The following is a 56,265-nucleotide window of genomic DNA, read 5'->3' as shown; positions in this document are numbered from 1 at the left end:
CGGAACACGCGGCCATTGCCCTCGACCGGAGTTTCGGCCACGGCCTTGACGCTGTCATAGGCGCCGGTGACGCGCAGCGGCACGCGCTGCGACGACGTTTCCACCGTACCCGCGGGAACCACCGCATTCTGCTTGGCGAGCGAATCGAACAGCGCCTGCGTCGTGATGCCCAGTGTCGCCAGCTTGGCGTGGGAGAATTCGACGAACACGCGCTCGTCCTGCGTGCCGTACAGATTGACCTTGGTGACATCCGGCGTCTTCAGAAGCCGCTGCCGCAGGCCTTCGGCCACCTTCTTGAGCTGGGCATAGTCCGCGCCCTCGCCCGTCAGCATATAGAGAATGGAATCGACGTCGCCGTATTCGTCATTGATGTTCGGACCGATCAGGCTCGGCGGAAGATCGTTCTTGATGTCGCCGAGCTTCTTGCGCAGCTGATAGAACAGCTGCGGCACATCCTTCGCGGGCGTGTTGTCCTTGAAGGTCAGCGTCATCGCGGTGAACGAAGGCTTGGTATAGGTCTGCACCTTTTCGAAATAGGGCAGTTCCTGAAGCTTCTTTTCGATCGGATCGGCGACCTGCTCCTGCATTTCCTTGGCCGTCGCACCGGGCCACATCGCGTTGATGATGACCACCTTGATGGTGAACGACGGATCTTCCGCGCGGCCGAGCCGCTCATACGAGAAGAACCCCGCGATGCCGAGCATCACGATGAAGAACAGGATCAGCGTCGGGTGCGCCACGGCCCAGGCGGAAAGATTGAATCGCTTCATCGGATCCTCGGTATGTCTGCGCGTTAAATCAGAACGACAGCGACGAAACGACACGGACCTTCTGGGCCGGATCGAGCTTTTGCACGCCGAGCACCACGACCTTGGCGCCTTCCTCGACGCCGCTGGTGATGATGACGTCCCGGGTCTCGTAAGCCTTCACCGCCACCGGCTTCAGCGAGACCGCGCCGGTCTTGGCGTCAGCGACATAGAGTGAGGGTCCATCGCCCTGGCTGAACAGCGACGTCAGCGGCAGCCGTGCCACGCGCTCGGTCGCAGGATCGGCCAGCGTCAGGGTCGCCGTCATGCCGAGTGAAACCGCATCATCCGCGCCGGGCAGTGAAAACTTCGCCAGATAGGTGCGCGTCGCAGGATCGGCAGCCGGCGCGATCTCACGCAGCTTGGCAACATATTTCTTGTTCGGCTCCGACCACAGCGTCACGCTGGCTTCGCCGGTCTTGGCAAAGCTGACCATGGTTTCAGGGATTGCGACGACGGCTTCCTTCTCTGCGGAACGCGCCACGCGGATCGCGGTCTGCCCCGAAGCCACCACCTGGCCCGGCTCGATCAGCGTCGCGGTGACGACACCGCGCGTATCGGCGACAAGATGGGCGTAGGACAGGCTGTTCTTGGTGAGCTCGACCGAACGCTCGGCGCGGTTGAGGCGCGCCCGGGCCTCGTCGCCCGCCGCCTTCACCTGATCGAGCTGCGCTTCGGTGGACCAGCCCTTGGCGCGCAGTTCCTTGGCGCGGCCTTCGGCGGCGCTTGCCTGCGCCAGCACGCCGGTCGCGGCGCGGAATTCAGCCTCGGCCTGCTCGGCCTGCAATTTGAGATCGACTTCGTCGAGCGTCGCCAGCGGCTGGCCGACATCGACAATCTGCCCGACTTCGACGAGGCGCTTGGCGACCTTGCCGGGAACGCGGAACCCCATGTCGGTTTCGATGCGCGGGCGGATGGTGCCGACGAAGCTGCGCTCCGGCGACTGGGACTGATAATGGACCGTCGCCACCAGAACCGGGCGGCCCTTTTCGCCTTCCTGGGCCTGCTCCTTGCTGCAAGCGCCGAGCGCCAGGGCAGGAATCATCAGGGCAAGAACGGACAAGCCATTGCGTTGACTTGCAAATTTAGAGATTCGGCGCATCGGAAGCTCCCTCGGATTATGCCGGGAGCTTCTAATAACGACTGACGATTGTCAATATTCGTCAGTAGTCAGAATGTCGCACTGCAACCACTTGGCCTCAAAAGCGTTTTCGAAACCGCCACGGCATCGCCTTTTTTGTCCATCCTCCGATACCTGCGGCTTCAAGCCTTCTCCGCAGGGTCGCGATGGATCGGATCGACCCACAGCACGGTCTCCGGCTTTTCCACCGGCTCGATATCGAGATTGATGGCGACAGCTTCGCCGTCGCTGCGCACCAGCACGCATTCGAGCACTTCGTCGGGGCTCGCATTGATCTCCTGATGCGGCACATACGGCGGCACGAAGATGAAATCCCCCGGGCCCGCCTCGGCGGTGAACTGGAGATGTTCGCCCCAGCGCATGCGCGCCTTGCCGCGCACGACGTAGATGATGCTTTCCAGATGGCCGTGATGATGCGCGCCGGTTTTGGCATCCGGCTTGATCGAGACCGTTCCGGCCCAGAGTTTCTGCGCGCCGACGCGGGCGAAATTGATCGCGGCCTTGCGGTCCATGCCGGCGGTGGACGGCACATTGGGATCGAGCTGATTGCCGGGAATGACGCGCACGCCGTCATGTTTCCAGCGCTCGTCGTCGTGCGCATGGGAATGATCATGAGAATGATCGTGCGGATGATGATGATCGTGCGATCCGGACATGGCCTTCCTCTAAGTCTTTGTGAGCGCTGACGCGCAAATGTTGCGGGCAACGTCACCAGATATGTCAGTTGTCGTCAATATATCGGCGCGTCATGCCGCGGCGCGCGCCACGCATGGCGCGGGATGCCTCAATACGATTTCGGCAGTCCCAGCACCTTCTCGCCGATGAAGCTGAGAATGAGCTGCGGGCTGATCGGCGCGATGCGCGGGATCATCACCTCGCGCAGATAACGCTCGACATGATACTCCTTTGCATAGCCGAAACCGCCGTGGGTCATCACCGCCTGCTGGCAGGCATCGAAACCCGCCTCGCCCGCGAGATACTTCGCCGCATTCGCGGCGGGACCGCACGGCAATCCCTGATCGTATTGCCACGCCGCCGACATCGTCATCAGCCATGCGGCCTCGAGATCGATCCAGTTCTTCGCCAGCGGATGCTGGATCGCCTGGTTCTGCCCGATCGGCCGGTTGAACACGATGCGCTGCCTGGCGTAAGCCGCCGCGCGATCGAGCGCGAGCTTGCCGAGGCCGACCGCTTCCGCCGCGATCAGCACGCGCTCCGGATTCATGCCGTGCAGGATGTATTCAAACCCGCGGCCTTCCTCGCCGATGCGATCCTCGACCGGAATCTCGAAGTCCGCGAAGAAGAGCTCGTTGGAGTCGATGGCCTTGCGGCCCATCTTCTCGATCTCATGCACCTTCACCCGCTCGCGATCGAAATCCGCATAAAACAGGCTGAGCCCATGGGTCGGGTTCCTGACCTCTTCCAGCGGCGTGGTGCGCGCGAGCAACAGAATTTTGTGCGCGACCTGCGCGGTGGAAATCCACACTTTCTGGCCGTTGACGATGTACCTGTCGCCCTTGCGCACCGCGCGGGTTTTGAGTTGCGTGGTGTTGAGGCCGGTGTTCGGCTCGGTCACGCCGAAACAGGCTTTCTCGCGGCCCTCGACGATGCCGGGCAGCATGCGCGCGCGCTGCGCGTCGTCGCCGAACACCACCACCGGATTGAGCCCGAACACATTCATATGGATCGCGGAAGCGCCCGACATGCCCGCGCCCGATTCCGAAATCGCGCGCATCATGATCGCCGCTTCCGTGATGCCGAGACCGGAGCCGCCGAACTCCTCGGGAATGCAAATGCCGAGCCAGCCCGCCTGCGCCATCGCGTCATAGAACTCGTGCGGAAAGCCGCCGGCGCGATCCTTCTCAAGCCAGTACGCATCGTCGAAGCGGGCGCAGATTTTCAGAATCGCATCGCGAATGGATTCCTGTTGCGGGTTCAGTGCGAAGTCCATTGTGATCGATCCTCTGGATTGCTAGAAATTCTTACGGCCTAAGCAGCCCGTCGGACAATCCCAAAAAGAACAGGCAAGCCGTGCGTATCGACATCTCGAAATTCTCCGCGACCATGTTCGGCATGGTTCTTGGCATCGGCGGCCTGGGCAGCGGCTGGCGTGCCGCCTCCCATATCTGGGGCGCGCCGGGCGTCATCGGCGAAACGCTTGCCCTGACAGCGTCCGCCATCTGGCTCATCTGGTTTTCGGTATACGTCCTGAAATGGATTCAGGCGCCCGAGGCCGCGATGGCCGAGATCGTTCATCCCATCCAGTCCTTCTTTGTCGTGCTCATTCCCATGACGACAATGATCGCCGCCTGGTCGATCGCGCCATATCTGCCACGCATTGCATTCGGCTTGTTTGTCTGCGGCGTGGCCGGACAGCTTGCGTTTACTGTCTGGGGCGTCGGCGGTTTGTGGGTTGGCGGCCGGACGGCCGAAACCACAACGCCAGTGCTTTACATGCCGACCGTCGGCGGCAGTTTTGTCAGCGCCATCGCCTGCGGTCTTTTCAAGTATCCCGATGCGGGACTTCTGTTCTTCGGCGTCGGCTTCTTCTCCATCATCGTGATGGAATCGGTCATCCTCACCCGCCTTCTTGCGCATGGCATTCCGGTTGCACTGCGCGCCACCATGGGAATTCACCTCGCCCCGCCCGCGGTCGGCGCCGTCGCGTATCTCGCCGTCACCAACGGACCGCCAGATCACCTCGCCCACATGCTGTTCGGCTATGCGCTGTTTCAGGCCCTGGTGATGCTGCGGCTGATCCCCTGGCTGCGCGAACAGCCGTTCTCGCTCGCGGCATGGGCGTACAGCTTCGGCGTCTCGGCCTTGCCGCTGGCGGCACTGCGTTTCGTCGAGCGCGGCGATACCGGCATCATCTCGAAACTGGCGCTGCCGATCTTCATCGCCTCCAATCTGATTATTGGATGGCTTGCCATTCGCAGCCTGCTGATTGGATGGCGTTACATTCTCACATTGATCGCCCCGGCGGCGAAAGCGGAGAAGGAGGTTCTGCCATGAGTCCGGATCACGACATCCTCACTGCCCTCAATCGCGATTACATCAGTTCGGTGCAGAACTGCGACGTCCAACGCTTCGATGAAATCCTTGCGCCGGATTTCTACTGTTCGAATCCCGATCGCTCGCTGGTCGATCGCGCGGGGTTCCTGAAGCAGACCGCCAAGCCGATCGCGATCAGGAATCTCACGGCCGAAGACGTGCTGATCCGCATCATCGGCGACACCGCGATCATTCATGCGCGCACCAGTTACCTGATGCCGGATGGCAGCGCGGGCGGCGGGCGTTACACCGACGTCTGGGCCAAACTCAACGGCCAGTGGCTGGCCGTCTCTGCGCATGTGACGCGCTAGCGCCTCGCGAATTCTTTACCTCTCCCCACGGAAGAGGGAGTCAGATCGCATCTGCGTCAAAGTATGCGCTTCAATTCAAGTGGATCACTACCGAGAGAACTTCGCTTCCATCGCGCGGCGGAAGGCGACGGCCTCGTCCTTCGCGTCGATCTCCACATCCGACCATCGGACCACCGCGCCATGCGCCACGTCATTCGTGAGCTTGACGCGATGCGCCAGGCCGATCGGCAGCGCGCCGGTCTTGAGGCTCTCAGCCGCTGGCATCAGCTTGCCCCACACCGTGTAGCCGCCTTCACCGTCGAGCATCTCGCCCGCACGCAGATCCTTCTTCGCGACAGCCGCGACGTCACCGCGGAAACCCTGCGGCTGTCCGGTCGGCTCACCGCGCAGCGCGGCCGAGAGCACCGAGATGTTCAGCTCCAACCCGATCAGGTGATACGGCTTGTACATTGCCGCATAGCGCCCCGAGGAATCGGTCTTCAATCCATACTGCCGGAAGCAGTCCGCCGCGTAATCGTTCGGCGCTTCCAGCACGACATAAACGCCCCAGCGCAGATCGCGGAACACCGGACGGCCATCGCGCTCCAGCGACGAGACAACTTCGACCACGCCGGACTTCTCCAGCACGCCGCCCTTGTCGCGCGGACGCATGATATGCGGCAGATCGTCGACGCCGCAGGGCGGAAACAACAGTCCGGTCGAGGGCACATCGAGGCCGGTGGCATTGGCGATGGCGGCCATCTCGATGGCGGACTTGGTGCCGTCCAGAAACGAGTTGAACATCTGCGGATTCATGCCTGCGGACTGCGCCTCGGCGGCGGTCAAACCATAGTGACCCCAGACCCCGGCGGGCGTCACGTCATGATAGATCGGCAGATACTTGGTGCCCTTGCCAGCAGCGACCACCTTGAAGCCGGTGGCGCGCGCCCAGTCCACCATTTCGGCGGTGAGCGCAGGCTGATCGCCATAAGCGAGCGAATAGACCACGCCCGCCTTGCGCGCCTCCTCCGCGAGCAACGGCCCGGCCAGCACGTCGGCTTCGACATTGACCATCACGATGTGCTTGCCCGCGGCAATCGCCGCGCGCGCATGACGGATGCCGACGGACGGATTGCCGGTGGCCTCGACGATCACCTCGACATTGCCGCCGGTCGCAGCCGCTCCATCCCTGGTGAAGGTGGTGGCGGCGATCCGCGCATCGTCCCAGCCCACCGTGCGGCAGGCGTCCCGCGCGCGCTCCGGATCGAGATCGACGATCACCGGCACTTCGAGGCCCGGCGTATGCGGCACCTGAGAGAGAAACATCGAGCCGAATTTTCCGGCGCCGATCAGCGCGACGCGCACCGGCTTTCCCGCCGCGCGGCGCTTTTCAAGAAGGTGATGGAGGTTCATCTAAGGTGATCCGGTTGGATTGATACATGCCGTCATTCCGGGACACGCGTCTTCGCGTGGACCCGGAATCCATACTCCCGGCAGGGTTGATGGATTCCGGGCTCGCTCGCAAGAGCTCGCGCCCCGGAATGACAAGTTGAAATGTTCGCGGTGCCGCTACTCCGCCGCCTGACGATGACTGCGCGCGTAGCGAACCAGGGCGTCGTCATCCACGGTCTGGATCGGCGTGAAGTCGCGATGCGCGATGAACTCCGGCCGCGTCGGCGTGCGGATGTAGTTCGAGACAGCGTTCAGCGTGAGATAAACGATCTTGCGCGGGTACGGCGTGATGTTGCCGGACGAACCATGCACCAGATTGCCGTGGAACATCAGCATGCCGCCCGGCTTGCCGGTCGGCGCGACAATGCCGCCCTCCTTGACGAGGCGCGTCACGGTGTCCTCGTCCAGCGTCCACAGCGGATAGGACGTGGTCGCAAGATCATGCGACGCCTTGAGGTCGCCGGCATTCTGGCTTCTCGGCACCAGCATCAGCGGACCGTTGATCGGCATCACCTCATCGAGGAACACCGCGATGTTCATCGCCAGCGGCAACGGCATGCCGTCGTCGCGCTTCCAGGTGCCGTAATCCTGATGCCACTGCCAGACGTCGCCGGTGAAGGCGGATTTGGCGTTGATCTTGTACTGATGCATGTAGACCTTCTCGCCGAAGATCTGCTCGACCGGCTCGATCATGCGCGGATGCGCACCGAGCAGGCGAAACGCCTCATTATAAAGGTGCGCGGCAAAGGCGGTGCGCGGCGCGCCGCTCTTCTCGCGCCAGACCTCGGGCCGCTGCTCGTCATAGATCGACACGGCCTCGCGCCGCAGGACGTCGACTTCCTCGGCGTTGAAAAGCTCAGGCAGGAACAGCCAGCCTTCGGTGCGGAATTGTTCGAGCTGCTCGGGGGTCAATCGCATGATGGTCCTCCTAGGTTTGTTTCCCGGTTGTCTTGTTTTCAGGGGCGCTTTTGCGCCCTCAGGTCAGTTCGGCGGCCCCGGTTCTCGTGGCACACCGATATTGCATTCTGAATTCAGTATTCTAAACTCAGGATGCGGCTTGCACCTACCCCTGTCAAGCAGCAACCATGCTGCCGCGCAGCGATGATTCCGTTGGAGGAGACGTGCTGGAATCTCTGGCCCCGCCGAAAAGTCTGGTCGATCAGGTCTACGAGGTGATCCTCGATGCCCTGTGCGACGGCACGTTCAAGCCCGGTGAGCGCCTCACCCAGGAGAGCATCGCCGCGCGCCTGAATGTGTCGCGGCAGCCGGTGACCCACGCGCTGGCGGTGTTGAAGGCGCAGGGATTTCTCGCGCAGGGACGTCAGGGACTGACGGTCACCGCGGTCGATCCGGATTTCTTCGAGGCGATCTACCAGATCCGCTCGGCGGTCGAGCCGTTGGCGGTGAAGCTGGCGACGCCGCGTCTCACCAGGGAAGCGATCGCGCGCGGGCGCGCCTTGATCGACCACGGCCGCAAGCTGGTGGCCGCCGGCGACAGCCGCGCCAGTCTTCAGGCCGACATGGATTTCCACTCCTTCATCTACGATCTCTCCGGCAATCCCCTGATCGCCGAGACGATGCGGCTGCATTGGCGGCACCTGCGCCGCGCCATGGGCGAGGTGCTGCGCCATCCGGGCATGTCGATCAGTGTCTGGAAGGAGCACGGCAGCATCCTCGAAGAGATGGTCCGCGGCAACGGCGACGCGGCCGCCGAACTGATGCGCCGCCATCTGGTCGAAGCCTATGAGCGGGTCGGAAAGACGGGCGGGACCGGCAGAAAGCCTGCGTAACCTTTCTCGTCACGCCTCCTGATCGGCCTTCAGAAGCGAGCATCCGGTGATCTTGACGGTCCCGTCCGGCTGCCGTTCCAGGGTATAGAGCGCTTCCCACGCCACGCCGTCACCATCGACAATGTGAACGTGTTGCACGATCGTTTCTCCGGACACCGCCGATTTGCCGAACTCGAAGCGTTTCGGACGAACGAGCGGCGCGTAACTTTGCCGGACCATGCTCATGAAAATATCGGGCCGGGTGAAAAGTCCCTGAATGGCCGGTGCCGCATGAGAATAGGCCGCGGCGGCATCGCCGCGCCCGATCGCTTCGAGCTGGGAGCTGATGACGGCTTGTGCGGACCCGTCATCATCCGCCGCCCGCAAACCGGGCACGAAACTGATCAAAAGTGCGATCGCAAAAATCAACGCGCGCATGGGAGCGATCCTGCCACTCGGCGATCCTCGCAGGGATCGCACGCCGTGAACAGGATACGCGTCAGCAATGTCCCGGTTTCACGGAACGCTGCGTCGATCGCCGGATGGATTGAGAAAACCAGAGGACATCAGGAGCAGTGGTAGCGAGAGAGGGACTCGAACCCCCGACCCCAGGATTATGATTCCCGTGCTCTAACCAGCTGAGCTACCTCGCCACACGTTCAAGCCGCCTTCGCGGTCGCGAACGGCGGCATATAAGAAGTCACCCAAATGCCTGTCAAGCAACGATGGCCGAAAGCGCCATCTGATTGGCTTTACACGCGCATTCTCCCGGAACGACCTGCCGCGACGGCGGAAAACCTTACTTTGGCCGCACCGAGGGATCGCCGCCGGGGCTGCCGGGCGGCGGAATCACCGGCATGGTCCCGCCCTGAGGGGTCGGCGCATGCATCTCGGGGTCGATGCCGGGCGGTGGACACAGCACGCCGTCGGATTTCGCCAGCCGGTCGCCAAGCGTGGTCCCGCGCGGCGCGACGGTGCCTTCGTGCGGAACAGCCTCGGTCGGCGTGCAGTTCGAGGCTGCACGGTCGGGGTTGGGCGGCGCGGTCTGCGCCGGGGGTGTCGCGGGCGCGGGCGGCGCCTGCGCAAGGGCGACAGCAGGCAGCAACGCCAACGCGACGCTCATAACAGCGCTTTCAACAATCGGGAGTTTCATTGTCATGGAACGGAAACGGCGGCGCGGCAGGGATGTTCCGGGCATGACCCCGAAAAGTGGGAACCGGTTTTCGGATCAGATCATGCCCGAAAAATAGAAAACGACCGATCCATCCGGTCGGGTGACGATCAGCCCTTGCGATAGCGGATCAGCGAGAAATGTCCCATCGGCGGCATCGGGCGGCGTTCGACCAATGTCACGCCGCCATGTCTCAAAGCCCAGTCCACCAGCCGCGCCCACGGAAATTCCGGCCGCCAGCCGAGCCGCCGCGCCAGCGGCGCGAACGCAAGCTCGAAGATCCTGCGCGGGCCGCTTTCCGCGCCGATGTGATTGACCAGGATGAGTTCACCGCCGGGCTTCAGCACGCGCATGAAATCGTCCAGCGTCGCTTCAGGGTCCGGCACCGCCGTGATGACGTATTGCGCGACCACGGCATCGAACGTGCTGTCGGGGAATGCGAGATTCTTCGCATCCATCACCGACAGGGTTTCGACGTTGGTGAGATTGAACGCGCGCACCCGCTCCTGCGCCTTGCGCAGCATCGGTTCGGAAATATCCACGCCATGAAGCTTGGTGGTGCGCGAATAATCCGACAGCGACAATCCGGTGCCGACGCCGACATCGAGCACACGGCCGCCGATCGCATCGGCGACGGCGATGGTCGACTTGCGGCCCTCGTCGAACACCTTGCCGAACACCATGTCGTAAACCGGCGCCCACGCGGCGTAAGCCTTCGCCACTCCGGCGCGATCGATGTCGTTGCTGCTCATTGCCCCACGCCCAATGATGTTATCCGGCGACTGCTTCCCGCAGGCTGCTGATCGCGTGCGCCATGCGCGGTGCTGCGCTGATAAAACCGCCGCCGAGTACGCGCGCCTGTCCCGCAGGGGCATCGTAGAACACGCAGGCCTGTCCCGGCGACACGCCTTCCTCACCGTCGAGGAGTTCGACTTCATAGGTCCCGTTGACACGGCGCAGCCAGGCCGGCTGCGCCGGACGGGTAGACCGCACCTTGACGAACATTTCGAGGCCGTCGCCGACCGCACGATCGAGGTCGCCGTCGCCGATCCAGTTGACATCGCGCAACAGGATGCGGCGGACATTCAGCGCCTCGCGCGGGCCGACCACGACGCGGCGCGTGTCCGCATCCAGATGCACCACATACAGCGGCGCGTGCGCCGCGATGCCGAGGCCGCGGCGCTGGCCGATGGTGAAGCCGACGATGCCCTGATGGCGGCCGAGCACATGGCCGTTGAGATCGACGATGTCGCCCGGCTCCATCGCCTTCGGCTTCAGCCGTTCGATCACATCGGTGTAGCGGCCAGTCGGCACAAAACAGATGTCCTGGCTATCGTGCTTGTCGGCGACCGACAGTCCGAAGCGGCGCGCGAGTTCACGGGTCTGCGCCTTGGTCATGTCGCCGAGCGGAAAGCGCAGGTCGGCCAATTGATCCTGCGTGGTCGCGAACAGGAAGTAGCTCTGGTCGCGGTCGGCGTCGGCGGCGCACATCAGCGCGCGCGATCCGTCCGCCAGACGGCGCGAAGCGACATAGTGTCCGGTGGCGAGCGCCCTGGCGCCGAGGTCGCGCGCGGTACTCAGCAGATCGCGAAACTTGATCGAGCGGTTGCACTCGATGCAGGGCACCGGCGTCTCGCCATGCACATAGCTCTCGGCGAAGCTCTCGATCACGGATTCGCGGAAGCGGCTTTCGTAGTCGAGCACATAATGCGGAATGCCGAGACGCGCGGCGACATCGCGCGCGTCGTGAATGTCCTGGCCCGCGCAGCAGGCGCCCTTGCGATGGGTCGCGGCGCCATGATCGTAAAGCTGCAACGTGATGCCGACCACATCGTAACCTTCGGCCTTCAGCAGCGCAGCGGTCGCCGACGAATCGACGCCGCCGGACATGGCAACGACGACCCGGGTGTCTTCCGGGCGACCTTCGAGGTCGAGGCTGTTGAGCATGGCAGGGGCCGATCTTGCTGTTGCGGAAGCGGCCTTGCCGCCCGCAACCCGTCATTTCCGTGTTTCCACTTTACTTATAGTCCGACCCTACCCGAGGCAATCGCGGTTGGCCTTGATCTATTCCAATTAAAATGGTGTCCCGAATCCGAAGTTCGCTTCAATTCGAAGCGCGCCCGAGCGCACTTCGGATTCGAAAGGACACCAGAAATTATTGATTCTATTGTTGTTTTTCTCCGCAAGTCCGCAAAAGCAGCCGCGGTAGGGACGATGCGGACTTGCGAACCACCACACCATGCCCTTTTGGGAGGAAAATCTTGCCGCCGGGCAGAAAGCCCCCGGTTCCATACCCGCTTCCGGCAGCCGCGTTCATCGGCAAGCCATTGAAATATATCATTTTTATAATCTCCAGCCGGTGGCCCGGTCCTTGCTCAACAAAGACCGCGTAGCAATCTGAAAGGCCGCCCGTGTTCAGCGTCACCCCGGAACCCCTCGTCTCCAAGCCCGCCTACGATCCGCAAGCAAAGCAGGTACGCGCCGAACAGCCGTCAGGCTTCGCAGCACTGGTGGACAGCAATGCCAGCGCAAGCTCCGATCCCCGTCCTGCCCCGGATACGCCGGCCGCGCCCCGCCGCGATTCCCGCGATGCGCGACAAGCCGATGCGCCCCCTCCGGGCAAGGAGCGGCCGCAGGCTGATGGCCACGCCGCCGCCTCGAACAACGAGTCCGGCACCGCACAGCAGGATGCCGATTCCGCCGCACCGGCCGACGCGAAGGCCACCGGCGGCAAGACCGGCGGCAAAGACAAAACCGCATCTGACGCCACGAAAACCGAAGAGTCTGCCGGCAATGACGCAACCGCGAGCGCCGCGATTCCAGCCATCGTGACCGATCCTGTCGCCGTCGTGATCGCCGCCGCGGCCGATCCGGCGGTAACGCCGAATGATGCGGCACCCACGGCGACCGTGACGCCCGCCGCTGTCATCACCAGCGCCTCAGCCCTCGCCGCGCCGGCTGATGTGACCGTTGCGCAAAACTCCGCCGATGCTGACGTCAAGGACGCCGGTGCGGCAAAGGCTGGCCTTGCCACGCCTCTCGCCGGCGGCGACGCGCCCGAAACATCCGCTGCGACGGTCTCCGCCGTGGCGGCTGTCATTAAATCCGACGGCGGCAAGACAGACATCTCGGCAAAGACTGCGGAGGCCGCGCCGGCCAAGGATGGCAAGGACAGCAAGCAGGCCACCGATACGCCCGCGGCGAAGCCCGCTTCCGAGCAGACCATCAAGCCGGAGACCGCTGCATCGGACACCGGCGACAAGCCGGCACAGCATGACAAGGCGGCTGCGGAGTCCGGCACGGTCGACACCGAGCCGTCGAAACATCCTGCCAAGGATACTGCCAAGGCAACACCTCAAGCCGAACACCGCGCCGCGGCGTCTACACCGCAGCCGGCGTTGCCGAACGATCCAGGTCTGCTGCCTCCCACCAGCGTTCAGCCACAACCGATCCAGACTCACGCCGCGAATTTAACCGCGATCCCGGTTCCGGCGGCAAATGCTGCGCTCGCCGACAGCACGCCGGTGCCGCTGAACGGCCTCGCGGCGGACATCGCGCTGCGCGCGGCAGGCGGCAACAGCCGTTTCGAGATTCGCCTGGACCCAGCCGAGTTGGGCCGCATCGATGTGCGCCTCGACGTCGACAAGCACGGCAATGTCACCTCGCATCTGACGGTGGAGCGGCCGGCGACACTCGACATGCTGCGTAACGACGCGCCGAGGCTTCAGCAGGCGCTGGAAGACGCCGGCCTGAAAACCGGCGATTCCGGATTGCAGTTCAGCCTGCGCGACCAGTCATCCTCAGGCCGCGATGGCGATAACGGCTCCGGCCTTAATTCGCAGCGCGTCGTCATCACCGAAGAAGACACCGTTCCTGCGCAGGTCGCGGGACGAACCTACGGCCGCATGCTCGGGGCGAGCAGCGGCGTCGATATCAGGATTTGAGGAGACGATCATGGCGGTCGATGCAGCAACCATCGGGACGGTGCCGACATCGGCGCCCGCAACAAACAACTCGTCCAGCAGTTCCAGTTCGAGCAGCTCCAGCAGCGCGACCGGCATCGCGGATAATTTTCAATCCTTTCTGACACTGCTGACCACGCAGTTGCAGAACCAGAATCCGCTCGATCCGCTCGATACCAACCAGTTCACGCAACAGCTCGTTCAGTTCGCGCAGGTCGAGCAGCAACTGAAATCGAACAGCCAACTCGAGGCGCTGGTCAACATCGAAAAGACCGCGCAATCGACCCAGGCGCTGGTGTTCGTCGGCCAGACCGTGGCCGTCGACGGCAGCACCGCGCATTTCGACGGCAACGCGACCTGGAATTTCAGCGCGCCGCAGAACTCGAGCGCGACCATCACCATCACCAATTCCGCGGGCCAGACCGCTTACTCGGGCAGCTTCGCGATCGGCTCCGGCAATTCCAGCTTTGTCTGGGACGGCAAGGGCAACGACGGCACGTCATGGCCGGTTGGTGACTACAAGATGACGGTCACGGCGAAGGACAGCAATGGCAAGGACGTCGCGATCTCCACGGAAGTTCAGGGCACCGTCGATTCCGTCGACCTGACCGCAAGCCCGGCGCTGCTGTCGATCGGCGGCAAGAACTACACGCTGGATCAGATCAAGCGCGTCGTGAAGGGCGCCGCGTCAACCTGACGATGTGACAGTCCGCTGACACGGCGCGATTCCGGCTCACACATCACGCATCCCGCAGGCTGGTTCTTAACGGAACCGGCCTGTCCCGTTTTGAGCGTTTCCAAGGAGAATCGTATTGGAGGCTTGGGTTTAGGTAAATTTTAAGCCGGCGGGGGTAGCTTGTTCCCACGAGTTCAGTTGTTTCGAGTTTGTGAGTACACCATGACAGAACCCCACCGCCCGAGGGTGAAGTACGTCATCGGGCCCGATGGCAGTCCGCTGACGATCGCGGATCTTCCCGCGCCCGGTACCAAACGGTGGGTTATCCGCCGTAAGGCCGAGGTTGTGGCCGCGGTTCGCGGGGGTCTCCTCTCCCTTGAGGAAGCCTGCAGCCGTTATACCCTGACAGTTGACGAATTCCTGTCCTGGCAATTCTCCATCGATCAGCACGGTTTGGCCGGATTGCGCACCACCCGCATCCAGCAGTACCGCCAGTAAGTCTTTCTTCCCGATTTCAACGCAATTTTCCGGAAACCGGCTCCCTCGGAGCGAATTCAGGAAAAGTGGAACCCGGTTTTCCGTGCGAATTCGCTCCAATTACTTCAATTGGCGCGTTTTCTTCACGCGAACCGGTATCCACTTCGCTTGAAAACGCGCCAAACAGGAAGCCGGCTTTCGGCATTTCCGCTTTTTCTCCTCACCCGTTAACCCTCGTTAACCATATGGAAACCATAGATAGGCAAATTCTGCCCAGTCGGCGTGTGAGCCGAATCTCTGGGGCTGGTTCGTGCAAGGTTTGCTGTCGTTTCTGAAAGGTCTGGGCGCGGCGCGGATGGCGGCAATGGCCGCCGTAACGCTGGCTCTCGTCGGTTTCTTCGGCTTTGTCATCATGCGGGTCACCACGCCGCCGATGGCCACCCTGTTCACCGACCTCACCTATGAGGACTCCTCGGCGATCATCAAGGATCTGGAACGCCAGGGCATTCCCTATGAGATGAAGAACGACGGCGCCGTGATCCAGGTGCCGAAGGACAAGATCACCCGGCTGCGGATGAAGCTCGCCGAAGGCGGCCTGCCCAAGGGCGGCGGCATCGGATACGAGATTTTCGACAAGTCCGACGCGCTCGGCTCCACCAGTTTCGTCCAGAACATCAACCACCTGCGCGCCCTCGAAGGCGAACTGGCCCGCACCATCAAGGCCATCGACCGCATCCAGGCCGCCCGCGTGCATCTGGTGCTGCCGGAACGCCCGCTGTTCTCCCGCGAAACGCCGGAGCCTTCAGCCTCGATCGTGCTGCGCGTGCGCGGCGCGCTCGAGCCGCAGCAGGTCCGCGCCATCCGTCATATCGTCGCCTCCGCCGTCAACGGCATGAAGGCCCAGCGCGTCTCCATCGTCGACGAATCCGGTCAGTTGCTGGCCAGCGGCGGCGACGGCGCGGGCGACGGCGGCAGCGGCGGTGACGAACGCCGCGCCTCGTTCGAAAAGCGCATGCGCGATCAGGTCGAGGCCATCGTCTCCTCGGTGGTCGGCTCCGGCCGGGCCCGCGTCCAGCTCACCGCCGACTTCGACTACAACAAGATCACCCAGACCTCGGACAAATTCGACCCCGAGGGCCGCGTGCTGCGCTCCAGCCAGTCCCGTGAAGAATCCGCAGCCACCGCGAATGCCAATGACGGCCAGGTCACCGTCAACAACGAACTGCCCGGCGCGCAGGGACAGGGCGGCGCGCCCACCGCGAAGGACCAGAGCAAGAAGAGCGAGGAAATCAACAACTACGAGATTTCCCGCGTCACCAAGACCGAAGTGACCGAAGCCGGCCGCGTCAACCGCATCTCGGTCGCGGTTCTGGTCGACGGCAGCTACAGCAAGAACGACAAGGGCGAGGTCGTCTACACCGCGCGCGCGAAGGAAGACCTCGACCGCATCGCCGCGCTGGTCCGCTCCGCGATCGGCTTCGACCAGAAGCGCGGCGACCAGGTTGAGATCGTGAACCTGAAATTCGCGGAATCGCCGTCGGTGATCCCGGCCGAGACGCCGAAGGGCCTGCTCGGCATGTTCCAGTTCACCAAGGACGACATCATGTATTTCGTCGAACTGGGTGTGATGTTCGTGCTCGGCATTATCGTGGTCTTCATGGTGGTGCGCCCGCTGCTCAAGCGCGTACTCGCGGCGGATGCCGCCGCGGCCAGCCACGCTCCGCTCCCGGCCCTGCCCGAAACCGCGCCGGTTCCGGCCAATCCTCAGCCGCAGATCGCCAACAACGCAACCGCGCAGATGATCGATGTCGCCCAGGTCCAGGGCCAGGTCCATGCCCAGTCCGTGCATCGCGTCGGCGAGCTCGCCGACCGCAACCCGAACGAGACCGCCTCCATCATCCGTCAGTGGCTCTCAGAACCGGCCTGATCCGACATGGCAAACGCACCCGCACTCACCAGCAACAGCCAGAACACCAACGACATCGCCGGTGTCGTCGCCACGCTGGCCAGCCGCCAGAGCGGCCGCGCCAAGAGCAAGCCGATGTCCGGCCCGAAGCGCGCCGCCATCATGATGCTGGCGCTCGGCGAACAGTACGGCGGCAAGGTCTGGTCGATGCTGGATGACGACGAGGTGCGCGAACTGTCGCTGGTGATGTCGTCGCTGGGCACCGTCGAAGCCGACGTGGTCGAAGACCTGATGCTCGAATTCGTGTCGCGGATGTCGGCGTCCGGCGCGCTGATGGGCACTTTCGATGCCACCGAGCGGCTGTTGCAGCAATATCTGCCTTCCGACCGCGTCAACGGCATCATGGACGAAATCCGCGGTCCTGCCGGCCGCAACATGTGGGAGAAGCTCTCCAACGTACAGGAGGAAGTTCTCGCCAACTACCTCAAGAACGAATACCCGCAGACCATCGCGGTGGTGCTGTCGAAGCTGAAGCCCGAGCATGCCGCGCGCGTCCTGGCGATCCTGCCGGAGGACATGGCGCTCGACGTCGTCAACCGCATGCTGAAGATGGAAGCGGTGCAGAAGGAAGTCATCGAGCGGGTCGAACAGACCCTGCGCGTCGAATTCATGTCGAACCTGTCGCAGACCCGCCGCCGCGATGCCCACGAGGTGATGGCGGAAATCTTCAACAATTTCGACCGCCAGACCGAAACCCGCTTCATCACCTCGCTGGAAGAGGACAACCGCGAGGCCGCGGAGCGCATCAAGGCGCTGATGTTCACCTTCGACGACCTCGTCAAGCTCGACGCCGGATCGGCCCAGACGCTGATGCGCCATGTCGACAAGGACAAGCTGGGTATCGCGCTGAAGGGCGCCAATGAAACCGTGCGCGACTTCTTCATGGGCAACATGTCGAGCCGCGCCGCCAAGATGCTGCTGGACGACATGGCCGCGGCGGGCCCGGTGCGGCTGCGCGATGTCGACGAGGCGCAGGCGCTGCTGGTCAACCTTGCCAAGGATCTCGCGGCCAAGGGCGAAATCATGTTGCAGAAAAACCGTGCTGACGACGAGCTGGTGTACTGATGGGCGCACCCGCGAAATTCCTGTTCGATCTCGACTTCGCAGCGCCGGACGTCGCCAAGGAACGCGCCGCGAGCGCCACCGAGGTCGCCCAGCAGATCGCGGACGCGGAAGCGCGTGCCTACCGCGCCGGTTACGAGGCCGCCCGCCACGAAGCCAAGGCGGAAAGCGACCGGCGCGCGGCGCTGGCGCTCGAGGAAATCGGAATTTCGATCAGGGCCATCGCCAGCCGTTTCTCGACCATCGAGGAGCGGATGGAGACCGAAGCCATCGATGTCGCGCTTTCGGTCGCCCGCAAGCTCTGCACCGAGATGATCGCCGCCGAGCCGCTCACCGAAGTCATGGCGCTGGTCAGCGACTGCTTCCGCCACCTGACCTCGACCCCGCACATCGTGGTGCGGATCAACGATGCACTGTACGACGCCGCGCGTGCGCAGGTCGAGCAACTGGCGAAGCGTAACGGCTTCGAGGGAAAGCTCGTGATCCTGGCCGAGCCGGACATCGCCACCGGCGACTGCAAGATCGAATGGGCCGACGGCGGCATGACGCTGGATCGCGCCACCATCGAAGCGAAAATCAGCGAACTTGTCGGGCGCTATCTGGCGTCCCGCAATCAGGCCGGCCTTCCTGGCCATGAGGAGCGACCAAAGGATCTGCCATGAGCGACACAGACAGCCCCGTCCCGCTTCCCGATCTCAACGCCGCCGATACGCCGGTCGCCGGCGATCAGAATTATTACGACGATGACGATCATGTCGGACGCATCGCCGCCGATCTTGAGGCAGTGTTCGACGTTCCGGTTCAGGTCTCCGCCGTCCTCGGCCGCTCCAAGATGGACGTCGCCGACCTGCTGCGGCTCGGCCCCGGCACCGTGCTCGAACTGGACCGCCGCGTCGGTGAATCCATCGACATCTACGTCAACAACCGGCTGGTCGCGCGCGGCGAGGTCGTTCTCGTCGAGGACAAGCTCGGCGTCACCATGACTGAAATCATCAAGGCGGAACGCGCCTGACCCGTTTGACAAAACCGAGGTCGAAAATGGCCCGGACCACTTGCAAGGTTTAATAACAGGAGACCACCATGCGGCTTCTCATCGTTGGCACACTGAAGGGCCAGCTCACCACCGCCACCAAGATCGCCATGGACAATGGCGCGACGGTGACCCACGCCGAGGACAGTGAACAGGCGATGCGTGTGGTGCGCGGCGGCAAGGGCGCCGACCTGCTGCTGGTCGATGTCGCCCTCGACATCCGCGATCTGGTGATCCGGCTCGAGGCCGAACACATCCATGTTCCGATCGTCGCCTGCGGCATCACCACCGATGCGCGCGCAGCGGTCGCCGCCATCCATGCCGGCGCGAAGGAATACATCCCGCTGCCGCCCGATCCGGAGCTGATCGCCGCGGTCCTCGCCGCCGTCGCCAACGATTCGCGCGATCTGATTTACCGCGACGACGCCATGGCCCGTGTGGTGAAGCTGGCGCAGCAGATCGCGGGCTCCGACGCCTCGGTGATGATCACCGGCGAATCCGGCACCGGCAAGGAAGTGCTGGCGCGCTATGTCCACACCCGCTCCAATCGCGCGCGCAAGCCGTTCATCTCGATCAACTGCGCGGCGATCCCCGAGCATCTTCTGGAATCCGAACTGTTCGGCCACGAGAAAGGCTCGTTCACCGGCGCCATCGCCCGCCGCATCGGCAAGTTCGAGGAAGCCACCGGTGGCACGCTGCTGCTGGACGAAGTCTCGGAAATGGATGTGCGGCTGCAGTCCAAACTGCTGCGCGCGATTCAGGAACGCGTCATCGACCGCGTCGGCGGCACCCGCCCCGTGCCGGTGGACATCCGCATCATCGCGACCTCGAACCGCAACCTCGCCGACGCCGTCAAGGAAGGCAAATTCCGCGAAGACCTGCTGTTTCGTCTCAACGTCGTGAACCTGAAAATCCCGGCGCTGCGCGACCGCCCCGCCGACATTCTCGAACTGGCACAGCATTTCGCCAGGAAATATGCCGACGCCAATGGTGTTCCGCTGCGTCCGATTTCCGCCGAAGCGCGCCGCGTACTCACCACCAACCGCTGGCAGGGCAACGTCCGCGAGCTGGAAAACACCATGCACCGCGCGGTGCTGATGGCGAGCGGCGACGAGATCGGCCCCGATGCCATTCTCTCGCCGGATGGCGACCGTCTCGACACGACGAAGACGCCGCCGGCGGTAGCGCATGCGACCTTCGCCGCCGAGCAGGTGACCCGCGCGCTGGTCGGACGCACCGTGGCAGATGTCGAGCGCGACCTGATCCTCGAGACGCTGAAGCATTGCCTCGGCAACCGCACCCATGCGGCGAACATCCTCGGTATCTCGATCCGCACCCTGCGTAACAAGCTCAATGAGTATGCCGACGACGGCCAGCCGATCCCGCCGCCGGGCTCCGGCGAACTGCGCGGCGTCGCCGCGGCGTAGTCGGGCGATGGCCAGCAACACGACAGTTGTCGTCCCCGCGAAAGCGGGGACCCATACTCCCTGAGTTTTCAGAAAGACCGCGGGACGATCGCGTCACGTAACCAAATCTAGTGGTTATGGGTCCCCGCTTTCGCGGGGACGACGTGGAGAGACTACGACCGACGCTATCCCCTCGCCTTGCGCTCCACATTCGCGCTGCGGCTGGGCACACCGAATTCCTTGCGGCAGACCTCGGCCAGCGCGGCAACGCCGTTGCGGATGTCCTGCACCGATGGACTGGCGCGTGGCTACCCTTCATAAGCAAAGTGGTGGAGAACTATTTTCAGAACAATGGCAAGAATGTTCGAGCTGAAAAATTATTTCAGTATCAATTTCCGGAGCAGTTGTGGGTGAATGTAGGAAGTTTTCTATCTCATCTTGGACGGCTTCCTCTTTGGGTAGACTACCAACAGTCACTCACCACCTTCGGTGGAAAGGCCAGCGCGGGCTTTCGGGAGCATATTTTTGATACCGGAAATGCACCTAACGGAAGTCCGGTTATCCACTCCGGTGGTTTGAACGTCTTGGAGATGATAAAACCGCTCTAGTCAGGCGCGTGACGGCCGGTTGGAGCGCTCATAGATCACCGGCGGCGCGGGATCGTCACCCGCCGTGGAGCGAAGATAGAAGTTGTAGGCGAACAGGCCGAACACCACGGCGACGAATGCGATGATCACCGTAACAACAATGCGCTTGAGAATGATCATGGCATGGACTCTGCGCCCACTTCACCTCTCCCCGTAAACGGGGAGAGGTGAAAAAGTCCGATCCGCTCCAGACCTAAATAAAATCATCAGCGCGCATCCAGTGCGGCGCGTTTGGCGACATGCCGTTGCAGCAGCCACAGCAGCGGCGCGTAGATCAACGTCATGAACAGGCCGAAAAACGTGCCGATACTCGGAATGCCGTGGAGTATCACGGAATAGAGTTCCGCCAACCCGCCCAGAACAATCATGAGCGTCAGTATCGAAAACCGTTCGCTGTGGCGTTCGGCATGGGGAATGGAGATCAGGAGCACGAACCCCATTCCGATCAGCATTCCCGAAACAAGCCGGAAATAGTTATCGACGGTGATGGTGCCGATACCGTGCAGGAACTGCACGCCAAGGATCACGCCGCACAGCCCGAGACCGAGCAGCACCAGCGCGCTGAAAGCAGTGGCAAGCTGGAGAAAAAGCCGTTCCATGGCGCACCGGTTGATTTGGGATCTTCAGCCGAACCATATATGAGAAGCAGCGGCGATGGCGACAGACGTTCGCCGCGAAACGCCGCATTATTTGTCGTCATAAAGGCCGCGAGTCAGCTATGCATATGCGCTCCGCTTGCGGCACCTTATCCGCTTGCGCAGGGCTTCATTTAAAGTATCCAGCACATCACGATGACCACCTTCACGCCCCATCAGGATCAGGCGCTTCGCGCCGTCGCCGACTGGCTCAAGGCCAAGCCGGGCAAGAACGGCACGCCGCCGGTGTTCCGGCTGTTCGGCTTTGCCGGCACCGGCAAGACCACCCTGGCGCGGCATATCGCGGACGGCGTCAACGGCAACGTGAAATTCGCCGCGTTCACCGGCAAGGCCGCGCTGGTGATGCGCAACAAGGGCTGCGACAACGCCTCCACGATCCATTCGCTGATCTATCGCACCCGCGAATCCGGCGAGGAGCAGCCGAGCTTCGAATTGTGGGACGACGCGCCCGCCTCCAAGGCCAAGCTGATCGTGATCGACGAATGTTCGATGGTGGACGCCGAGTTGGGCCGCGACCTGATGTCGTTCGATTGCCCTTTGCTGGTGCTGGGCGATCCGGCGCAGTTGCCGCCGATCCAGGGCGGCGGATTTTTCACCGATGCAGAACCCGACGCGATGCTGACCGAGGTTCACCGTCAGGCGCAGGACGATCCGATCGTGCGGATGTCGATGGCCGTGCGCGAAGGGCGCGCGCTTGATCTCGGCACCTTCGGCGAAAGCGAAGTCGTGCGGCGCGACGCGCTCGATCCGGATCGCGTGATGGCGGCGGATCAGGTGCTTGTCGGCCGCAACAACACCCGGCGCGCCTACAACATGCGGGTTCGGCAGAAGCAGAACATCGAAGATCCGTTGCCGGTGGCCGGCGACAAGCTGGTCTGCCTGCGCAACAATCGCAAGAAGGCGCTGTTCAACGGCGGGCTGTGGCGGGTGAAGTCGCGCACGCCGTCGAAGTCGAAGATCCTCACCATGCGGCTGTCGCCGGACGAGGAATTCGGCGCGAAAGTCACCAAGGTCTCGGTGCGTCAGGACTGCTTCGGCGGCGGCATCGAGGACATTCCGTGGGAACAGCGCCGCCCCTATGACGAGTTCGACTACGGCTACGTGCTGACCGTCCACAAGTCCCAGGGCTCGCAGTGGAACGACGTCGTGCTGTTCGACGAAAGCTTCGCCTTCCAGGACAGCCGCGCCCGCTGGCTCTACACCGGCATCACCCGCGCCGCGAAACGGTTAACGGTGGTTGTCTGATACTTTTTGCCGATGCCCATTTCGCATCGCAAAATGCAATTTTCTTGAGCAATCCTCGCATTAGCACCTATGGTCAACCCAAGCCGGCCGCAGATGCCGGCTTCGCCGTGGGGGCATGGCGCACGCGGGCTGAGGAACGCCGGGGGATGACCGATTCAGTAAGTGGCGGGCTGGATATTTCCGGCCGCGATCTCGCTGGCAGCCTGCTGAAGCGGTGCGCCCGCTGGCTCGGCCAATACAGCCCATACGACATCGCCTCCTGCGCCGCGCTGGCGGCACTTGTCATTCTTGCGATCTGGACCTTCCAGGACTACGCGATCTCCAATGACGAAGGCGTGCAGCACCGCTACGGCGAACTGATCGTCGCCTATTACAAAAGCGGCTTCACCGACCAGTCGCTGTTCAAGCTCGACAACCTCTATCTCTACGGCGGGCTGTTCGACCTCCTTGGGCTCGGGATGAGCTACATCGTCCCCGTCGACCCGTATGAACTGCGCCATCTGCTGTGCGCGCTGATCGGCATCGGCGGCATCGGCGCCGCGGCCGCCACCACGCGGCTGATCGCGACGCCGCGCGCCGCCTTCTTCACCATCGTGGCGCTGACGCTGTGCGGCTCGTGGTACGGCGCGATGTTCAATCACACCAAGGGCATTCCGCTCGCCGCCTTCATGGCCGGCGCCATGTACTTCCTGATCCGCGCCAGCCGCGACCTGCCGACGCCGCGCATGCGCGATGTGATCGGCTTCGGAATCATGACCGGCGCGGCGCTGGGCACCAAATCGCTGAGCCTGCTTCTGGTCGGATATTTCGGCCTCGTGATCCTGATGAACGTGCCCCGGCCGGTGATGGGCCACTGGCAGGAGCGCACCCGGTTCGTGATGCGATCGGCGCTGTGGTTCGTGCCCGCGCTGGTAATCGCCTATCTCATCATGGCCGTGACGTGGCCATGGGCCGCTCTGTCGCCGCTCAATCCGATCCGCGGGCTGATGTCGTTCGGCGAATTCCACTATCACATCCGCACCATTCTGTTCGGCCAGACCTACGAGATGGCGGAGGTGCCGCGCTATTACGTGCCGACTTACATCGCCATCCGCCTGCCGCTGCTGACGCTCGGCGGAGTGCTGCTTGCGCTGGCGCTGCTTCTGCTTCCAGAGCGCGCCGGCGGTTTCAGCGGCGGGCGCCGCCGCGAAGTTGGCATCGTCGCCTTCGCCGCGATCTTTCCGGTCGCGTGCCAGGTCGCCGCGGAAGGACCGGCGCTCGACGGCTGCCGCCATTTCCTGTTCGTGTTTCCCGCCATCGCAGTGCTTGCCGGCATCGGCCTCAGCGCATCGGTCGGCGCGCTGGCGGGATTTCACCGCGGCACCGTGGTGGTCTGGCTCGCCGTCGTCACCACCTGCTACACCTGGACGGCGGGCAAGCTGTATAACCTGCACCCTTACGAGTACCTCTATTACAATCAGCTCGTCGGCGGGCTGGAAGGCGCGTCGCGGCGTTTCGTCACCGACTACTGGGTCAACATCATGCCGGAGGCCGTCGAGGAATTGCACGACTTCCTCGACCGCACCGAACCCGCCACCGCGAAGACCAGCATCTATCGCGTCGCGGTGTGCGGCGAGCGCGTCTCTTATGAAGAGTATGCGCGGCCAAACCTGCAATGGCTCAAGATGTATGACTGGCGCTTCGCCGATTTCTACATCGCGCCGACGCACATGAACTGCGACCGCGTCCTCGCCGGCAAGGTCATCGGCAGAATCGAGCGCCTGGGCGTGACCATCGGCGTCATCAAGGATCGCCGCGCCGTGCGAGAGCGCGAGGAATAAAGTACCGCTTGAACGGCTGCGCGCGCGATATGCGGCATTCGATGTTGATTATTAACCGGTGTTTCGTGAAATAGGCGCGATAGTCGGGAACGCTTCGCGCCGCGAAGGGTTACCGTTTATCCGCCTCCGCGATCATTCACCCGCGCAACGCCGCGTCTTCGACGCATCCCCACCTGAAATGCCAAGAAAAGGAAAAGATATGCGAACAGCAAAACTTCTCGCGGCCGTTCTGCTTGCCGGTTCGGCAGCCCTCGCCGTCTCGCAGCCCGCAGCCGCGGCGCCGCTGATGAACAGCACAATGCTGTCCGGCGCGACCTCAGGCAATGTTGAGAACGTGCAGTACTATCCCGTTCGCCGCTACGGCTACGGCCCCCGTTATGGCTATCGCGGCGGGTACTATCGCCGCGGCTACGGCAGCACGGCAGCGGGTGTCGGCATCGGTCTCGCCGCCGGCGCGATCATCGGCGGCGCCATTGCGTCGTCGCAGGCGCAGGCCCAGCAGAACCACGCTTACTGTTCGCAGCGCTATCGCTCCTACGATCCCGCGTCGGGCACCTATCTCAACAACGACGGCAACCGTTATCCTTGCCCGTAGGTTCTCGCCCCTGGGCGATCACCATCAGAACCGCGAGACATCCATCTCGCGGTTTTTTGTTGGCCTGATGCCGCAATGGCTGGCGAGCCGCGCATCGCTCGGCTAGGCTTCGCCGCCAACAAGAATAATTGCCGGGGAAATGCCATGATCATCCGCACCCACGCCGCACGATATGCCGTTGTCCTGCTTACGCTTACGGGAGTGAACATGCTGCCTTCCACTGGACTGGATGCGCAAACCGCCCAGCCGCTTCCGACCGCGGCGCAGACCGATCCGAAGACGCTCGGCATGATGCAGGGTTTTCCGCCGCCGCCGGACAAGACCATCCGCTTTATCGATGGCTCGTCGTCGCGCTTCCCGAACACGCGCTGGTCGTTCAGCCACTTCCGCGAACTGGTGCCGACCGCGACCGTCTCGCGTGGCGAAGGACCCGTCGTGCCGCTGCCGCGCGCCGAACGCGATCTCGGCGGCGTCGCCATGACGACGATGGACGGCAAGGCGATCACCTTCAACGACGCGATGCAGCTGACCTATACCGACGGCATCGTGGTGCTGCACAAGGGCAGGATCGTCTATGAAAAGTATTTCGGCGAAGGCAGCCCGCAGCTGCCGCACATCGCGTTCTCGGTGACGAAGTCCTTTGTCGGCACGCTGGCGGCGGTGCTCGCGGCAAACGGCAAGCTCGATCCCGCGGCCCCCGTCACCAGGTATGTGCCCGAACTGAAGGACACCGCCTATGGCGACGCCACGGTGCGCCAGGTGATGGACATGACCATCGGCGTGAAGTTCTCGGAGAACTATTCCGATCCCAACGCCGAGGTGTTCGATTATGCCCGCGCCGGCGGCATGATGCCCATCGCTCCCGGCTATCAGGGACCGCGCAGCTTCTACGACTTCCTCGTCAAGCTGAACAAGGAAGGCGAACACGGCCAGGCCTTCGCCTACAAAACCGCGAACGCCGAAGTGCTGGCCTGGATCGTCAAGCGTGCCTCCGGCCAGTCTCTGGCCGCGCTGCTGTCGTCGGAAATCTGGTCGAAGCTCGGCGCCGAACAGGACGGTTACTTCATGGTCGACAGCGTCGGCACCGAATCCGGCGGCGGCGGGTTCAACACCGCGCTGCGCGACCTCGCACGCGTCGGCGAGATGATGCGCAACAAGGGCAAGTTCAACGGCCAGCAGGTCATTCCCGAAGCCGCCGTCGCCGACGTGACACAGGGCGGCAAGAAGGACGACTTCGCCAAGGCCGGTTACACACTGCTGAAAGGCTGGTCCTATCGGGACATGTGGTGGATCACCCACAACGAGCATAACGCCTATACGGCGCGCGGCATTTACGGCCAGAGCATCTATGTCGATCCGACCGCCGAGATGGTGGTCGCCCGCTACGCCTCGCATCCGATGGCGGCCAACGCCGCCAACGATCCGGTCTCGCTGCCGATGTACATGGCGCTGGCGAAGGAGCTGATGAAGTAGGCGCAGTCTAATGCGCCCTGGCACAGCGAATCCAGGAAACGGCGCGGCACTTCCTTTTTCCCCTCTCCCCTTGTGGGAGAGGGTGGCGAGATTGAGTGAAACGAAATCGAGCCGGGTGAGGGGTTAGACCTGTCGTCAACATCGATACCCCTCACCCGCTTCGCGGCTGCGCCGCTCAGCACCCTCTCCCACAAGGGGAGAGGGAAGACAGAGCATCGAACCCACCATTTCGACTCGCGACTGCGCTAGGCCACATCCCGGCGCGGCGTGATGCTCACGGCGTGCGCGGACACCGCATCCAGCATCTGCCGCAACTCCTCCTCGAGAAATTCATTGGCGATGATCAGCGCCTTGAGCGCGCCGCGCAGATCGCCGCCGCAGGTCGCGATCGCGCTGTCTACAGCGCGGTCGTAACGGTCGATGTCCTGCTGGGTGGCCGGTGTGAACATGATTGGCTCTCCGATGCTGGCAGAGATTTCGGCACACCGGACACATCGCCCGGCGAGTCGCGGTCTGATCTTCATGTTCCCTATTTGTTCTTTAGGGTGGCGAGATGTCAAGAGCCGGTCCGGTTTACCCACCGTGAGAACCCGTAGCCCGGCGTGCGGCAATTTCCCTGCCCGTCAATCCGGGATGCGCCGAAGCCTGACCGGCAGCGCGATTTCCTCCCTCCGTCGTTCCGGGGCGCGCCGAAGCCTGACCGGCAGCGCGATTTCCTCCCTTCGTCATTCCGGGGCGCGCGAAGCGCGAACCCGGAATCCATGACGCGGACATCTCGTGAGTGATTGTGGATTCCGGGTTCGCTCGCAAGTGTGCGCGCATCCCGGAATGACGGAGGGTAATATTGAGCATGCGTAATCAAGCGTAGCCCGGATGAAGCGGGACAGCGCCACACACGCGATGTCGTCCCCGCGAAAGCGGGGACCCATAACCACCTTCCTCGCTGAGAATCAGGGAAAGAGTTGACCCGCTATCGCGACAGCATCGAGTGCTCAGGGAGTATGGGTCCCCGCTTTCGCGGGGACGACGTGGGTGAGATTGTGCGTAATGTCTCAACACGCGTGATCGTCATCCTGAGGTGCGCGCTCTTGCGCGCCTCGAAGGAGGACGGGGACGTCCGCGCGCTCTGCCGTGCATCCTTCGAGGCTCGCCGCAAACGCGGCTCGCACCTCAGGATGACGCGATACTTGACATTCTTTTACATAGGAATATATTCTTGTCGTCCTGGTCGCGAGGGGCGCTTCTCGAGGGCGCTTGTGAAGCGGAGCAGGATGCGGCGCCTGCGCGCGTGTCTCGCACACACGTCGTCCGGGAGGCTGGGGTCAGCGTCCGGGCCAACTACGTGGCTCTGCCTTCAGTGGCTGGACGCGGACAGGTACGAACGCGGCGAAAGCCGCCGGATCGGGGCGTGAAAGCGTCCGTCCTGTCCCGGAAGCACGCTCCCCTCGCCAAAAATCGCCGCCAAATAGCAGTCAAGCTTGCGCAGACTGCGCAAACCTGACTGTGGAGCGCCGTGAGGCGATGCGCTTCCTCACCGCAAGAGGAAGCGAGACAACACATTTGCGCCTCGCGGCGCTCCATGCCCCTCGTCAGGGGCGCGAACGAGGCAGGCCTCGCGCGCGCTGTGAGGGGCGAGACCAAGGGATCAACTCGCGCAATCATGCGCGAGAGCGACGACGCGTGGCTGTTTGACAATTGAATCAGGAATTCGATGAAGCGCACGCCGTTGCATCACTTCCAATCGTCGTCCCCGCGCAGGCGGGGACCCATACTCCCTGAGTCCTCGATTTGAGGGGAGATGCCGGAGCGATCTTCTCGCCACCATCACGACGTTCGGTGGTTATGGGTCCCCGCCTGCGCGGGGACGACATGGAGAGAGATTGCACATGGACGCAAGTACCCTCGCCCGCTCGCGACCTATAAGAACAGGGCGAAGCGCGCAGCCCCTTACCGCTGCCGCGCGCGGGCATCCACGGGGTTTCGGGCCGGAGTTGCAGCCGGAGCAGACTGGGCTGGAGCCGCGTCGCGGCCGCTGGCGCCGAACAGCACGCGGGTCGGGTTGCGGTCGAAGTTGTTCACCGCGCGGCTGATGTCGGCCAGCGTGCGGCGGCCGTCGATAATCAAGCCGGCGGAGCGCTTGTCGAGATTGTCGGCCAGTTCGCGGAACGATTTCGCGGCGGCCTGCAACTCGCCCTTCTCGCCCATCAGGCCATCGACGCCGGCCATGATGCTGTCGATGCGCGCGGAGTTGGCAGCAAGACTCTTCGAGAACGCCTCGATGTTGGTCATGCTGTTGTGCAGGGTCTCCTGGTTTTCAAGGACCAGCCTGTTGACGTTCTGGAGCACGCCGCGCACCGCTTCGCCGATATCCTGGATCGCATTGGGATCGGCGGTCAGCGTCGGCACGCCGTCTTCGGCGACCGGCACGCCGCCCGCCTCGACCGAGCCGCCCTTGAGCGAGACCGACGAGACGCCGGTGAGGCCGGCGAACTCAAGACCGACCAGCGAGTCCTTGCGGATCGGAGCGTTCTTGTCGACGTTGGCGATCACGACCACGCGCTTGGGATCGTCGAGTTTGATGGAGGTGACTTCACCGATCTTGATGCCGTTGAAGTTGACATTGCCGCCGGTGCGCAGGCCGGAGGCCGCGCCCTCGAACACGATGCGCAGCGGAACGCGCTGGGCGGCCGCGCCGAGGTTCTGGAACCAGAACACAAAGCCAAACGCCGCGGCGACCACCGCCAGCGTAAACGCCCCGATCAGGACGAAATTTGCCTTTGTTTCCATCGACTTAACTCCAAATACGCAAATTAATTACGCGATCACGGCCCGGGCGCGATTGCCATGAAAATAGGCCCGCAGCCAAGAATGCTGCGAGGCCAGCATGTCGTCCATCGTGCCTACCAAGAGAACCTTGCGATCCCCTAACACTGCAATCCGGTTACAGGCGGTTTTAAGGCTGTCGAGGTCATGGGTTACCATAAAAACGGTCAGCCCCAAAGTACGCTGCAACGTCATCACAAGCTGATCGAATTCGCCGGCGCTGATCGGATCGAGACCGGATGTCGGCTCGTCGAGGAACACGATCTCCGGGTCGAGCGCCAGCGCGCGGGCCAGCGCCACGCGCTTGATCATGCCGCCCGACAGTTCCGACGGAAACCGGTCGGCGACTTCAGGCTTGAGGCCGACCATGGCGAGCTTGGCGATGGCGATTTCATCGAGCAGCCGCTCGGACACGTTCATGAATTCGCGAACCGGAAACTGGATATTCTGCCGCACATTCAGCGACGAGAACAGCGCGCCGTGCTGGAACAGCACGCCCCAGCGGCGCTCGACCGCGCGGCGCTGATCCTCATTGGCCTTGCCCATGTCCACGCCGAACACTTCGATGGTGCCGGCGAGCTTGGGCAACAGACCGATGATGGTGCGGGTCAAAACGGACTTGCCCGCGCCCGATGCGCCGACAAAGCCGAGGATCTCGCCGCGCCGGACATCGAGGTCGAGGTGATCGAGAATGAGGTTTTCGTTCAGCTTCACCGAGAGATCGCGCACCCGGATGATCGCATCGTCGGAATAAGCCGCCATCTAGTGTCCCGAATTCGACGTTCGCTTCATTTTGCCGCGCGCCCCTTCGCGAACGTCGAATTCGCAAGGACACTAGCACTTTATAATTCTAGTGATCCTTTAGTTCTGACATTCGTAATAGTGATCGCGAAGGATATTGTACGAATGTCAGAACTGGATCACTAGGCCACCTCAGATATTGATCGTCGCGAAGAAGATCGCGAACAGGCCATCCATGACGATGACGAAGAAAATCGATTTCACCACTGATGCCGTGGTGTGCTGGCCGAGCGACTCGGCGCTGCCCTTGACCGCGGCACCTTCCACACACGCGACGATGCCGATCACCAGCGCCATGAACGGCGCCTTCACCATGCCCACCGTGAAATGATTGATGGAAATGGCTTCCTTCAGGCGCGACAGAAACGCGTCGGGCTGCACGCCGCCGTAACCCCAGGCGACAAGTCCGCCGCCATACAGCGCGGCCATCGCGCCAAGGAAAGCCAGAATGGGCATGGCGACGATCAACGCGACGATCCGCGGCAGGATCAGCACTTCCGTGGGGTCGAAACCCATGGTGCGTAGCGCATCGACTTCCTCGCGCATCCGCATCGAGCCGAGCTCCGCCGTATAGGCGCTGCCCGAGCGGCCGGCGACCATGATCGCCACCAGCAGCACGCCGAGTTCGCGGAGCACCAGCACGCCGAGCATATCGACCACGAACACGTCGGCGCCGAACTTGCGGAAATGGAAGATGCCCTGCTGGGCGATGATGCAGCCGATCAGGAACGTAATCAGCACCACGATCGGCACCGCGCGCCAGCACACCTGTTCGAGGTGATGAATCATCGACGTGAAGCGGAAACTGGTCGGATGACGGATGACCCGGAACAGGGCGTTGAGGATCGCGCCCAGCATACCGATCAGGCCGACCAGCGTACCGCCGACCTCGACCACGCTGCGGCCGACGCCTTCCAGCATCCCGGTCAGGGTCTGCCGGCTGCGGCGATGGACAATCCCGGGCTTCACCTGGCGGACCTCGTTCACGAGGCTCGCGTAGTTGGCGGACAGGCCGGCGACATTGGGCTCGACGCCGCCCTGGGTCAGGCTGCGGCGCAGCCGTTCGATCAGCCAGGCCCCGAACGTGTCGAGATTGGAGACCTGCGACACGTCGATCACAATGTTGCCGGGGCGACCGGTCAGCCGTTCGGTATCCTCGACGATCTTTTCCAGGTCGGGCGCGTGATGGACCGTCCATTGGCCAGCCGCGCGCAGCGCGAGACCTGCGCCGACAGGCACCTGCTCTAATGTCGGATTGCCGTTCAAGCCCAACTCCTGCGCCGATTCCGCGTCCGGTCGACTAAGCAACCTATCACGATGCCAACAAACTGTACGGGGATATGACTAAGAGCCACAATTGCGGTATCTGGGCAAGCCCGCCACCACGAAAAACGATTTCACAAATGATGCCATCGCTGAAACTCGCCGCCCGGATCGAGCGCTGGCCCATTGCCGGCGGCTTCACCATCAGCCGGGGCGCCAAGACAGAAGCCGTGGTGATTGTGGCCGAGGTAAGTCGCCAAAGCCGTGATGGTAAGGCCTTTGTCGGGCGAGGCGAGTGCGTTCCCTATGCCCGTTATGGCGAAACGCCGGAGGGAACACTGGAGGCCATTCGGGCCATGCAGGATGAGCTTGGCAGCGGGCTGGACCGGCAGGCGCTGCAACTGCGGATGAAGCCTGGTGCCGCCCGCAACGCGCTCGATTGCGCCCTGTGGGACCTTGAGGCCAAGGTGACGAAAAAGCGCATCTGGGAGCTGCTCGGACGTCCCGAACCCCGCCCGCTGACCACGGCCTATACGATCTCGCTGGGGACACCTGAGAGCATGGCAGAAGCCACCGCCAAGGCGGCCCGTCGCCCGCTGCTCAAGATCAAGCTCGGAGGCGACGGCGACGAGGCCCGGATCGCGGCCGTGCGGAAGGCTGCGCCGGACGCCGAACTGATCGTGGATGCCAACGAGGCCTGGACCGACGGTAATCTGGAACGGCATCTCGCGGCCTGCGCCGCCGCCGGGGTGACCATGATCGAGCAGCCCCTGCCCGCCGGACACGATCAGGCGCTGGCGCGCATCAAGCGGCCCGTCTCGGTATGCGCCGACGAAAGCGTGCATGACCGCGCTTCGCTGGAAGGGCTGTGCGAACGCTACGACGCCATCAACATTAAGCTCGACAAGACCGGCGGTCTCACCGAAGCGCTGGCGATGGCTGAGGCAGCGCAGGCGCTTGGATTTGACCTCATGGTCGGCTGCATGGTCGCCACATCGCTGGCGATGGGGCCCGCACTGATGATCGCGCAGGGCGCGCGAGTGATTGATCTCGACGGACCATTGCTGCTGGCGAAGGACCGCGACAACGGGCTGCGTTATGATGGCAGCACGGTCTATCCGCCGAGCGTCGAGCTCTGGGGTTAGTCCGTCACCACCTGGTGCGCATCGAGGCGCTGGCGCGCGGCGACCATGACGAGGCCACCCACGAACGCCATCACGGCCATCGCGTAGTAGACGCCCTCGCCGACCCGCGCATAGATCAATCCGGACAGCATCATGGTCAGGCTGGTCACCGCCCCCTGCGAAGCCACCATGTAGCCCTGCGCGCTGGCGAGCATATGATGGGGCACGTTGCGGACCATCAGAGCGACGGTGCCGACCTGCGTGATCCCGAAGGTCAGTCCGTGCATCACCTGCACCGCCGTGAGCACCTCGATCCGCGGCTCCTGCGCTGTGATAGTCCAGCGCACCACCGCGCTCACTGCACCGATCAGGACCATGGCCGTCGGCGACAGCGTGAGGCGCGGCGAGATCGCGAACACCACGATCTCAGCGACCACCCCGAGCGACCACAGAGCCGCGATGGTGAATCCACCGAAGCCGGCGTTCTGCCAGGTGATCGAGGAAAACGCGTAATAGGCGGCGTGGCTGCCCTGGATCAGGGCCGAGGCGCCGATGATGGCGAGGAACAGCGGCTTGCGAAGCAGCCCGCTCGCACGCCCCTGCGGCACCGTACCGGCCGCCGGCGCGTCCAGCGGGACGATGCCGAGACCGACGAACGCGCTAAGAAGCGCGACAGCCACGATGATCCAGATCAGGCTCTGCGGATCGATGACCTTGAACAAAAGGCCCGCAGCCATCGCGAACACCACGAAAGACGCGGACCCCCATAGCCGCATCTGCGCGTAGTCGAGCCCATAGCGTGTGACACCCTTCAGCGCGTAACCGTCCGTCAGCGGACTGAGCGGCGTCCAGAGGCAGGCGATCACCATATACACGATCAGGATCGTGAGCGGATCGCGAAGCAGCCCCAACACGGCGAAGCCGACGGCCGTGATGAAAGCGAGCGCGATCATGGTCCCACGCAGGATTTGACGATGCTCGGCTGTCGCCGTGACGAACGGCAGGACCGTGAAACGGGAGAGCGACGGCGCAGCCGTGATGAATCCGATCCAGGACACATCGACGCCGATTGCCTTCAGCCAGACCGGGAAGAACGGCAGGTGGACGCCGATGATGCCGAAAGTCGAGGCGTAAAACAGGCTGATCCGCATGGCAAATCGGCGAGCGATGGATTGCCCGGCCGGGTGCTTTTGTGATTCGCTGGTGAGCAAGGGAATTGCGATTCGCTGCGGTTCGTGGTGACTCTTATCTAGCGCGTGTTCGGCGTATCTGGACATCGCTTTTGCGTGTGGATCACGTCAACACGTTTCTGTCCTACAGGTTTCCGTCTACAGGTTTTCATGGCCAACGAAGCCTTCGCCCTGTCGCCAATCTCAGCCCGCGCCGCGTCACCGACGGACGCGGACTTCGAGGCTATTCGCGAAGCGTTTCTGGAGACCGCGCGCGGCCGCTGGTTTCTGGACGAATACACAAGGCGCAACCGCAACGCCGACACCGCGATGGTGCTTGAGGCCGTCGCCCGCATCGAAAGCTCGCTCGCCGCCCAGAAAGAGGAGCAGCGACAGCAAGCCGCGAGCGAACCGCCGGCGGTTGAACCGCCTTCGGACGAATTGCTTGAGGCAATGGCTGCGGTCAAAGCCATCGTGGCTGCCGCCCGCGAAAGCGTGTCCGCAGCCCTCTCGGGCGCGGCGTTTGAGGAATCCCTGGCGCCATCGCGCAAATGCGCGCGGGTGATCCGCGAGATCGCGTGGGGGCTGCGCGAATCCGGCGCCGACGGGCGGATCTGCTTTTTGCTCGAGTCTCAGGTCGATGCGATCAACGCCGCCTGCGATCATGTCGCGACGGGCGGCATGCGGGACGGCGTGTTGCAAGCCTTCGATCAGGCTGCGCGCGAGATCGCGGCCATTGCTCCGTCCGCGATGGAGTTCCAGGCCGAGGACGAACCCGTTGCGGCACTCCATATCGTCGACCCGGCTCCTATCGAGGCCTCCGATGACGTGCAGATTGCCGCTGCCGATGAGGAATTGTTCGACGTAGCGGTTGCACCTGAGGCCGCATCACCTGAGATGGCGGTCGAAACGACGCTGCAGGCGGAAGAAGGTCCGTCGATCAAACTGTCTGCTCCAGCCGAGGAGATCGCAGATTCCGGGCCGATCGTGGCCGCGCATCTGGAAATCATGCCGGAAGAGCCCCAACCGGTTCTGGAGATCGTGCCCGAGATCGCGATGGCCGCGCCGGCATCGCTCGGTGAGAGCCTGATCGCCAGTGGAATTATCGCAAGGCCCGCGACGCCGCGCAGCGATCCGCTGGCGCCGATCCGGCGGATGAGTCAGGCCGAAAGGATCGCGTTCTTCAGCTAAGGCCGATCCCGCCTTAAGACTGAATGAGCTTCGCGTAGAGATCCGCATCGACATTGCCGCCGGACAGCACAACCGCAACGGTCTTGCCTTTGGCGTCGAGATGCCCTGCGAGAAGCGCCGCCAACGCAACCGCTCCGCCCGGCTCGACAACGAGTTTCAGTTCGCGAAACGCGAACCCGACTGCTTTCGCCACTTCATCGTCCGTCACCGTGACGCCCTGCGCACCGAGCCTCTGATTGACCGCGAACGTGATCTCGCCGGGAATGGAGGCCATCAACGCGTCGCAGATGGTGCGGCCCACGGCGCGATGCGGTTCGCGCTTGCCCGCGCTGAACGAGCGGGCGTGATCGTCGAAACCGTAAGGCTCGACAGTGACCAGCCCCGCACTGGGAAACTTCGCTTTCGTTGCGAGCGCGATGCCCGCCATCAGCCCGCCGCCCGACGCCGGCGCAGACACGATGTCCGGTGCGACATCAAGCGCCGCCAGATCCTCGGCAATCTCGCGGCCGACGGTGCCCTGCCCCGCGATTACCCATGGATCATCGTAAGGAGGAACGACCGTCGCGCCGCGCTTGCTCGCAAGATCGCGCGCGATAGCATCGCGGTCTTCCTTGTCGCGATCGTAGGGAATGACCTCGGCGCCGTAACTCTTGGTCCGCTCGATCTTGGAGACCGGCGCGTCGGACGGCATCACGATCGCCGCGGGCATGCCGAGAATCTGCGCCGCAGCGGCGACGCCCTGCGCGTGGTTGCCCGACGAGAACGCGACGACCCCGGCCTTTCGTGCGGCTTGCGGAATCGACGACAGCTTGTTGAAGGCGCCGCGGAACTTGAACGAGCCCGTTCGCTGCAACACCTCGGGTTTCAGGAACACGCGCGCGCCGACGAGTGCATCAAGCGACGGCGACCTCACAAGAGGGGTCCGTACAGCGACAGGCGCCAGAACGCGCGCGGCGGCTTCAACATCGGCATTGGTGGGGAGAACATAAGGGGTCATGGCGCATGTATAGCGCGCCTGCTTGTCCCGGCAAGATCGACTGAGCCGCGCACCTTCAAATCATTGACAATGCGCCGTCACCCTGAGGTGCCGAAGCGAAGCGGAGGCCTCGAAGGGCGACGGCATTTCATGGCCCGTCATCCTTCGAGGCTCGCCGAAGACGGCTCGCACCTCAGGATGACGGAAACTATGTGGTGGGCACGGATTCCGATGTCAGACGGAGCCGGCGGGCGAGACGACGGCGCCAGCGGCGCTTGACCTGAGGCGGGCGCTCACGCGTCACGTTGTCGATGAAGGCCTGGGCACATGCGCCCCAGCTCCGGGACGCGGCGAACTCCCGGCAGGCTTCGCGCGGGATTTCCAGCGCGGCCAGGCACGCCGCGCGCAGATCGTTGTTCAATGCGCCAACCGGCGCGTCGCCGATTACATCGAGCGGACCTGACACAGGCAGCGCCGCGACGGGGACGCCGCTGGCGAGCGCTTCAAGCAACACCAGACCGAAGGTGTCGGTCTTGCTCGGAAACACGAACACGTCCGCGGCGGAATACGTCTCGGCGAGGGCCTCGCCCTGCATGGTGCCGAGGAACACCGCGTCCGGGTATTTGCGCTCAAGTTCAGCCCTGGCCGGGCCGTCACCGACCACAACCTTGGTACCGGGCAGATCGAGATCCAGAAACGCCTCGAGGTTCTTCTCGACCGCGACGCGGCCGACCGAGAGGAAGATCGGGCGCGGCAGGGCGAGATCGAAATCGCGGGGCCGGAACAGCTCGGCATCGACGCCGCGCGACCACAGCACCACATTGCGGAAGCCGCGCCCGCGCAATTCTTCCGCGAGCGCCGGTGTCGCCGCCATCACCGCATCGCTGGTTCCGTGGAAGTAACGCAGCGCCGCCCAGACCCAGGATTCAGGGATCGGGAAGCGCGCGGAAACGTATTCGGGAAACCGGGTGTGGAAGCTGGTGGTGAACGGCACCTTGTTCTTCTGACAATAGCGCCGCACCAGAATCCCGATCGGACCTTCGGTCGCGATATGGATGTAGTCGGGCTGCGCCTCTTCGATCATGCGCGCAATCTTGCCGGGCCGCGGCAACGCGACGTGCAGATCGGCGTAGCTCGGCAGCGAGATTGTCCGAAACGATTCAGGCGTCAGGAATTCGACCTCGACGCCCATCGACGCAGCTGCTTCCGCCATTTTGGTCAGCGTCCGCACCACGCCGTTAACCTGCGGGTGCCACGCGTCGGTCGCGACCAGGATACGCATCAGGCGGCCTGCGCCGTGACGCGCGGCGCAGTCTGCGGCCGGCGCACCGGATCGGTCCAGGTCAGGATTTCAAAGCGGCCGTCCTCGTGCTCGACCAGCGCCGTGCAGCTCTCGACCCAGTCGCCGCAGTTCATGTAGCGAATGCCGTTCTCTTCCCGGATCGTCGCGTAATGAATATGACCGCAGATCACACCGTCAGCGCCATGACGCTTGGCTTCACCTGCCAGCGTCTGCTCGAACGCGCCGATGTAATTGACGGCGTTCTTCACTTTCAGCTTGGCCCACTGCGACAGCGACCAATAAGGACGGCCGAACAGCTTGCGGAACGCATTGACCAGACGATTCATCTGAATCGCAAAATCGTAGGCACGATCACCGAGATGCGCGAGCCAGCGCGCGTTCTGTACGACGAGATCAAAGATATCACCGTGAATGACGAGATATTTCCTGCCGTCTGCGCCTTCATGAATCGCAGTCTCGACAACCTCGACGCCGCCGAAATGCGTGCCGTAATACGAGCGCAGGAATTCGTCGTGATTGCCGGGGATGTAAATCACCTTGGCGCCCTTGCGGACCCGGCGCAGCATCTTCTGCACAAAGTCGTTATGGGATTGCGGCCAGTGCCAGTTCGACTTCAGCGCCCAGCCGTCGATGATGTCGCCGACCAGATAGATGGTGTCGGCGTCGTGACAGCGAAGAAAGTCGAGAAGGCGGTCGGCTTGCGAGCCGCGGGCTCCGAGATGGACATCGGAGATAAACAAAGTGCGAAAGCGTCGTTCTGGACTACCGTCGCTCATAGCCTGTCTTTCCATAGGCGAGCGCTTATCAGAATCGCATGACAGTCCGATGACGGACTACGCAGCCTGCGAGCTGACAGTTCGCTCGAAACAAACCAGTGTGTAGATGCCGAAAGGCGCAACCTTGCGCCGCTCAACGAGGGCCGTGCTTGCGTTTGATTGCGCCCACGCCTGAAGGCGCGCGAACGGAAATTCAGGCCGCAGGCCGAGCGCACGGGTTTTCTGCGCCGCCCAGCGCTCGACAGCCGCCGCGACGCCGACTTCCGAATAGAGATGGTTAACGAGGATGATGCGGCCACCCGGCTTCACCACGCGGTGGCACTCTGACAGCACCTGTTCGGGATTGGCGACCAGCGTAATCACGAACTGTGCCACCACGCAGTCGAACGTCGCATCATCGAACGTCATGTGATGAGCGTCCATCTGATGGACCGCCTTGACGAACGGATACTTGCCGCTCGCCATCTTCGCCCGCGCTTTCTCGAGCATGGGCGCGCTCATATCGATGCCGGTGATCTCGGTGCTACGGTCGTAATCGTCGAACGACAGGCCGGTGCCGACGCCGACTTCCAGAATTTTCCCGCCGATTGATCGCGCAGCGGCCGCAGCGGCGCGCCGCCCCTTCACCATGACCGGACCGCAGACCGCATCGTAGATCGGCGCCCAGCGGGCATAGGCGGTTTCAACAATGGATTTGTCGAGGTCGGTCGAACTCATATCGGTTCCAGTAAGCGGGTCTGAAGAATCAGATTTTGTTTCACTTATTGGCGATTAGCAGCGGAGTACGACAAACAGGCGACAAGCGCCGCAGGTTTCCGATTCAATTGTCAAACAGCATGCGCGCATGGGGTTTGCCCCATTCGCGCCAACCAAAGACACGCGCGATCGTTCTCGCGCCACGCGCGAGGTGAGCTTTTGGTCTCGCCCCTCACAGCGCGCGCGAGGCCTGCCTCGTTCGCGCCCCTGAAACGAGGGGCATGGAGCGCCGCGAGGCGCAAATGTATTGTCTCGCTTCCTCTTGCGATGAGGAAGCGCGTCGCCTCACGGCGCTCCACAGTCAGGTTTGCGCAGTCTGCGCAAGCTTGACTGCTATTTGGCGGCGGTTTTTGGCGAGGGGAGCGTTCTTCCGGGACAGGACGGACGCTTTCACGCCCCGATCCGGCGGCTTTCGCCGCGTTCGTGCCTGTCCGCGTCCAGCCACTGAAGGCAGAGCCACGTAGTTGGCCCGGACGCTGACCCCAGCCTCCCGGACGACGTGTGTGCGAGCCACGCGCGCAGGCGCCGCATCCTGCTCCGCTTCACAAGCGCCCTCGAGAAGCGCCCCTCACGACCAGGACGAAAAGAATATATTCCTATGTAAAAGAATGTCAAGTATCGCGTCATCCTGAGGTGCGAGCCGCGTTTGCGGCGAGCCTCGAAGGATGCACGGCGAAGCACGCGAATTGCGCTGTCATCCTTCGAGGCGCGCAAGCGCTCGCACCTTAGGATGACGGCGCTCCGCAAGTTTCGTAGCCCGGATGGAGCGAAGCGGAATCCGGGATGAACAACGCGCCCGGCCCCGGATTGCGCTGCGCTCCATCCGGGCTACGCTTGACTACGCGCGCTCGATATTTTCCACCGTCATTCCGGGGCGCGCGTCTTCGCGCGAGCCCGGAATCCACGGCCACCAGCCAGATTCTTGCATCATGGATTCCGGGCCTGCGTCTTCGGCGCATCCCGGAATGACGGATCATCGTCCCCGCACAGGCGGGGACGGTGACGCGTGTGTTGCGGGTATCAAGATCGGTCGAGGGCGTGGAAATGGTGGATCGGCCCGTGGCCATGCCCGACGTCAAGCCGGTCCGCCGCGGCGATGGCGTCGCGGACGTAAGCCTTGGCCTCGCGAACGGCGGTTTCGAGATCATGGCCCTTCGCCAATCCCGCCGCGATCGCCGACGACAGCGAGCAGCCGGTGCCGTGGGTATTGGCCGTCGCGATGCGGGGGGCAGCGAGCCGAACGACCGAGTCCTTGCCGAACAGATAATCGACGCTCTCCGGGCCTTGTCCATGACCGCCCTTGATCAGGATCGCGGGACATCCCATCGCCAGGAGCCGCCTGCCCTGACGTTCGATATCGGTTTCATTCCCTGCGATGGTTTCATCAAGAAGCGCGGCGGCTTCCGGCAGGTTCGGGGTCATCAGGCTCGCGCGCGGAAACAGCTTTGTCCGCAGGGCATCGACCGCATCAGGCGACAGCAGCCGGTCGCCGGATGTCGCGACCATAACCGGATCGACGACGACGTGCTTCGGCGCCCAGCGCTCCAGACCAGCCACGATGGCCTCGATCGCTCCCCGCTGCGCGACCATGCCGATCTTGACGGCCTTGACGTCGAGATCGCTGAACACCGCATCGATCTGCGCGGTGATGAAATCCGCCGGCACGTCATGGATGCCGGTGACGCCTTTCGTGTTCTGCGCCGTCAGTGCGGTGATCGCGGACGCGCCATAAACACCGCACGCTGCGAACGTCTTGAGGTCGGCCTGAATCCCGGCGCCGCCGCTCGAATCCGAACCGGCGATGGTGAGCGCAATCGGTATGCTCATGAACTATTTATACCCTTGTACCAAGCCGCCTCGCCTCACCTCTCGCCAACGGGGAGAAGGAGCAAGGCCCCGCTCGCCGCAACATTCGAGACACAATTTAATGCGGCCGACCAGACCTTGGTCCCTTAGCATACCGCCCAGCAAGCCGCCTTGCCACCGTGGCCGGATTTGGCTCTATTGCGCTTCAAGACAGATCATATTGCCCTGCCGGAGAGACAGCGATGGTGCCCTTCTTTGTCCAGATCAAATGCAAGCTGGGCCAGTCCTATTCAGTCGCCAATGCGATCGCCGAGGCCGAGATCGCCTCGGAGATCTACTCGACCGCCGGCGACTACGATCTGCTGGTCAAGTTCTACGTCGACAGCGGGACCGACATCGGCCATTTCGTCAACGAGAAGCTCCAGGTCATTCCCGGCATCCAGGACACCTACACCATCATCACGTTCAAGGCGTTCGGCGTCTGACGTCAGGCCGCCTTCACCGCTGACGTCACCGGAGCATCCGGGTCTTCCTCGTCATCGGCAATGGTGGCGATGGCCGCGACCGGCGTGTCGCGCAGCCGCTTCAGGCCGAGATAGCGTTCGCGCAGGATGACGAAAATTCCGGCGCTGGCGACAACGACCGCGCCGATCACCACGTAGAGCGTGGGCACCTCGCCGAAGAACCAGTAGCCGAGCAGAAACGCCCACAGCATGGCGGTGTAATCGAACGGCGCCAGAAACGATGCCGGTGCGAACCGGTAACTGTCGGTGAAGAAAATCTGCCCGAGCCCACCCGCGATGCCGATCCCGGCGAGGATCGCAACATCCTGCCAGGTGGCCGGCATGCGCCAGCCGAACGGCGCGGTCAGCAGAGAGACCAGCAAGACCAGCAGCGTCATGAAAATGACGATGGACGATGTCGTCTCGGTCGCCGTCAAGCGACGGATCTGGATCGATGCGCCGCCCGCGGTGAATGCGTTGGTCAGCGCGAACAACAGGCCAATCGCCATCGATGCCGTCAGCGCGGCATGGTCGCGGGCATACGGTGTCAGCATGAGGATCACACCGCAAAAACCGAAGGCGACCGCGGACCAGCGATAGGCGTGAACTTTTTCCTTCAGGAATAGCGCCGCGAAGACCACGGTAATGAGCGGCGACGCAAACGCGATGGCGGTGAAGTCGGCGATCGGAATCCGGGCCAGCGCCGCAAATGTGCAGAACGTCCCGACGACGCTGAAGACGCCGCGCAGAAGATGATCGGATGGCCGGTTGGTCCGCAGCGCCCCCTTGAGCTGCCCGCGCCAGCCGAACACCACCAGGATCGGGATCAGCGCGAACAGTGAGCGGAAGAACGCGACCTGACCTTCGGGATAGGCTCCGCCAAGATAACGGACCTGGGCGCCCATCACCGCGAACATCAAGGTGCTGGCGATCTTGAACGAAACGGCTTTGACGATATTCATGGAGAAAGACGGGAATCCTGCGGCAATTTCGGCCCGACAAAGCACGGGGTGGCGATCCGGGAAACCCCGCTCCCAACATGGCTTTTTGCCGGGGTATGCAGGCGGCCAACCGCCCCGGAACCGGCTCGCCTCAGGTTTTCTTCCTGGGCCGCACCGGTCCATCCACCGCCGGCAGGGACTTGAGGTAAGCCGCCATTGCCGCGCGATCCGCGTCGCTTAGCTGCGACGTGTTCCTGATGACACGCTTCATTGACCCGCCGGCGGAATCCCCCTGCGGCAGTTCACCTGTCTTGAGGAAATAAGCGATGTCCTCCTCGGTCCAGCTCTTGAGCCCCTTCTGGGTGATGTTCGGAACCCATCCCTCGCCCTCCGGATTCGGGCCGCCCGCAAAGCGCTGCGAGGATACGATGCCGCCGAGGAAATTGCGGGGGCTGTGGCATTCCGCGCAGTGGCCCAGCCCGTTGACCAGATAAGCGCCGCGATTCCATGCCGCCGACTGTTTCGGATCCGGCGTGAACGGCTTGTCATTGACGAACAAGAATTTCCATCCGCCCACGAGGCGGCGGATATTGAACGGAAAGTTCACGTCGTGCGGACGCGGACGACCGGAGAGCGGCGGCAAAGTTTTGATATAGGCAAACAGATCGCGAATGTCGTTATCCATCGCGATCCCGTAGGAACCATAAGGAAACGACGGGAAATAATGCGCCCCGGCCGGCGACGTCCCGTGTTTCACCGCGGTGACGAAATTCGCTTCGCTCCAGTCACCGATGCCGTTCTGCTTGTGCGGCGAAATGTTCGGCGCATAGAAAGTGCCGAACGGAGATGGAATGGCCAGCCCGCCGCCGAGCATGGTGGACGGTTCACCCGCCACCGCATGGCACGAGGCGCAGCCGCCGGCGTTGAAGACGGTCTGTCCATTGGCGACGTTGGGCGAATAAGCCGGCAGCGCCTCGGCGGAGACGACCGCTGGAACGGTGACGAACCACAACACTCCCAGGCCAGCGGCAAGCGCAACGATCGCCAGCAGGAAAAGCTTCCGAAACATATGTGCCCCCTGGGGAAACGACAGGAACTAAACGGCCTCGGCCAGTGTTCAATCAGTATTGGAAAGCCAAAAACTAGGGGAGAAAACGATGAACAGCAAAGCATTTGCACTCGGAGCTCTGGCCGTGAGCGCCTGCATCGCACTCAGCGGGCCCGCTTTCGCCGAGAAAATCAGCATGAAGATCAATCTGACCAGTGCCGCCGAGGTGCCTCCCAACACCAGTCCAGGCAAAGGCACGGCCGACGTGACATACGATACCGCAAGCAAGATGCTGACCTGGAAGGCCACCTATTCCGGCCTCAGCGGACCTGCCACCATGGCGCATTTTCATGGCCCCGCCGAAGCCGGCAAGAACGCTCCCGTGGTGATTCCATTCAAGAACGCCGCCAGCGGGGCCGAGGGCAGCGCGACCCTCACCGACGCGCAGGCCGCCGACCTGATGGCTGGAAAACTGTACATCAACATTCATACCGATGCGAACAAGGGTGGCGAGATCCGCGGGCAAGTCACGAAATAGCTTTCAGAGTCCGGTTCGGATCCGAGCATTCAAACGAGGACTTGGGAAACGGGGTGCATCGCCTGGCTGCGATCACCCCGTTCTGGTTTTTGTCGTTGAGAACGGCTGCCCCTACTTGAGCTTGAGCCGGTAGGTTTCATGGCAACCGCCGCATCGATCGTCGATGGCCGCGTAAGCGGCCTTCAGACTATCCGCATCCTTGACCTTGCTCCTGGCATCCGCGATTACCTTGGCGACGGGAGCAACCTTCGAGTCAAAATCGGCCTTGTTCTGCCAGATTTTCGGGGACGATCCATAATCCGCGCCAAAAACGTCTTCCTTCGGGTTTATCGCAAAGACGTCCGCAATCTTTCCAACATTCTGTTCGAGCTGGACGAGAGCCGCATCGATTGCCGCCTGATCGTAGGCGGACTGGCCGCGCACCGTGCGCCCGAGTACTCCGTAAAGACTCCTCGCCATCGTTTTCATCAGATTGTCCTGCCGTTCAGCGACATCCTGCTGGGCAACAACAGCACTGACACCGATCAGCAACGCAATCCCGGCGAGGACTAAACGCTTCATTCGATTTCCTTCCCTGAATTTCCGAACAACTTCCAGAACGCTCGTCCATATCCAGCACTCGGCATGCCGTGTGGCAAGATCAACATTTTTTCCGATACTGGGAATTTTTCTTACAGCCGGTGCTCGCGCCGGTTTTTTGCGATCGACATCCAGACCCGCTCCGCTGTCGCCGGCATGTCGATGTGACCGATGCCGTATTCGCGCCAGAGCCCGTCGATGATCGCGTTCACCACCGCGGGGCACGAGCCGATCGCACCAGCCTCGCCCGCGCCCTTGACGCCGAGCGGATTGGTCTTGCAAGGCACGTTGCGGGTTTCGAACTTGATCGACGGGCCATCGGCGGCGCGCGGCAGCGCGTAATCCATGAACGTGCCGGTCACGAGCTGACCGTCGGCGGCATCGTAAACCGCCGCTTCCATCAGCGCCTGTCCGATTCCCTGCATGGTGCCGCCGTGAACCTGCCCGGCCAGCAGCAGCGGATTCAGCGTCACGCCGAAATCATCGACGATGACGTAGTTCACGACATGGATCACACCGGTTGATGGATCAATCTCGACCTCGGCGATATGCGTGCCGTTCGGATAGGTGCCGTCGGCGCTGCTGAACGTGCTGCTCGCACTCAGCTTCGACGGATCGGACCCGGCGCGCTTTGCAAGATCGGCGAACGAGATCGTGCGGTCGGTACCGACAATCCGAATCGCCCCATCGCGGAATTCGAGATCACCTGCGCCTGTTTCCAGCGCGTCCGCGGCGATCTCTTTCAAATTCGCACCGAGCTTGCGCGTCGCCCGCTCCACGCTGACGCCGCCGGAGGGAATCGAACTTGAGCCGCCGGTGCCCAACCCGGTTGGAATCTCGTCCGTATCGCCCTGATGAATATGGACGCGCTCGGGGGCGATCCCGAACTGCTCAGCGACGAGTTGCGCATACGCGGTCTGATGCCCCTGCCCGCTGGACTGGGTGCCGATCAAAATCGTGACATCGCCATCGGGATCGAGCCGCACCTGCGCCGTCTCTTCGCCCATCGTGCCGCACACTTCGACATAGGTGCCCATACCGATGCCGCGCACGAGGCCCTGCTTTTTCGCGGCCTTGGCGCGCCTGGGAAATTCCTTCCACTCGGCAACGTCCATCGCACGCTTCATGTGCGCGGCGAAGTCGCCGGAGTCATAGACCTTGCCGGTGGCAGTCTTGTACGGCATCGCGCGCGGCGGAATGAAATTCTTGCGGCGGATCGCATCAGGCGTCATGCCCAGCTTGCGCGCCGCGGCGTCCACGAGTCGTTCGACCACGTAAGCGGCTTCGGGACGTCCGGCGCCGCGATACGCATCCACCGGCACCGTGTTGGTAAATACCGTGCGCACGCGGCAATAAAATGCCTGAATATCGTACAGACCCGGCAGCATCCCCGCGCCGCCATGGGGAATGTACGGCCCAAAGGTCGAGAGATAGGCACCCATGTCGCCCATCAGGTCGACATCCATGCCGAGGAATTTACCGTCCTCAGCCAACGCCATGCGCGCGGTGGTGACGTTATCGCGCCCCTGCGCGTCGCCGACAAAGTGGTCGGCGCGCTCCGCCGTCCATTTCACCGTCTTTTTCAGCTGGCGCGCGGCAACCGCTGCCAGCGCGTATTCGCGGTAGGGAAACAGCTTGGTGCCGAATCCGCCGCCGACATCCGGGCAGATCACCCGCATCTTCTCGACAGGAATCTTGAGGACATTCTGACAGAGAATGTCGCGCAGCCGATGGCTGCCCTGGCTGCCCACCGTCAGCGTCAGATGATCGCGCCTCGCGTCGTACTCGCAAACCACCGCGCGGGTTTCCATGTAGTTGGTGATGATGCGCGGATTGACGATGGTGATTTCCGCCACGGCATGCGCGTTCGCGAAAGCCGCTTCCGTTGCCTTCTTGTCGCCAATGGACGTATCGAACAGGACATTACCCGCATGTTCCGGCCAGACCTGCGGCGCGCCCTTCTTCACCGCATTGACCAGACCGATGGCGGCCGGAAGCGCCGTCCACTCGACCTCGATGGCCTCAATGGCGTCGCGTGCCTGCTCGACGGTCTCCGCAACCACGAAAGCGACGGCATCGCCGACGTGCCGCACGACGTCGCGCGCGAGGATCGGATACGGAGGGCCGGTGAAGGGTTCGTCGGGCAGGTTGAACAGACAGGGAAGACCGCCGAGATCCTTGATGTCGTCCGCGGTGAGAATCGCCGCGACGCCGGGCAATCCCCGGGCGCGCGATACATCGATCCTGAATTTCGCGTGGGCGTGCGGAGAACGCAGCACAAGGGCGTGCATCGCCGCCGCCGGAGTATAGTCGTCCGTATAACGGCCCTTGCCGCGAATGAGAGCGTCGTCTTCCTTGCGCAGGACGCTCTGCCCGACACCGAATTTCACAGGAGCCATGATATCTCCGGCTGCAATCTGGAATGTTACTGACATCCATCATGCAGCGGAACGGGAGGAAGCGCAAATGGCGAAAGATTGATGAGGATTCGTTCGACGGCGTCATCCTGAGGTGCGAGGACGCAGTCCGAGCCTCGAAGGATCGCCGTCGCCCTTCGAGGCTCCATGCTGCGCATGGAGCGCCTCAGGGTGACGGCCCCGATACTCATTCAGCCTCAGCGACGAATAAGCTGCGCCAGCCATTGCTTTCCGAACAGCAGCAACACACTGCCGCCGTAAACAATCGCGCCCGTCACGATCAAAATTCCGAGAGCGATTTCATCGCGCAGCGACGTCTGGCTCGCCAGCAGGGAAGCGGACCAGCGCGACGTGAGCCACAGTGCCGCGGCCAACAGCACCCCTGCTACAGCGAATTTCGCCAGCGACATCAGGAATGCTCGATCGAATGCGAGAAACTTGCGGCGCACCGCGAACAGGACAACGAGCAGCAGATTGACCCACGCACCGGCGGCGGTGGCCAGCGCCAGCCCGATCTGCGCCAGCGATCCGACCAGTGCGATTTTCAAGGCCACATTGACAGCCACGCCGGTGAGCGCGGCCTTGACCGGCGTCGCCGTATCCTTGCGGGCATAGAAGGTGGCAACCGCGCTCCGGATCAAAACGAACGGAATGAGTCCGACCGCATAAGCCGCGAGCGTCGCACCGGCGGCAACCGCATCGGCTTTCGAAAATGCACCCCGCGCAAACATGGCGCGCATGATGACGTCAGGTACGACGAGAAATGCGGCAACGAAGGGGACCGAGAACAGCAGCGTGAAATCGAATGCGCGCCGCTGCGAGGCGATCGCACCTTCGTCGTCGCCAGCCGTGATCCGCCGGGACATTTCCGGCAGCAACACGGTGCCGATGGCAATGCCGATGACCCCGATCGGCAACTGGTTGAGCCGGTCCGCATAGTACAGCGCCGACAACGCGCCGGCGGCGAGGAACGTCGCGATGATGGTATCCGCGAACAGCGCGACCTGCGTCCCCATCGAACCGAGCGTTGCCGGTCCGAGCGCGCGGAAGAATCCACGCACATCCTCGTCGAATTTCAGTGAGGTGAACTTGGGGAGGATGCCATGAACCCTGGCGTCGCCAGCCAGGAGAATGTATTGCAGAAAACCTGAAATCAGCACGCCCCATGCGGCCGCGTGTCCGGCGCTGGGAAAGAACGCGGCGAGCGCCAGCGTCGCCATCATTGACAGGTTGAGGAATATCGGCGCCGCCGCGGCGCTGGCAAAACGATGCATGACGTTGAGCATGCCGCCGTAAAGCGTCACCAGCGTAATCAGCAGCAGGTAGGGAAACGTAATGCGGGTGAGTTCGATGGCGAGCTGGCGCTGCGCCGGATCATCGCTGAACCCCGGCGCCAGAATCGAGATCGCCTGCGGCATGAACAGCAGTGCCACGACCAGCAAGACAAGCTGCGACACAAACAGCAGCGTAAAGATACGATCGCCGAACAGCCGGGCGGAGGCCTCGCCGCGCTCACCATGGACATGCGCATAGGCCGGCACGAAGGCCGCATTGAATGCCCCCTCCGCGAAGATCGCCCGGAAGTGATTGGGAAGCCGCAGCGCCACGAAGAAGGCGTCGGCCAGAGGGCCCGCGCCGAGGATCGCGGCGAGCATGATGTCGCGCGCGAAGCCCGTGACCCGCGAGAGAAGCGTGTAGCCGCCGACGGTGAAGATTCGCCCGAGCATCCGCTGTTTCTACAACATGGATCGCAGATCGCGAACCGGCGAAGCCCTAACCTGCCCCGTCATGGCCAGATTTATTCCGGCCATCCACCTCTTTTTGTAGTCGTCGCAAGGACGCAGGCATGTCTCCAGAGTTCGTCATGCCCGGGCTTGTCCCGGGCATCCACGTCTTTTTCAAAGACAGAAAAAAGAAAGGCGTGGATGGCCGGAATAAATCCGGCCATGACGACTGAGAGAACGAGCGTGCCGCCTTACGCCAGCGCGTCGCGCACGGCCTTGATGACGCGATCCTGCGCGGCCTGATCCAGATAGGCATGCATCGGCAGGCTGATGACGTCGGCGGACAGCTTCTCGCTGACCGGCAGCCCGCCCTCCACGGTCGGATAATGCTTGTAGGCTGTCTGCTGGTGCATGGACTTCGGATAGTAGATCGCAGTCGGAATGCCCTGGGCCTTGAGCGCCTCGGCGAAGGCATCTCGCCCGCCGCGCGGCAGCCGGATGGTGTACTGCGCCCAGACCGAGGTATTGCCGTCGGCAACGCGCGGAGCCGTCACGATGTTATGCAGCGCATCGAAATAACGGGTCGCCACCTTGTTGCGCGCTTCGATCTCGTCCTGAAAAATCTTCAGCTTCTCGATCAGGATCGCAGCCTGCATGGTGTCCAGGCGGCCCGTGAGGCCGAGACGGACATTGTCGTATTTCTCCGAGCCCTGTCCATGCACGCGCACGCTGCGGAGTCGTTCGGCAAGATCGGCATCATCCGTGAAAATCGCGCCACCGTCGCCGAAGCAGCCGAGCGGCTTGGCGGGAAAGAAGCTGGTCGCTGTCGCAAGCCCGAAGGTACCAAGCCGGCGGCCTTTGTACGTCGCGCCGAAAGACTGCGCGGCGTCGTCGAGTACAAACAGCCCTTCATCCTTCGCGACATCGGCAATCGCGTCGTGGTCAGCGCTCTGGCCAAACAGATCGACCGGGATCACGGCTTTCACCTTGAGGCCAAGCTTGCGAGCCGTCGCGATCCCCTTTTTCAGCGACGCGATATTCATGTTGAATGTCGCTTCATCGACATCGACGAACACGGGTGTCGCGCCGGTCAGCGCGACCACTTCGCCGGTGGCGCAGAATGTAAACGAAGGGCAGATCACAGCGTCGCCGGGGCCGATTCCCTGCGCCATCAGCACCATCAGCAACGCATCCGTGCCGCTGGCGCAGGCGACCACATGCCTGGCGCCGCAGAACGCCGCCAGATCGGCTTCAAGCTGAGTGACTTCTGGGCCGTTGATGAACTGGCAGTGCGTCAGCACACGTGCAACGGCGTCATCGATCTTCGTTCCGAGGCGCCGGCGCTGTGCGCCGATATCGATAAAAGCCACGGGTTCTGATCGCAAATGCTGGTTCATGCGTGCCGTATCCGTTCGAAAAGATGAGTGCCGTCAGCTTGCGACGGCGCGAGGTCCTTTGCGCAGCGGCGCAGCAATAGAGCCTGCCGGAACATCGAGACACTTGATGGCAATCTCGAGGCTCGCAACGCCCTCATCACCCGTCACGGCGGGCGCATTGCCGGTCCGAACCGCGTCAAGGAACGCAACCAGTTCGGCGCGGAGCGGCTCGTCATGCCCGACCGACAGATGCCGCATCGAGTAGCTGCCGTCGCGCTGGAAACCGAAGCACTCGGTCACCTGCCGCGTCAGCAGATCGCCCTGAACATACTTGCCGCGCGTCGCCACGGTGACACTGCGCGCCTTGAACGGCGTCAGCCAGTTGGTGTTGATATGCGCAAGCACGCCGGAGGCCGTGCGGAACTGAAGCAGCGCGATGTCCTCGCGCTCGGCGACGGCGCTGGCAAGCTGCGGCTGCACATCGACGATGTCCGATTCAGTGAACCAGCGGATAAGATCGATATCGTGAACGGCAAGATCGATCACCACGCCGACATTCGACATGCGCGGCGGAAACGGGCCAACGCGGGTGATGGCTATCGAAAGGATCTCTTCGTCCTTGATGGCCTGCTTGATCGCGGCGACGGCCGGATTGAACCGCTCGACATGACCCACCATCAGCGTCACACCGGCATTGCGCGCGGCAGTCACGATCTCGTCCCCCTCCTCAACCGAGGACGCGATCGGCTTCTCGACGAGGATGTGAATTTTCCGGGCAATGCTGGCGAGCGCGACTTCGCGGTGAAGGTGCGTCGGCGCGGCGATGGTCACCGCATCGGGCCCGGCTTCCAGCATCTCTTCCAGGGTCGCAAATGTCGGGCAGCTCAGCATCTGCGATGCGCGCGTGCGATGCGCTTGAAGCGGATCGACAATACCGACCAGTTCGACGCCGGGCAGACCGGCCAGCACACGGGCATGATTGGTGCCCATAACGCCTGCGCCAACGACGCCGATGCGCAGCACCCGTTCGCTGCCAGCTGTATTCTTTGTCGACACCGTCGAACTCATCATCTGATTCCTTGAAACCTGGGCACGAGTCGCTGCCCGCTCGCCCGCAGCTGTCCTAGCATGCCGTCACATGTGTGGCGAACGGAGCAGCCTGGATTCCCTACACGTTTTGATTCAAAGAATTACATCGGCCATCGATATAACTCATTGAAAAGCTGGAATCTTTCCAGACACGCCCAGCACTACGAGCGCCGGTAGTCATCCTCGATGCGGATGATGTCATCCTCGCCCAGATAACTGCCGGTCTGGACCTCGATCAGTTCCAGCGGAATCTTGCCGGGATTTTCCATGCGATGGACCGCGCCGATCGGGATGTAGATGGACTCGTTCTCGTGAACCATCTTTTGCAGCTCATTGACCGTCACCAGCGCCGTGCCGCGCACAACGATCCAGTGTTCGGACCGATGATGATGCTTTTGCAGTGACAGGCGGCCGCCCGCCTTCACGACAATTCGCTTCACCTGATGACGCTCGCCGATATCCAGCGACTGATATGACCCCCACGGCCGATGCACCTTGATGTGGTCTTCGGTCACCTGCGGAGCCACGGTTCGCAGCTTGCCGACCAGCCGCTTCAGGCCATTCGGATCGTTCTGGCGGGACACCAGAATGGCGTCCTGCGTCGCCACCACAACAAGATCGTCGACGCCTTCCAGAGCCACCAGAGCCTTGTCGGTGGAGACATTGCAGTTGCGCGAGTCTTCGAACACCGTCAGCCCCTGCGCCACGTTGCCGTGTTCGTCCTTGTCCGAGAGCTCCCACACCGCGTGCCAGGAGCCGACATCGGACCAGCCGCAATCAACCGGGACCACCGCGGCCTGCGTGGTTTTTTCCATGACCGCATAGTCGATCGAGATCGGGGTCGCCTTCCCGAACGACTCGAGCGGAAGCGTGACAAAATCGAGATCGCGGCCGGCATTGGTCACCGCGTCGACGAGCGTGTTCACACTGTCGGAATCGACGCCGCGATATTCATCGAGCAGCATCTGCGCGCGAAACATGAAGTTACCGCAGTTCCACAGATAGCCGTCGGCAACATAGCCCGCCGCGGTCGCGGGGTCCGGCTTCTCGACGAATTTCGCGACCTTCCGAACGTCGCCGGAAACAACCTCCCCGGGCCGGATATAGCCGTATTCAGTCGCGGGCCGCTCCGGCAGAACACCGAACGTGACGATGCTGCCGGCATTCGCCACGCTCAGCGCTTTGCGGCATGCCTCGACGAAAGCGGCGGCGTCGCGCACCACGTGATCCGCGGCCAATGCCAGTACAACAGCGTTCGGGTCGCGGGTCAGCGCGAAAGCCGCACCGGCGGCAATCGCGGGGCCGGAATCACGCCGCGCAGGCTCGAGAAGGATATCCGCTTCGAGTCCGATTTCACTCAGCTGTTCGAGCACCATGAAGCGATAGGCTGCATTGGTGATGACGACAGGCCGCACGAACAGCTTCGGATCGCTCACGCGCAGCATCGTATCCTGAAAGGTCGAGTTCGCACCGAAGAGCCGAAGAAATTGCTTTGGACGTCCTTCGCGCGATGCCGGCCACAGCCGCGTGCCTGCGCCGCCGCACATAATCAGTGGAATAATTCGCTCGCTCATGCGTCCTCAAAATGTTTCAGAGGCTTACAGCCGATGATAGTCGCGATACCACGCCGAGAACCGCGCGATACCGTCTTCGATTGTCGTGGAAGGGCGGAAACCAACCTCGCGCATCAAGTCATCGACGTCCGCGTAAGTGGCAGGCACATCCCCCGGCTGCATCGGCAGCATGTCCTTGACCGCGGTGCGTCCGAACTCCTTTTCGAGAAGCTCCACAACCTTGAGCAATTCCTCAGGATGGTTGTTTCCGACATTAAAAACCCGCCAGGGAGCGGCGCTTGTCCCAGGGTCGGGCGCGGCGTCCGGCGCCTTGGCCACCCCCTTGGGCGCGTGATCGATCAGCCGCACGATGGCTTCCGTCACGTCGTCGACGTAGGTGAAATCGCGCTGCATGTTTCCGTGATTGAACAGCTTGATTGGTTGCCCCTCAAGGATCGCCTTGGCGAACAGAAACATCGCCATGTCCGGCCGGCCCCAGGGACCATATACGGTAAAGAAGCGCAGGCCGGTCGACGGAATGCGGTAAAGGTGGCTGTACGCATGCGCCATCAGTTCGTTGGCCTTTTTCGAGGCCGCATAGAGGCTGATGGGGTGATCGACACTGTCATGCACCGAGAACGGCAGCTTGGTATTGGCGCCATACACCGATGAGGACGATGCGTACAGCAGATGGCGGCACGCATTGTGCCGGCAGCCCTCAAGGATGTTCGTGAAGCCCTGAAGATTCGCGTCCACATAGGCGTGCGGATTTTCGAGCGAATAGCGCACACCTGCCTGCGCGGCGAGATGGATAACGACCGGAAAGCGGTGCGTGCTGAACAAATCCGCCACGCCGGTCCTGTCGGCGAGATCGAGCTTGACGAAACTGAAAGCCGGATCGTTTTTCAGCACGTCGAGGCGCGCTTCCTTCAGTTTCGGATCATAGTAGCTGTTGACGTTGTCCAGTCCGATGACACGGCGGCCGGCTTGCAGGAGCTTCTGCGCGACGTGGAAGCCGATGAAACCCGCGGCTCCCGTAACAAGTATTGTCTCATCAGACATTCTTTTCACCATCCAGCGATCAAGGGCGCCACAACTCGATACCGGCAGGCAGCCTGTCGCGATCAAGCCTCATCTTTACGTCGAGAACGAGACCGCTTCCGCCATTCAGCAACTTCTGGATCATGGGCCATCCCGCATCGACATAAGCCTTGTGGGCGACCGCCACGATGACCGCATCGGCGGGCTGTAACGAATCAGAATCAATCAGCTTCACACCATACTCGTGCATGGCGTCCGTGGGGTCCGCCATCGGATCGCTGATCTGCACCTTGAGGCCGAACGACTCCAGTTCGCGGATAATATCGATCACGCGCGAGTTGCGTGTATCCGGCACATCTTCCTTGAAGGTAAGACCGAGAATTGTGACAACACCGCCGCTGCTCTTTCGCCGCAGCAGACCTCTGATGCACTCACGGGCAATGCGCTGGCCCATGCCGTCGTTGATACGGCGCCCCGAGAGAATGACTTCGGGATGATATCCCGCCTTCTCCGCACGATAGGTCAGGTAGTAGGGATCGACGCCGATGCAATGTCCGCCGACGAGGCCCGGCTGAAACGGCATGAAATTCCATTTGGTGCGCGCCGCGGCCAGCACGTCGCCGGTATCGATATTCAGGGCCTGGAAGATCAACGACAGCTCGTTCATGAAAGCGATGTTCAGATCGCGCTGCGTGTTCTCGATCACCTTGGCCGCTTCGGCGACCTTGATGGACGGAGCGCGATGGATGCCCGCGGTCACGACCGAACCATAAACGCCGGCGACGATGTCGAGCGTTGCCGCGTCCTGCGCCGAAACCACCTTCATGATGGTCTCGAAACGGTGTTGCTTGTCTCCGGGGTTGATGCGCTCGGGCGAGTAGCCGACCTTGAAATCAGATCCCGCCTTGAGACCGGATGCTTTCTCCAGAAGCGGCACGCATTCGTCTTCGACGGCCCCCGGATAAACCGTTGATTCATAGACGACGATGTCACCCTTCTTGAGCACCGCACCTACCGTGCGGGAGGCGGCGAACATGGCGCCGAGGTCAGGCTGGCGCGCGTCATCGATTGGCGTCGGAACCGTGACAATAAAGAAATCCGACGACGCCAGCGCGCTCACGTCGTGCGTGAACGAGAGCGAAGCATGGCGCAAATCAGCCGCCTCGACCTCGTTGGTGCGATCGTGAAAATCGCACAGTTCGGTGATGCGCCTCTGATCGATATCGAAACCGGTCACCGGAACCCCGGCACGGGCGAACGCCGCCGCGACCGGCAATCCGACGTAACCCAGTCCAATGACCGCAATTTTGCGCCCGTGTGTCACGAGTTTCCGTCCCCAAGCCTCAATGGGCGTCACCTGCGCCAGATACCCCGATCAGGCCGCCCTCTTTAGCCGCCGTGTGGTGGGGGCGGCAATAGGTGGAGCTTACCTATTGCCAGAGCACCTCTAAAGCCATACCAAGACCCTGAAAACGACTGTCAAGCGCTGCTATTCACGCCCTTTTCAGATTCAGCCACGTTAACCATCGCGGTCCGGAATGCGCGGATTTCTCCTTCTTGCCGCTCGAATACTGGTGTCGGCGGCGCTGCTCTATATCGCGTTTCGCGGCATCAATTTCGCAGCGATCCAGTCCCGCCTGAGCCAGATCAGCCCCGGGTGGTTCCTGCTTGCGGTGCTGGCGACGATCTTCCAGATATTTCTCGGTGCCCTGCGCTGGCGAGCGATCAGCGCGCGATGCGCCGCGCCGCTCGAGACCGGACAAGCCTTCCGTTACAACATGATCGGCGCGTTCTTCAATCAGACACTGCCGTCCACGATCGGCGGCGACGCCATGCGGCTCTGGCTCGTGCGGCACACGGGCGCAGGCTGGCGCGCCGCTACCTACTCGGTTCTCGTCGACCGCGCCATCGGCCTGATCGCGCTTGCGCTCATCGTGGTCGCGAGTCTTCCGTGGAGTTACGATCTGATTGGCAGCCCTCGCGGGCGCCTCGCATTGCTGCTGGTCGATGTTGCCGCGATCTCGGCCGGTCTCGGCTTTCTCGTTTACGGCGCGCTCAGCTGGCAATGGCTGAAGATGCTCTGGCCCCTGCGCCATATCCATGCCTGCGCGGTGATCGCCAATCAGGTGATTTTCAACCGCGACAGCGGACCGAAAGTTGCCGCGCTCTCATTGCTCATTCATGTGATGGCAGTGGTGATCGCCTGGTGCGCGGTTCGCTCCATCGCCGCTCCGGCGGCCTTCGAGCAATTGTTCCTGCTCGTGCCGCCGATCATGCTGATCACGATGTTGCCGATTTCCATCGCCGGCTGGGGCGTCCGCGAAGCAACGATGATGGTCGCATTCGGCTATGCCGGCCTCGCACCGACCGACGGCACCGTGGTTTCGCTTCTGTTCGGGGCGTCGTCCTTCGTGGTCGGCGCGATCGGCGGACTGGTCTGGATTCTCAGCGCGGAAAAAACGTCCGAGATATCCCATGCCGTTCCCGAGGGCGAATAGTCCGTCCGCACAGACCGGGTTAGAGACGCCGTCAGCGCGTTCAGATCGATTGATCCTGCTGAAGATTTTCCTTGCCGCTCTCGTCGTTCGGTGGGCTTACGCGCTCGCGATGCACGCCCTGATGGGGGATGACGGGCTGAAAGGCATCGACTCGCTGACCTATGCAGGCGTCGCGGGCGATTTCGCCAACGCCCTCAAGACCGGCGCGGTTCATGGTTCGCGGTGGTTCGGGCAACATGCCTATACGATGCCGCTCTATCACTGGCTCGCGG

General features: G+C 62.7%; 55 protein-coding genes and 1 tRNA gene (2 of these 56 cut by a window edge). 22 read left to right on the top strand and 34 right to left on the bottom strand.

The annotated features are described in order from the left end of the window. From AC1Q6J_RS03875 to AC1Q6J_RS03860, 4 genes are all read right to left on the bottom strand, one after another. Positions 1-770 carry the 5' end (the start) of an efflux RND transporter permease subunit gene (locus tag AC1Q6J_RS03875; protein ID WP_492278015.1) on the bottom strand. 2,368 nt of this gene lie to the left of the window's left edge, so the window shows 770 of its 3,138 coding nt (coding positions 1-770); it begins with the start codon at positions 768-770; the stop codon falls past the left edge of the window. Positions 771-798: 28 nt separating this feature from the next. Continuing rightward, positions 799-1,851 carry an efflux RND transporter periplasmic adaptor subunit gene (locus AC1Q6J_RS03870; protein ID WP_492278156.1) on the bottom strand — a complete coding sequence of 351 codons (1,053 nt, stop codon included), beginning with the start codon at positions 1,849-1,851 and terminating at the stop codon, positions 799-801. A 218-nt stretch (positions 1,852-2,069) separates the two neighbouring features. Then, positions 2,070-2,603, bottom strand: a complete 534-nt coding sequence (locus AC1Q6J_RS03865) for a cupin domain-containing protein (protein ID WP_492278014.1) — start codon at positions 2,601-2,603, stop codon at positions 2,070-2,072. A 128-nt stretch (positions 2,604-2,731) separates the two neighbouring features. Next, positions 2,732-3,898: an acyl-CoA dehydrogenase family protein gene (locus AC1Q6J_RS03860; protein ID WP_492278013.1), complete on the bottom strand. Its 1,167-nt coding sequence runs from the start codon at positions 3,896-3,898 to the stop codon at positions 2,732-2,734. Between the two features lie 80 nt (positions 3,899-3,978). On the opposite strand from AC1Q6J_RS03860, the gene tehA reads away from it, so the two are divergent. After that, entirely contained in the window at positions 3,979-4,962 is a 984-nt protein-coding gene (gene tehA / locus AC1Q6J_RS03855; RefSeq protein ID WP_492278012.1) for a dicarboxylate transporter/tellurite-resistance protein TehA, read from the top strand. After that, complete coding sequence (locus AC1Q6J_RS03850) at positions 4,959-5,312, top strand: nuclear transport factor 2 family protein (RefSeq protein WP_492278011.1); 354 nt, start codon at positions 4,959-4,961, stop codon at positions 5,310-5,312. Before tehA ends, AC1Q6J_RS03850 begins: the two co-directional genes overlap by 4 nt. Positions 5,313-5,399: 87 nt before the next feature. On the opposite strand, the gene AC1Q6J_RS03845 is transcribed toward AC1Q6J_RS03850, so the two are convergent. Together AC1Q6J_RS03845 and AC1Q6J_RS03840 are read right to left on the bottom strand one after the other, a co-directional pair. Further along, positions 5,400-6,704 carry an NAD(P)H-dependent oxidoreductase gene (locus tag AC1Q6J_RS03845; RefSeq protein ID WP_492278010.1) on the bottom strand — a complete coding sequence of 435 codons (1,305 nt, stop codon included), beginning with the start codon at positions 6,702-6,704 and terminating at the stop codon, positions 5,400-5,402. Between the two features lie 156 nt (positions 6,705-6,860). Further along, entirely contained in the window at positions 6,861-7,661 is an 801-nt protein-coding gene (locus AC1Q6J_RS03840) for a phytanoyl-CoA dioxygenase family protein (protein ID WP_492278009.1), read from the bottom strand. 203 nt (positions 7,662-7,864) lie between these two features. Between AC1Q6J_RS03840 and AC1Q6J_RS03835 the strand changes: the two genes are divergently transcribed. Further along, on the top strand, positions 7,865-8,533 hold the full coding sequence (locus AC1Q6J_RS03835) for a GntR family transcriptional regulator (RefSeq protein WP_492278008.1): 669 nt from the start codon (positions 7,865-7,867) through the stop codon (positions 8,531-8,533). Positions 8,534-8,542: 9 nt separating this feature from the next. Here AC1Q6J_RS03835 and AC1Q6J_RS03830 read toward each other — a convergent pair whose 3' ends face one another. The 5 genes from AC1Q6J_RS03830 to mnmA all read right to left on the bottom strand — a co-directional run bounded on the left by AC1Q6J_RS03830 (position 8,543) and on the right by mnmA (position 11,630). After that, positions 8,543-8,950 carry a DUF4864 domain-containing protein gene (locus AC1Q6J_RS03830; protein WP_492278007.1) on the bottom strand — a complete coding sequence of 136 codons (408 nt, stop codon included), beginning with the start codon at positions 8,948-8,950 and terminating at the stop codon, positions 8,543-8,545. Between the two features lie 138 nt (positions 8,951-9,088). Further along, positions 9,089-9,165 (bottom strand) — tRNA-Met (locus tag AC1Q6J_RS03825). A 146-nt stretch (positions 9,166-9,311) separates the two neighbouring features. Further along, positions 9,312-9,671: a hypothetical protein gene (locus AC1Q6J_RS03820; RefSeq protein ID WP_492278006.1), complete on the bottom strand. Its 360-nt coding sequence runs from the start codon at positions 9,669-9,671 to the stop codon at positions 9,312-9,314. A 122-nt stretch (positions 9,672-9,793) separates the two neighbouring features. Then, positions 9,794-10,435: a class I SAM-dependent methyltransferase gene (locus tag AC1Q6J_RS03815; protein ID WP_492278005.1), complete on the bottom strand. Its 642-nt coding sequence runs from the start codon at positions 10,433-10,435 to the stop codon at positions 9,794-9,796. A 19-nt stretch (positions 10,436-10,454) separates the two neighbouring features. Beyond that, positions 10,455-11,630 carry a tRNA 2-thiouridine(34) synthase MnmA gene (gene mnmA, locus AC1Q6J_RS03810; RefSeq protein ID WP_492278004.1) on the bottom strand — a complete coding sequence of 392 codons (1,176 nt, stop codon included), beginning with the start codon at positions 11,628-11,630 and terminating at the stop codon, positions 10,455-10,457. A 464-nt stretch (positions 11,631-12,094) separates the two neighbouring features. Between mnmA and AC1Q6J_RS03805 the strand changes: the two genes are divergently transcribed. The 3 genes from AC1Q6J_RS03805 to sciP all read left to right on the top strand — a co-directional run bounded on the left by AC1Q6J_RS03805 (position 12,095) and on the right by sciP (position 14,819). After that, the gene (locus tag AC1Q6J_RS03805) at positions 12,095-13,627 is read left to right on the top strand and encodes a flagellar hook-length control protein FliK (RefSeq protein ID WP_492278003.1); all 1,533 of its coding nucleotides are present in this window, start codon (positions 12,095-12,097) and stop codon (positions 13,625-13,627) included. Positions 13,628-13,637: 10 nt separating this feature from the next. Beyond that, a complete protein-coding gene (locus AC1Q6J_RS03800; protein WP_492278002.1) occupies positions 13,638-14,342 on the top strand; it encodes a flagellar hook assembly protein FlgD in 705 nt (234 codons plus the stop codon). Positions 14,343-14,543: 201 nt separating this feature from the next. Continuing rightward, positions 14,544-14,819, top strand: a complete 276-nt coding sequence (gene sciP, locus AC1Q6J_RS03795; RefSeq protein WP_002714638.1) for a CtrA inhibitor SciP — start codon at positions 14,544-14,546, stop codon at positions 14,817-14,819. 16 nt (positions 14,820-14,835) lie between these two features. Here the strand turns inward: sciP and AC1Q6J_RS03790 are convergent, their stop codons facing one another. Beyond that, on the bottom strand, positions 14,836-15,003 hold the full coding sequence (locus AC1Q6J_RS03790; RefSeq protein WP_492278001.1) for a hypothetical protein: 168 nt from the start codon (positions 15,001-15,003) through the stop codon (positions 14,836-14,838). Between the two features lie 105 nt (positions 15,004-15,108). Here AC1Q6J_RS03790 and fliF point away from each other — a divergent pair, with 105 nt between their 5' ends. The 6 genes from fliF to AC1Q6J_RS03760 all read left to right on the top strand — a co-directional run bounded on the left by fliF (position 15,109) and on the right by AC1Q6J_RS03760 (position 20,870). Further along, complete coding sequence (gene fliF, locus AC1Q6J_RS03785; RefSeq protein ID WP_492278000.1) at positions 15,109-16,725, top strand: flagellar basal-body MS-ring/collar protein FliF; 1,617 nt, start codon at positions 15,109-15,111, stop codon at positions 16,723-16,725. Between the two features lie 6 nt (positions 16,726-16,731). Further along, the gene (gene fliG, locus AC1Q6J_RS03780) at positions 16,732-17,829 is read left to right on the top strand and encodes a flagellar motor switch protein FliG (RefSeq protein ID WP_492277999.1); all 1,098 of its coding nucleotides are present in this window, start codon (positions 16,732-16,734) and stop codon (positions 17,827-17,829) included. Then, positions 17,829-18,488 (top strand): FliH/SctL family protein, encoded by a 660-nt coding sequence (locus AC1Q6J_RS03775; RefSeq protein WP_492277998.1) that lies wholly within the window; start codon positions 17,829-17,831, stop codon positions 18,486-18,488. The genes fliG and AC1Q6J_RS03775 overlap by 1 nt, the downstream gene beginning before the upstream one ends. Continuing rightward, entirely contained in the window at positions 18,485-18,838 is a 354-nt protein-coding gene (gene fliN, locus AC1Q6J_RS03770) for a flagellar motor switch protein FliN (protein WP_492277997.1), read from the top strand. The genes AC1Q6J_RS03775 and fliN overlap by 4 nt, the downstream gene beginning before the upstream one ends. 68 nt (positions 18,839-18,906) lie before the next feature. Continuing rightward, positions 18,907-20,283 carry a sigma-54-dependent transcriptional regulator FlbD gene (gene flbD, locus AC1Q6J_RS03765; protein WP_492277996.1) on the top strand — a complete coding sequence of 459 codons (1,377 nt, stop codon included), beginning with the start codon at positions 18,907-18,909 and terminating at the stop codon, positions 20,281-20,283. A 143-nt stretch (positions 20,284-20,426) separates the two neighbouring features. After that, positions 20,427-20,870, top strand: coding sequence for a hypothetical protein (locus AC1Q6J_RS03760; RefSeq protein ID WP_492277995.1), 444 nt, complete (start codon positions 20,427-20,429; stop codon positions 20,868-20,870). On the opposite strand, the gene AC1Q6J_RS03755 is transcribed toward AC1Q6J_RS03760, so the two are convergent. Beyond that, positions 20,871-21,029: a hypothetical protein gene (locus AC1Q6J_RS03755; protein WP_492277994.1), complete on the bottom strand. Its 159-nt coding sequence runs from the start codon at positions 21,027-21,029 to the stop codon at positions 20,871-20,873. It lies immediately after the preceding gene. A gap of 86 nt (positions 21,030-21,115) precedes the next feature. Beyond that, complete coding sequence (locus AC1Q6J_RS03750) at positions 21,116-21,508, bottom strand: DUF4345 domain-containing protein (RefSeq protein ID WP_492277993.1); 393 nt, start codon at positions 21,506-21,508, stop codon at positions 21,116-21,118. A 192-nt stretch (positions 21,509-21,700) separates the two neighbouring features. On the opposite strand from AC1Q6J_RS03750, the gene AC1Q6J_RS03745 reads away from it, so the two are divergent. From AC1Q6J_RS03745 to AC1Q6J_RS03730, 4 genes are all read left to right on the top strand, one after another. Then, positions 21,701-22,810, top strand: coding sequence for an ATP-dependent DNA helicase (locus tag AC1Q6J_RS03745; RefSeq protein ID WP_492277992.1), 1,110 nt, complete (start codon positions 21,701-21,703; stop codon positions 22,808-22,810). 146 nt (positions 22,811-22,956) lie between these two features. Further along, positions 22,957-24,630 carry a glycosyltransferase family protein gene (locus tag AC1Q6J_RS03740; protein ID WP_492277991.1) on the top strand — a complete coding sequence of 558 codons (1,674 nt, stop codon included), beginning with the start codon at positions 22,957-22,959 and terminating at the stop codon, positions 24,628-24,630. A gap of 199 nt (positions 24,631-24,829) precedes the next feature. Beyond that, a complete protein-coding gene (locus AC1Q6J_RS03735; RefSeq protein WP_492277990.1) occupies positions 24,830-25,225 on the top strand; it encodes a BA14K family protein in 396 nt (131 codons plus the stop codon). A gap of 144 nt (positions 25,226-25,369) precedes the next feature. Further along, positions 25,370-26,698, top strand: coding sequence for a serine hydrolase domain-containing protein (locus AC1Q6J_RS03730; RefSeq protein WP_492277989.1), 1,329 nt, complete (start codon positions 25,370-25,372; stop codon positions 26,696-26,698). A gap of 245 nt (positions 26,699-26,943) precedes the next feature. On the opposite strand, the gene AC1Q6J_RS03725 is transcribed toward AC1Q6J_RS03730, so the two are convergent. The 4 genes from AC1Q6J_RS03725 to AC1Q6J_RS03710 form a co-directional block, all read right to left on the bottom strand. Continuing rightward, on the bottom strand, positions 26,944-27,147 hold the full coding sequence (locus tag AC1Q6J_RS03725) for a hypothetical protein (protein ID WP_492277988.1): 204 nt from the start codon (positions 27,145-27,147) through the stop codon (positions 26,944-26,946). A gap of 1,498 nt (positions 27,148-28,645) precedes the next feature. Next, a complete protein-coding gene (locus AC1Q6J_RS03720; protein WP_492277987.1) occupies positions 28,646-29,485 on the bottom strand; it encodes an MlaD family protein in 840 nt (279 codons plus the stop codon). 27 nt (positions 29,486-29,512) lie between these two features. Then, complete coding sequence (locus AC1Q6J_RS03715) at positions 29,513-30,283, bottom strand: ABC transporter ATP-binding protein (RefSeq protein WP_492277986.1); 771 nt, start codon at positions 30,281-30,283, stop codon at positions 29,513-29,515. A gap of 171 nt (positions 30,284-30,454) precedes the next feature. Then, on the bottom strand, positions 30,455-31,588 hold the full coding sequence (locus AC1Q6J_RS03710; RefSeq protein ID WP_492277985.1) for an ABC transporter permease: 1,134 nt from the start codon (positions 31,586-31,588) through the stop codon (positions 30,455-30,457). Between the two features lie 137 nt (positions 31,589-31,725). Here AC1Q6J_RS03710 and dgcA point away from each other — a divergent pair, with 137 nt between their 5' ends. After that, entirely contained in the window at positions 31,726-32,730 is a 1,005-nt protein-coding gene (dgcA, locus tag AC1Q6J_RS03705; RefSeq protein WP_492277984.1) for an N-acetyl-D-Glu racemase DgcA, read from the top strand. Here dgcA and AC1Q6J_RS03700 read toward each other — a convergent pair. Next, a complete protein-coding gene (locus tag AC1Q6J_RS03700; RefSeq protein ID WP_492277983.1) occupies positions 32,727-33,860 on the bottom strand; it encodes an MFS transporter in 1,134 nt (377 codons plus the stop codon). The two genes, dgcA and AC1Q6J_RS03700, sit on opposite strands and share 4 nt — an antisense overlap. 189 nt (positions 33,861-34,049) lie before the next feature. Here AC1Q6J_RS03700 and AC1Q6J_RS03695 point away from each other — a divergent pair, with 189 nt between their 5' ends. After that, on the top strand, positions 34,050-35,069 hold the full coding sequence (locus AC1Q6J_RS03695; protein ID WP_492277982.1) for a hypothetical protein: 1,020 nt from the start codon (positions 34,050-34,052) through the stop codon (positions 35,067-35,069). Between the two features lie 13 nt (positions 35,070-35,082). Here AC1Q6J_RS03695 and AC1Q6J_RS03690 read toward each other — a convergent pair whose 3' ends face one another. The 5 genes from AC1Q6J_RS03690 to thiD form a co-directional block, all read right to left on the bottom strand. Then, positions 35,083-36,066 carry a threonine ammonia-lyase gene (locus tag AC1Q6J_RS03690; protein WP_492277981.1) on the bottom strand — a complete coding sequence of 328 codons (984 nt, stop codon included), beginning with the start codon at positions 36,064-36,066 and terminating at the stop codon, positions 35,083-35,085. A 187-nt stretch (positions 36,067-36,253) separates the two neighbouring features. Continuing rightward, positions 36,254-37,327: a glycosyltransferase family 4 protein gene (locus tag AC1Q6J_RS03685; protein WP_492277980.1), complete on the bottom strand. Its 1,074-nt coding sequence runs from the start codon at positions 37,325-37,327 to the stop codon at positions 36,254-36,256. Further along, a complete protein-coding gene (locus tag AC1Q6J_RS03680) occupies positions 37,327-38,139 on the bottom strand; it encodes a UDP-2,3-diacylglucosamine diphosphatase (protein ID WP_492277979.1) in 813 nt (270 codons plus the stop codon). Before AC1Q6J_RS03680 ends, AC1Q6J_RS03685 begins: the two co-directional genes overlap by 1 nt. 42 nt (positions 38,140-38,181) lie before the next feature. Next, positions 38,182-38,841, bottom strand: coding sequence for a class I SAM-dependent methyltransferase (locus tag AC1Q6J_RS03675; protein ID WP_492277978.1), 660 nt, complete (start codon positions 38,839-38,841; stop codon positions 38,182-38,184). A 1,059-nt stretch (positions 38,842-39,900) separates the two neighbouring features. Next, complete coding sequence (gene thiD / locus AC1Q6J_RS03670; protein WP_492277977.1) at positions 39,901-40,707, bottom strand: bifunctional hydroxymethylpyrimidine kinase/phosphomethylpyrimidine kinase; 807 nt, start codon at positions 40,705-40,707, stop codon at positions 39,901-39,903. Positions 40,708-40,928: 221 nt separating this feature from the next. Between thiD and AC1Q6J_RS03665 the strand changes: the two genes are divergently transcribed. Further along, on the top strand, positions 40,929-41,171 hold the full coding sequence (locus AC1Q6J_RS03665) for an Lrp/AsnC ligand binding domain-containing protein (protein ID WP_492277976.1): 243 nt from the start codon (positions 40,929-40,931) through the stop codon (positions 41,169-41,171). 2 nt (positions 41,172-41,173) lie between these two features. On the opposite strand, the gene AC1Q6J_RS03660 is transcribed toward AC1Q6J_RS03665, so the two are convergent. Both AC1Q6J_RS03660 and AC1Q6J_RS03655 read right to left on the bottom strand, forming a co-directional pair. Beyond that, on the bottom strand, positions 41,174-42,151 hold the full coding sequence (locus AC1Q6J_RS03660; RefSeq protein WP_492277975.1) for a DMT family transporter: 978 nt from the start codon (positions 42,149-42,151) through the stop codon (positions 41,174-41,176). Between the two features lie 130 nt (positions 42,152-42,281). Beyond that, on the bottom strand, positions 42,282-43,199 hold the full coding sequence (locus AC1Q6J_RS03655; protein ID WP_492277974.1) for a c-type cytochrome: 918 nt from the start codon (positions 43,197-43,199) through the stop codon (positions 42,282-42,284). Positions 43,200-43,287: 88 nt separating this feature from the next. Here AC1Q6J_RS03655 and AC1Q6J_RS03650 point away from each other — a divergent pair, with 88 nt between their 5' ends. After that, positions 43,288-43,716 (top strand): CHRD domain-containing protein, encoded by a 429-nt coding sequence (locus AC1Q6J_RS03650; protein ID WP_492277973.1) that lies wholly within the window; start codon positions 43,288-43,290, stop codon positions 43,714-43,716. A 111-nt stretch (positions 43,717-43,827) separates the two neighbouring features. Here the strand turns inward: AC1Q6J_RS03650 and AC1Q6J_RS03645 are convergent, their stop codons facing one another. The 8 genes from AC1Q6J_RS03645 to AC1Q6J_RS03610 all read right to left on the bottom strand — a co-directional run bounded on the left by AC1Q6J_RS03645 (position 43,828) and on the right by AC1Q6J_RS03610 (position 54,819). Continuing rightward, positions 43,828-44,277, bottom strand: coding sequence for a c-type cytochrome (locus AC1Q6J_RS03645; protein ID WP_492277972.1), 450 nt, complete (start codon positions 44,275-44,277; stop codon positions 43,828-43,830). A gap of 110 nt (positions 44,278-44,387) precedes the next feature. Beyond that, the gene (locus AC1Q6J_RS03640) at positions 44,388-46,697 is read right to left on the bottom strand and encodes a xanthine dehydrogenase family protein molybdopterin-binding subunit (RefSeq protein WP_492278155.1); all 2,310 of its coding nucleotides are present in this window, start codon (positions 46,695-46,697) and stop codon (positions 44,388-44,390) included. 212 nt (positions 46,698-46,909) lie between these two features. Beyond that, entirely contained in the window at positions 46,910-48,439 is a 1,530-nt protein-coding gene (gene murJ / locus AC1Q6J_RS03635) for a murein biosynthesis integral membrane protein MurJ (RefSeq protein ID WP_492277971.1), read from the bottom strand. Between the two features lie 248 nt (positions 48,440-48,687). Beyond that, complete coding sequence (locus AC1Q6J_RS03630; protein ID WP_492277970.1) at positions 48,688-49,833, bottom strand: DegT/DnrJ/EryC1/StrS family aminotransferase; 1,146 nt, start codon at positions 49,831-49,833, stop codon at positions 48,688-48,690. 33 nt (positions 49,834-49,866) lie between these two features. Next, entirely contained in the window at positions 49,867-50,880 is a 1,014-nt protein-coding gene (locus AC1Q6J_RS03625; RefSeq protein ID WP_492277969.1) for a Gfo/Idh/MocA family oxidoreductase, read from the bottom strand. A 182-nt stretch (positions 50,881-51,062) separates the two neighbouring features. Continuing rightward, positions 51,063-52,475 (bottom strand): mannose-1-phosphate guanylyltransferase/mannose-6-phosphate isomerase, encoded by a 1,413-nt coding sequence (locus tag AC1Q6J_RS03620; RefSeq protein ID WP_492277968.1) that lies wholly within the window; start codon positions 52,473-52,475, stop codon positions 51,063-51,065. A gap of 24 nt (positions 52,476-52,499) precedes the next feature. After that, on the bottom strand, positions 52,500-53,516 hold the full coding sequence (locus AC1Q6J_RS03615) for an NAD-dependent epimerase (protein WP_492277967.1): 1,017 nt from the start codon (positions 53,514-53,516) through the stop codon (positions 52,500-52,502). 19 nt (positions 53,517-53,535) lie between these two features. After that, positions 53,536-54,819, bottom strand: coding sequence for a nucleotide sugar dehydrogenase (locus AC1Q6J_RS03610; RefSeq protein WP_492277966.1), 1,284 nt, complete (start codon positions 54,817-54,819; stop codon positions 53,536-53,538). A gap of 214 nt (positions 54,820-55,033) precedes the next feature. Here AC1Q6J_RS03610 and AC1Q6J_RS03605 point away from each other — a divergent pair, with 214 nt between their 5' ends. Both AC1Q6J_RS03605 and AC1Q6J_RS03600 read left to right on the top strand, forming a co-directional pair. Beyond that, positions 55,034-55,993: a lysylphosphatidylglycerol synthase transmembrane domain-containing protein gene (locus tag AC1Q6J_RS03605; protein ID WP_492277965.1), complete on the top strand. Its 960-nt coding sequence runs from the start codon at positions 55,034-55,036 to the stop codon at positions 55,991-55,993. Then, positions 55,971-56,265, top strand: the 5' portion of a protein-coding gene (locus AC1Q6J_RS03600) for an ArnT family glycosyltransferase (protein ID WP_492277964.1). Its footprint extends 1,145 nt past the window's final position; the window shows 295 of its 1,440 coding nt (coding positions 1-295); its start codon is at positions 55,971-55,973; its stop codon lies beyond the right edge, outside the window. The genes AC1Q6J_RS03605 and AC1Q6J_RS03600 overlap by 23 nt, the downstream gene beginning before the upstream one ends.

Source organism: Afipia sp. MLSD5-FHT05B12, assembly GCF_058793355.1.
The sequence above is the reverse complement of the archived record's forward strand: the minus strand, read 5'-3'. Positions and strand labels throughout refer to the sequence as shown.

What these genes read in the sequence shown, in the direction of transcription:
- sciP (WP_002714638.1), top strand. Translation starts at nt 14,544, where the DNA reads ATGACAGAACCCCACCGCCCGAGGGTGAAGTACGTCATCGGGCCCGAT.
- AC1Q6J_RS03870 (WP_492278156.1), bottom strand. Translation starts at nt 1,851, where the DNA reads ATGATTCCTGCCCTGGCGCTCGGCGCTTGCAGCAAGGAGCAGGCCCAG.
- thiD (WP_492277977.1), bottom strand. Translation starts at nt 40,707, where the DNA reads ATGAGCATACCGATTGCGCTCACCATCGCCGGTTCGGATTCGAGCGGC.
- AC1Q6J_RS03865 (WP_492278014.1), bottom strand. Translation starts at nt 2,603, where the DNA reads ATGTCCGGATCGCACGATCATCATCATCCGCACGATCATTCTCATGAT.
- AC1Q6J_RS03680 (WP_492277979.1), bottom strand. Translation starts at nt 38,139, where the DNA reads ATGGAAAGACAGGCTATGAGCGACGGTAGTCCAGAACGACGCTTTCGC.
- AC1Q6J_RS03745 (WP_492277992.1), top strand. Translation starts at nt 21,701, where the DNA reads ATGACCACCTTCACGCCCCATCAGGATCAGGCGCTTCGCGCCGTCGCC.
- AC1Q6J_RS03830 (WP_492278007.1), bottom strand. Translation starts at nt 8,950, where the DNA reads ATGCGCGCGTTGATTTTTGCGATCGCACTTTTGATCAGTTTCGTGCCC.
- AC1Q6J_RS03800 (WP_492278002.1), top strand. Translation starts at nt 13,638, where the DNA reads ATGGCGGTCGATGCAGCAACCATCGGGACGGTGCCGACATCGGCGCCC.
- dgcA (WP_492277984.1), top strand. Translation starts at nt 31,726, where the DNA reads ATGATGCCATCGCTGAAACTCGCCGCCCGGATCGAGCGCTGGCCCATT.
- AC1Q6J_RS03775 (WP_492277998.1), top strand. Translation starts at nt 17,829, where the DNA reads ATGGGCGCACCCGCGAAATTCCTGTTCGATCTCGACTTCGCAGCGCCG.
- mnmA (WP_492278004.1), bottom strand. Translation starts at nt 11,630, where the DNA reads ATGCTCAACAGCCTCGACCTCGAAGGTCGCCCGGAAGACACCCGGGTC.
- fliN (WP_492277997.1), top strand. Translation starts at nt 18,485, where the DNA reads ATGAGCGACACAGACAGCCCCGTCCCGCTTCCCGATCTCAACGCCGCC.
- AC1Q6J_RS03665 (WP_492277976.1), top strand. Translation starts at nt 40,929, where the DNA reads ATGGTGCCCTTCTTTGTCCAGATCAAATGCAAGCTGGGCCAGTCCTAT.
- AC1Q6J_RS03815 (WP_492278005.1), bottom strand. Translation starts at nt 10,435, where the DNA reads ATGAGCAGCAACGACATCGATCGCGCCGGAGTGGCGAAGGCTTACGCC.
- AC1Q6J_RS03740 (WP_492277991.1), top strand. Translation starts at nt 22,957, where the DNA reads ATGACCGATTCAGTAAGTGGCGGGCTGGATATTTCCGGCCGCGATCTC.
- AC1Q6J_RS03750 (WP_492277993.1), bottom strand. Translation starts at nt 21,508, where the DNA reads ATGGAACGGCTTTTTCTCCAGCTTGCCACTGCTTTCAGCGCGCTGGTG.
- AC1Q6J_RS03695 (WP_492277982.1), top strand. Translation starts at nt 34,050, where the DNA reads ATGGCCAACGAAGCCTTCGCCCTGTCGCCAATCTCAGCCCGCGCCGCG.
- AC1Q6J_RS03755 (WP_492277994.1), bottom strand. Translation starts at nt 21,029, where the DNA reads ATGATCATTCTCAAGCGCATTGTTGTTACGGTGATCATCGCATTCGTC.
- AC1Q6J_RS03660 (WP_492277975.1), bottom strand. Translation starts at nt 42,151, where the DNA reads ATGAATATCGTCAAAGCCGTTTCGTTCAAGATCGCCAGCACCTTGATG.
- AC1Q6J_RS03840 (WP_492278009.1), bottom strand. Translation starts at nt 7,661, where the DNA reads ATGCGATTGACCCCCGAGCAGCTCGAACAATTCCGCACCGAAGGCTGG.
- AC1Q6J_RS03725 (WP_492277988.1), bottom strand. Translation starts at nt 27,147, where the DNA reads ATGTTCACACCGGCCACCCAGCAGGACATCGACCGTTACGACCGCGCT.
- AC1Q6J_RS03645 (WP_492277972.1), bottom strand. Translation starts at nt 44,277, where the DNA reads ATGAAGCGTTTAGTCCTCGCCGGGATTGCGTTGCTGATCGGTGTCAGT.
- flbD (WP_492277996.1), top strand. Translation starts at nt 18,907, where the DNA reads ATGCGGCTTCTCATCGTTGGCACACTGAAGGGCCAGCTCACCACCGCC.
- AC1Q6J_RS03850 (WP_492278011.1), top strand. Translation starts at nt 4,959, where the DNA reads ATGAGTCCGGATCACGACATCCTCACTGCCCTCAATCGCGATTACATC.
- AC1Q6J_RS03675 (WP_492277978.1), bottom strand. Translation starts at nt 38,841, where the DNA reads ATGAGTTCGACCGACCTCGACAAATCCATTGTTGAAACCGCCTATGCC.
- fliG (WP_492277999.1), top strand. Translation starts at nt 16,732, where the DNA reads ATGGCAAACGCACCCGCACTCACCAGCAACAGCCAGAACACCAACGAC.
- AC1Q6J_RS03690 (WP_492277981.1), bottom strand. Translation starts at nt 36,066, where the DNA reads ATGACCCCTTATGTTCTCCCCACCAATGCCGATGTTGAAGCCGCCGCG.
- AC1Q6J_RS03655 (WP_492277974.1), bottom strand. Translation starts at nt 43,199, where the DNA reads ATGTTTCGGAAGCTTTTCCTGCTGGCGATCGTTGCGCTTGCCGCTGGC.
- AC1Q6J_RS03820 (WP_492278006.1), bottom strand. Translation starts at nt 9,671, where the DNA reads ATGACAATGAAACTCCCGATTGTTGAAAGCGCTGTTATGAGCGTCGCG.
- AC1Q6J_RS03630 (WP_492277970.1), bottom strand. Translation starts at nt 49,833, where the DNA reads ATGAACCAGCATTTGCGATCAGAACCCGTGGCTTTTATCGATATCGGC.
- AC1Q6J_RS03845 (WP_492278010.1), bottom strand. Translation starts at nt 6,704, where the DNA reads ATGAACCTCCATCACCTTCTTGAAAAGCGCCGCGCGGCGGGAAAGCCG.
- AC1Q6J_RS03615 (WP_492277967.1), bottom strand. Translation starts at nt 53,516, where the DNA reads ATGTCTGATGAGACAATACTTGTTACGGGAGCCGCGGGTTTCATCGGC.
- AC1Q6J_RS03730 (WP_492277989.1), top strand. Translation starts at nt 25,370, where the DNA reads ATGATCATCCGCACCCACGCCGCACGATATGCCGTTGTCCTGCTTACG.
- AC1Q6J_RS03735 (WP_492277990.1), top strand. Translation starts at nt 24,830, where the DNA reads ATGCGAACAGCAAAACTTCTCGCGGCCGTTCTGCTTGCCGGTTCGGCA.
- AC1Q6J_RS03790 (WP_492278001.1), bottom strand. Translation starts at nt 15,003, where the DNA reads ATGCCGAAAGCCGGCTTCCTGTTTGGCGCGTTTTCAAGCGAAGTGGAT.
- murJ (WP_492277971.1), bottom strand. Translation starts at nt 48,439, where the DNA reads ATGCTCGGGCGAATCTTCACCGTCGGCGGCTACACGCTTCTCTCGCGG.
- AC1Q6J_RS03620 (WP_492277968.1), bottom strand. Translation starts at nt 52,475, where the DNA reads ATGAGCGAGCGAATTATTCCACTGATTATGTGCGGCGGCGCAGGCACG.
- AC1Q6J_RS03715 (WP_492277986.1), bottom strand. Translation starts at nt 30,283, where the DNA reads ATGGCGGCTTATTCCGACGATGCGATCATCCGGGTGCGCGATCTCTCG.
- AC1Q6J_RS03720 (WP_492277987.1), bottom strand. Translation starts at nt 29,485, where the DNA reads ATGGAAACAAAGGCAAATTTCGTCCTGATCGGGGCGTTTACGCTGGCG.
- AC1Q6J_RS03650 (WP_492277973.1), top strand. Translation starts at nt 43,288, where the DNA reads ATGAACAGCAAAGCATTTGCACTCGGAGCTCTGGCCGTGAGCGCCTGC.
- AC1Q6J_RS03605 (WP_492277965.1), top strand. Translation starts at nt 55,034, where the DNA reads ATGCGCGGATTTCTCCTTCTTGCCGCTCGAATACTGGTGTCGGCGGCG.
- AC1Q6J_RS03625 (WP_492277969.1), bottom strand. Translation starts at nt 50,880, where the DNA reads ATGAGTTCGACGGTGTCGACAAAGAATACAGCTGGCAGCGAACGGGTG.
- AC1Q6J_RS03700 (WP_492277983.1), bottom strand. Translation starts at nt 33,860, where the DNA reads ATGCGGATCAGCCTGTTTTACGCCTCGACTTTCGGCATCATCGGCGTC.
- AC1Q6J_RS03685 (WP_492277980.1), bottom strand. Translation starts at nt 37,327, where the DNA reads ATGCGTATCCTGGTCGCGACCGACGCGTGGCACCCGCAGGTTAACGGC.
- AC1Q6J_RS03860 (WP_492278013.1), bottom strand. Translation starts at nt 3,898, where the DNA reads ATGGACTTCGCACTGAACCCGCAACAGGAATCCATTCGCGATGCGATT.